This is a genomic window from Tsukamurella ocularis, from assembly GCF_024807615.1.
Taxonomy (GTDB): Bacteria; Actinomycetota; Actinomycetes; order Mycobacteriales; family Mycobacteriaceae; genus Tsukamurella; species Tsukamurella ocularis.
The window spans coordinates 790416-846945 of record NZ_JANUCJ010000002.1 but is presented as its reverse complement, the minus strand read 5'-3'; the positions used below and the strand labels follow the sequence as shown (position 1 = coordinate 846945).

The window sequence follows — 56530 nt, the reverse complement described above, 5'->3', positions numbered from 1 at the left end:
GTCGGGGGCGTGCACGAACTCGTACTGCGCGCCGAAGGTCCCGTCGAGCGGGCTCTGCGGGAACGCGCCGGCGTTGAGCGGGCCGGACACGAACTCCCAGAACGGCGAGAAGTCCTGGAAGGCCGCCTTGTCCGGGTGGTACGAGATCGCCGCGGTGTAGTGCACGTCGGCGGTGAGGTAGACGACGTTCTGCACGTCCTTGGTGCGGGACAGGATGCGCGAGAAGGCGATCTCGCGGCCCAGCGGCGCACCGTTGTCGCCCTGCGCGACGGCCTCCATCGACTTCGGGCCGCCGTCCTTCGGGTTCGTGGCGGCGTCGGGGACGACGATGCTCAGCGGCAGGTCGTTCGCGACCACCTTCCACACCGCCTTCGACGAGGTGAGGCCGTCGATGAGCCACTGGGTCTGCTTGTCGCCGAGGATGCCGGCGTCGTTGGACGTGGCCCACGCTTTGGGGTTCGGGTCCTTGTAGCTGCGCATGTCGAGCACGAAGACGTCGAGGAGCGGTCCGTAGGAGATCTTGCGGTACAGGCGCCCGTCGGCGGCCTCCGTGGGCTGCACCGGCTGCCACTCGCGCCACGCCTGGTACGCGAAGTCCGCCAGCTTGTTCACGTCGGTCTCGGTGTAGCCCTTGCGGTTCTGTCCCGCCAGGCTCTCGCCCGGGAACCAGTTGTTGACCACCTCGTGGTCATCCCACTGGATCAGCTGGGGCACGTTCGCCGCGAACCGCCGGTAGTGCTCGTCGGTGAGGTTGTAGGCGTAGTTGCCGCGGAACTGGTCGAGGGTCTGAGCGACCTGGTTCTTGGCCTCGGCCGTGACGTTGCGGTAGGTGTTGCCGTCATTCTGCTTCTGGGTCTCCGGCACGGGATTGTCGGCGTAGATCGCGTCGCCCGAGTGCAGGAAGAAGTCGGGCCGCGCGTCGGCGATGGCTCCCATGATCGCCATGCCGCCGTCGCGGTTGATGCCCCAGCCCTGGCCCACCACGTCGCCCGACCAGGCGAAGCTCACGTTCCCGTTCGCCGACGGTGCCGTCCGGAACGTGCCGGTCACCGGCTCGGACGTCGCGCCGTTCTCGCCCTCGAGGGTGACGCGATAGTGCACCCTCTGGCCGGGTTCGAGACCCGTGACGCGGAACCGGCCGGCGCCGTCGGACGACGGGTTCAGCTGCGGCCCCTCGAAGCGGCGCGGGTTGCTGAAGGACTCCGACGATGCCGTCTCGACGATCAACCGTGCGGGGGCGTCCGACCGTGCCCAGACCAACGCACCGTCGGTGCGCGGGTCGCCGGACGCGATGCCGTGGGTGAGCGATGGACGGCCACGGACCATGCCGGGCGACGACGAGGCCGCCGCGCCGTCCGACGAGGTGCCGCAGGCTGAGAGCAGCGAGCCGGCAGGGATCAGAAGGGCGCCGGCGGTGCCGGCTTTGAGGAGCGAACGACGCGAGAAGTGCGAATCACTGAGGGGCATTGCGGAAACGATGCCGCAGTCCGGTTCCCGGTCGGCGAACATCGGGTTACCAGCGAGGATGCCGGACAGTGTCCACCAGGTGAACCGTCCACCCGAGAACCGGTCGTTGACTCTGTTAACGTCGAACGCGCGGTAATCACACGTCCGGTGGGCCCAGCAGTGTCTAGCCACAGGCAAGCCCGGTCCGCACGGTGACCAACGCCAGGGGCTGATCTGCATGCCTGATAACTCAACAACGTCCGGAGACTCTCCGCTCTCGTCCGCGGGCCTCCAGAAGAGCGAGACGCAGCGAAAGAAGTCGCTGCACAGAGCCATCGGCGCGTCTGCGATGGGCAACTTCACCGAATGGTTCGACTACGGCGTCTACGCGTCGACGGCCGTCTACATCGCGAACGCCCTGTTTCCCCAGAACGGCACGATCGGTACGTTGCTCGGATTCGCGATCTCGTTCGTCCTGCGGCCGCTCGGCGGATTCGTCTGGGGCCCGCTCGGCGACAAGATCGGCAGAAAGGCCGTGCTCGCCACCACGATCCTGCTGATGGCCGGGTCGACCACGTTGATCGCGTTCCTTCCGACCTACGCCGTCGCGGGATGGCTCGGCGCCGTCCTACTGATCGTTCTGCGCATGGTGCAGGGATTCTCGACGGGCGGCGAGTACGGCGGTGCCGCGACCTTCATGGCCGAGTACTCGCCGGATCGCCAGCGGGGCAAGTACGGCAGCTTCCTCGAGTTCGGAACCATGTGCGGCTTCGCGGGAGGCACCGCGGTCGTCCTGCTCCTGCAGGTCATCCTCTCCGAGGAGCAGATGCAGGAGTTCGGCTGGCGCATCCCGTTCCTGATGGCGCTGCCGATGGGCTTCATCGGCTGGTACCTCCGAAACCAGATCCACGACAGCCCGGTGTTCGTCGAGCTCAAGGACAAGAAGCAGAACCAGGATTCGGCGGTCGGTGGGCTCAAGCAGTTGCTCACCCAGCAGTGGCGTCCCATCCTCGTCCTCTTCGGGCTCGTCATCGCGCTCAACGTCTCGAACTACACGCTGATCGCGTACATGCCCACCTACCTGCACGGGGCCATCGGCATGGATCCCGAGACCGGCTCCAAGGTGCTGCTGGTCGCCCAGGTGATCATGGCGGCTCTGATTCCGTTCTTCGGTGCCCTGTCCGACCGCACGGGGCGAAAACCGATGTGGTGGATATCGCTGATCGGCCTGCTCGTTCTCTCCTGGCCGTTGTTCCAGCTGATGGAGCAGGGAACCGTTCTGGCGATGGTGGCACTCGTCGTGCTGGGAGTGCTGTACATCCCGCAGCTCGCCACGATCACGGCGACGTTCCCCGCCATGTTCCCCACTCCGGTGCGGTTCGCGGGGTTCGCCATCTCCTACAACGTGGCTACGGCGGCTTTCGGTGGCACCGCCCCGTACGTCAACGAGTCCATGATCGAAGCCACTGGTCAGAGCCTGTTCCCGGCGTGGTACATGATGGCTGCCTGCGTGATCGGCCTCATTGCGTTGCCCTTCCTGCAGGAGACGAAGGGCTGCTCGATCCGCGGCACCGAGGTGCCTGGGCCGGACACGGATGCCACCCGTCTCGCGCACATCGAGGAGGCGCGGCTGGCGAAAGCCGAGTAGCCGAACTGATTACAGTGGAGCGATGACGAGGATCATCGCCGGGGCGGCACGCGGGCGCAGACTCGCGGTGCCGCCCCGCGGCACTCGGCCGACGTCGGATCGTGTCCGCGAGGCGCTGTTCAGCGCGCTGCAATCGCGGCTCGACTTCGACGATCTGGCGGTCCTCGACCTGTACGCGGGATCGGGAGCGCTCGGCTTTGAGGCACTCTCGCGCGGCGCTGCCCGTGCGGTGCTCGTGGACGCGGATGCCAAGGCGGTCGCGGTGATCAACCAGAACGCGCGCGCCGTCGGGCTGCCGGGGGCGACGGCGCACCGTCGGGACGTGCGGGTGTTTCTCGACCTCCCGGCCGAGCCTTTCGACCTCGTCTTTCTGGACCCGCCCTACGACCTGCCGGCCGACACCGTCGACAGGGACCTGGCGGCACTGACCTCGGGATGGCTCGCGCCGGACGCCCACGTCGTGGTGGAGCGCTCCGCGCGCACGCCCGCGGCGACGTGGCCCGATGGCTTCGAGCTCGATTTGACGCGCGACTACGGGGAGACCCGCGTGGAGATCGCCGTCTGGCAGGATGATCCGGCATGAGCAAGGCGTGCTGCCCCGGATCGTTCGACCCCATGACCAACGGCCACCTGGACATCTTCCGCCGGGCCGCACGGATCTTCGACGAGCTGGTGATCACCGTCGTCGTGAACCCCAACAAGCAGGGCATGTTCTCCATCGACGAGCGGATCGCGCTGATCGAGGAGAATGTCGCGGACCTGCCCGGCGTCACCGTCGACCGGTGGACGGGCCTGCTCGTGGACTACGCCCGCCAGGAAGGCGTCGCGTGCATCCTCAAGGGCCTGCGCAACTCGACGGACTTCGACTACGAGCTGCCGATGGCCGGGATGAATATGCACCTCACCGATGTCGAGACCGCCTTCCTCACCACCGCGCCGCAGTACTCGTACGTCTCGAGCTCGCTGGTCAAGGAGGTCGCGAAGCTGGGCGGCGACGTCTCCGCCCTGATCCCGTCCAACGTGCAGACCGCCCTGAGCGCCAAGCTGTCGTGAAATCGGCCGATCTCACGTCGGCGATCGCTATAGGGCATCGCGGACTCAAGATCGGCTGAATCCTCCGGGAGTCGACACGCGGCGGTGGCGTTACGGCGAAACATCGGTCCCACCCGTCACAATGGGTGTATGTACCGCGTATTCGAAGCACTGGACGAGCTGGGCGCCATCCTGGAGGAGGCGCGCAGCGTCCCCATGACCGCCGGGTGCCTCGTGCCCCGCGGTGATGTGCTCGAGCTCCTCGACGACATCCGCGACGCCTTCCCGGCCGACCTCGATGACGCGCAGGACGTGCTCGATCAGAAGGACCGCCTGATCAGCGAGGCACGCACCCACTACGACACCACGGTGACTCAGGCCAACTCCGAGGCCGACGCCACCTTGAGCCGCTCCCGCGCCGAGGCCGACCGCCTGCTCGCGGACGCAAAGGCCCAAGCGGACCGTATGGTCGCCGAGGCGCACCAGCACGCCACCGGCCTGGTAGCCGAGGCCCGCGCCGAGGACGAGCGGATCCGCCGCGGCGCCCAGCGCGAGTACGAGGCCGTCACCGGCCGCGCCCGCGCCGAGGCCGAGCGCCTTGTCACCGACGGCAACGCTGCGTACCAGCGGTCGGTCGCCGAGGGCATCACCGAGCAGGAGCGCCTCGTCGCCGAGACCGAGGTCGTGGCCGCCGCCAAGGGCGAGTCGGACCGGATCATCGACGCGGCGCACGCCGAGTCGGACCGTCTGCGCGGGGAGTGCGACGTGTACGTCGACACCAAGCTCTCGCAGTTCGAGGAGGTGCTGGGCGCCACTATGCGGTCGGTGAACCGTGGCCGCCAGCAGCTGCGTACCGCCGCCGGAGTCCACGACTACAGCGATCACGGTGCCGCTGACGGCTATCTCGACGAGTTCGCCCGCGCGGAGTGACGCCCGGCGCCGGACGTCACGACGCCTGAAGCCGGAGCCTACCGGCCACTCGGCGTGGGCTCCACGGTCACCTTGATCGCCTCGCCCTTGGCGACGATGTCGAAGGCGTCCATGACCTGATCCAGTGGGATCCGCCGCGTGATCAGGTCCTTGACGGGGACCTGACCGGTGGAGATGTACTCGAGGGCACGCTTGTTGTGCTCAGGTGCCGAGCCGTTTGCGCCATGGATGTGCAACTGGCGGTAGTGCACGACGTTGGAGTCGCAGGTGATCGTCGGATTGGTCTTGGGGAGGCCGCCGAAGAAGGAGATGCGGCCGTTGCGTGCCGCCATGGAGATGGCCTGCTCCTGTGCGACGTTCGCCGCCGTCGCGGTGATCACCACGTCGGCTCCCCGCCCCTCGGTCAGCTCCAGCACCTTCTCGACGACGTCCACCTGTGATCCGTCGATGATCTCGTCGGGACCGACCGCCTCCGCGGACATCCGCAGGCGTTCGGCGTTGACATCGACGAGAAAGACCTTGCCGGCCTTGTGGACGCCGCGCGCGATCCTGATGTGCATACAGCCGATGGGACCGGCGCCGAAGACGACCACGGTGTCGCCCTCTTCGATCCCGAGGAGCTCCTGAGCGTTGATCGCGCAGGCGAAAGGTTCTGCGGCGGAGGCCTCGTCGAATCCGACGTTGTCAGGGATGCGGTTCAGGCCGTCGACCCGAAGTACCTGGCGCGGAACGATCATGTACTCGGCGAAACCACCGTCGTACTGGTATCCGATCGACGTCTGGTTCTGGCAGACCGCCATCCACCCCTTGCGGCACTCGTAGCAGTCCCCGCACGGCACCGCGGCGATGACCTGCACCCGATCGCCGACCTGCCACGTGCTCGCATAGGTCGCGTTGACGTCCGTGCCCACCTCGACGATCTCGCCAGCGATCTCATGGCCGATCGTGCGCGGGGGCGTGAGGTTCTGGTGCCCGTTGTGGAGGATCTTGACGTCCGTTCCACACGTCGAACAGTTGCGCACTTTGAGCTTGATCTCATCCGGACCGCACGACGGCTCGGGGACGTCTTCCAGTCGCACGTCCTCGGGAGCGTAGAAGCGGAGTGCCTTCATCGTGTCTGGTCCTCTCGGTGAGCTGAAGTGAGTGATTTCTGCCACTGTACCGCAGAGCGGGCGTAAAACCACATCAAATCCCGCCCGAATCTGCCCGATTGCTTGCGCTCATGCCCGATTGTGGGGTGAAATGGTCGCTGTGATGGTCATCACTCTTGGAGTTGCCGGCGAAGGTGCCGGGGATCGAACGGAGACAGTGAAGTGCAACAGACACCGAACGCGGTAACGCGCCGCACCGACGAACCCGGGCCCGGGCTGCGGGTTCGTGTACAGAAGTTCGGCACCGCCTTGTCGAACATGGTCATGCCCAACATCGGCGCGTTCATCGCGTGGGGGCTGTTGACTGCTCTGTTCATTGAAAGCGGCTGGTTGACGGGCATCTTCAGCTCGCTGAAGGACCCGTCCGGTTGGGTCGCGAAAATCGGCGGCTGGGGAGACTTCTCCAGCGGCGGCATCGTCGGACCGATGATCACCTACCTGCTGCCCGTGTTGATCGCGTACACCGGCGGACGGATGGTCCACGGCGTTCGCGGCGGTGTGGTCGGTGCGATCGCGGCCATCGGTGTGATCGCCGGAGCGGACGTGCCGATGTTCATGGGCGCCATGATCATGGGGCCGCTCGGCGGTTGGCTGATGAGGCGGCTCGACGCGCTGTGGTACGGCAAGATCCGCCCCGGGTTCGAGATGCTGGTGGACAACTTCTCCGCGGGCATCGTGGGAATGGTGCTGGCGATCGTCGGCTTCTTCGGGATCGGCCCGGTCGTCTCCTCGTTCACGCGGATCGCCGGTGATGCCGTCAACTTCCTGGTCAACAACGACCTACTCCCGCTGACCTCGATCCTCATCGAACCGGCGAAGATCCTCTTCCTCAACAACGCGATCAACCACGGTGTGCTGACGCCGCTCGGCACGGCTGAGGCGGCGAAGACGGGCGAGTCGATCCTGTTCCTTCTCGAGACCAATCCGGGACCGGGCCTTGGCATTCTGCTGGCGTACACACTCTTCGGGTCCGGTGCGGCCCGCGCTTCTGCTCCCGGTGCGGCTGTGATCCAGTTCTTCGGGGGTATCCACGAGATCTACTTCCCGTACGTGCTCGCCAAGCCACGTCTGATCCTTGCCGTCATCCTCGGCGGCATGACCGGCGTGTTCATCAATGTCCTGTTCAACGACGGTCTTCGGGCGCCCGCGGCGCCCGGGTCGATCATCGCGATCTATGCCCAGACCCCGGAAGGTGACTTCCTGGGAATCACCCTCTCTGTCCTGGGATCGGCTCTCGTGTCCGGAGTCGTCGGTGCTCTGCTGCTCAAGACGGGCGGCTCCGATGCAGTGGACCTGGGTGCCGCGACCGCCGAGATGGAATCGCTCAAGGGGAAGAAGTCGAGCGTCGCATCGATGCTGACGCGGACCGCTGCGCAGGGCCCAGTGCGCTCGATCGTCTTCGCGTGCGATGCGGGTATGGGTTCGTCGGCGATGGGCGCGTCCGTTCTCCGTCGGAAGATTCAGAAGGCGGGCTTCGCGGACGTGACCGTGGTCAATCAGGCGATCAGCAATCTGACCGATACCTACGACCTCGTGGTCACGCATCGCGATCTCACCGAGCGTGCGCGACAGCTCACTGGCTCGGCCGTGCACGTCTCGGTCGATGACTTCATGAGCAGTCCCCGGTACGACGACGTCGTCGAACTGATCCGCAGCGGTGGCCGGGCCGACGGCGCTGAGGGGGCTGATGAGCAGACGCGGGATCCGGCCGAGGGAACCGATGCCGACTCCGCCGAGGGCGAAAGCGAGGCCGCGCTCGCGGTCGATTCGATCGCACTGCACGGCGCGGCGCGCAGCCGGGACGACGCCATCGCCGAAGCGGGGCGGCTCCTCGTCGATGCGGGTGCGGTGGATCCCGATTATGTGGCCGCAATGCTCGAACGTGAGCGGTCGGTGTCGACGTTCATGGGGAAGGGCCTGGCGATTCCTCACGGGACCAACGAGGCGAAAGCCATGATCCGCCGCACCGCGATCTCTTTCGTGCGCTACGACGATCCGATCGACTGGAACGGAAAGCCCGCGGAATTCGTGATCGGAATCGCTGGAGCGGGCAAGGATCATCTGGCGATGCTCAACCAGGTCGCGCAGGTCTTCCTCGATGCCGGGCAGGTGGAGCGTCTACGCGCAGCGCAGACCCCTGAGCAGGTCATGGCAATCCTGAACGCTCGCCGCTGATCGGCGGAAGGCGTGCCCGTGGAGTAGATTCGGTTCCCGTGGATTCCGGCAGTCGGCAGCAGAAGATCGTCGAGTTCGCGCGCAGCCGCGGGCGTGTCGAGGTCATCGCACTCGCGCAGGAACTCGGGGTCTCGACGGAGACGGTACGACGTGATCTGAATCTGCTGTCGAATCGGCGCCTCGTCAAACGTGTGCACGGGGGAGCGATTCCACGCGAGACCGTCGCCTTCGAGTCCGGACTGGATCATCGGAGTCAACACGATGCCGAGCAGAAGCACCGTATCGCGGCGGCGGCGGTGGCCGAACTGCACGGCGCGGAGACCGTCTATCTCGATGAGGGCTACACGCCGCGATTGATCGCGGAGCTCTTGGTCGATCATCCCATCACCGTGGTCACCTCGTCGCTGTGGGCGGCGCAAGCGCTCGCCCACAGCTCGACGGTGACGGTACTGCTCCTGGGAGGTCGGATGCGGGGCCGCACTCTGGCGACGGTCGACCACTGGGCACTGGAGATGCTGCGTTCCCTCGTGATCGATGTGGCCTTCCTGGGAACCAATGCGATCTCCGTCGAACACAGTTGCACGACCTCGGACCCCGCGGTCGCAGCAGTGAAGGCGACTGCGCTCAAGGTGTCGCGGCGGACCGTACTGGTCGCCGCCGAATCGAAGTTCGGAGAGAGCGACTTCTGCCGATTCGCAGAGGTGCGGGATCTCGATACCATCGTCACCGGTGTCGAACTCGATCCGGCAAGCGCGCGGCAGTACGAGCTGCTGGGCCCGAGGGTGGTTCGCTCCTGACGAAGTATTGCTATACTTCGGTGTTTTGGGTGTCCACCTGGAGGTTGGAGTGAACATGAGCAGTGTCCGGCAGCCCGCCGGCAAGCCGTACGTCCTGGATGTGCGGTCTTTCGGGCGTCGGCCGGGTACCTCCGCGCAGGTGCACCGTACGGTAGCCGCCCCAGAGCGTCTCGGCGTCGACCTGATCGGCATCGAGACCGGCGAAGAGGTCGATCTCGACCTCCAGGTGCAGGCGGTGTCCGAGGGCGTCCTCGTGACCGGCACCGTGAGCGCCAACACGGCCGGCCAGTGCGCCCGCTGTCTCGACCCCCTGTCAGGCGCGCTCAACGTTTTCCTGACGGAGCTGTACGCCTACCCGGACAGTGAGACCGCGGCCACCACCGACGATGACGACATGTACCGCATCGAGGACGACATGATCGACCTCGAGCAGGCGATCATCGACGCGGTCGGTATGGAGCTGGCCCTCGACCCCACGTGCTCCGACGACTGCAGGGGTTTGTGCCAGGGCTGCGGCGACAAGTTGGCAGACCTGCCGGCCGACCACCACCACGAGCAGATCGACCCCCGCTGGGCCGGACTCGCGAAGTTCGCCACCGAGGGCGAGGCCGACACCAAGTGAGCAAGCGCCTCCCCGCGCCGCCCGCCACGGACCGCGCCCCGCTGCTGGAAGCCCTGGGCGTCGGTCTGGACGACGAGCTGCTCACCCTGGCGCTCACGCACCGCTCTTACGCCTACGAGGCCGGCGGGCTGCCCACCAACGAGCGGCTCGAGTTCCTCGGTGACAGCGTGCTCGGTATCTCCGTGACCGAGTGGCTCTACGTCACCCACCCGGACAAGCCCGAGGGCGAGCTCGCCAAAATCCGCGCCAGCGTGGTCAACATGCACGCCCTCGCGCGCGTCGCCCGTGGTCTGGGGGAGGGCGGCCTCGGAGCGCACCTGTACCTGGGGCGCGGTGAGGAGCTCACCGGCGGCCGGGACAAGGACTCGATCCTCGCCGACGGCACCGAGGCGCTGCTGGGCGCCGTGCACATCGAGCACGGCATCGACACCGCCCGCGAGGTCGTGCTGCGGCTCTTTCTGCCCCTGCTGACGGCCTCCTCGTCCATGGGCGCGGGCCTCGACTGGAAGACGTCTCTGCAGGAGCTGACCGCCGAGCGGGACCTCGGTGCGCCGGCGTACCGCATCACGTCGACGGGACCGGACCACGACAAGGAGTTCACCGCCGTGGCGGTGGTCGACGAGAACGATCTCGGCGAGGGTGTGGGCCGCACGAAGAAGGAGGCCGAGCAGAAGGCCGCCGCGGCCGCGTGGAAGTCGTTGGGCGTGAACAACTCCGAGTCCTCAGTGGATGACGCGGCGGCGAGCGACGCCGAGCGGGCGCCCGAGTCGGCCTGATGCCCGAGCTGCCCGAGGTCGAGGTCGTCCGGCGCGGCCTCGTCGATCACCTGGTGGGCCGCGGCGTCACCTCCGTGGAGGTACTGCACCCGCGCGCCGCCCGGCGCCACGCCGCCGGCGAAGCGGACATGATCGGCCAGATCACCGGCGCCGACGTCGATTCCGCGGAGCGGCGCGGCAAGTTCCTGTGGCTACCGCTGGCGCGCGGCGGCGCCCCCGCCGACGCCGCGATCGTCGTGCACCTCGGCATGAGCGGCCAGATGCTCGTCGACGGCGGTGCCGTCAGTGGTCGGAGCCCCGCAGACGACCGGCACCTGCGCATCCGGGCCGGGCTGTCCGACGGTGCCGTGCTCCGGTTCGTCGACCAGCGCACCTTCGGCGGCTGGGCAGTCGACCCGCTCGAGGAGGTCGCCGGCACGCTCGTGCCCGCGTCCGTGGCCCACATCGCCCGCGACCCGCTGGATCCGCTCTTCGACCGCGACGCCGTGGTCGCGCGGATGAAGCGCAAGGACACCGAAGTCAAGCGGGTGCTGCTGGACCAGACGGTGATCTCCGGCGTCGGCAACATCTACGCCGACGAGGCGCTGTGGCGCTCCGGTGTGCATGGCCGTCGCCGCGCCTCCGCCCTGACGAAGCCCGCCCTGGGCCGCCTCATCGATGACGCCACCGAGGTCATGCGGCAAGCCCTCGACCAGGGCGGCACCAGTTTCGACTCGCTGTACGTAAACGTCAACGGCCAGTCGGGCTACTTCTCCCGCAGTCTCGATGCCTACGGGCGCGACGGCGAACCCTGCCGCCGCTGCGGCACCATCATGCAGCGCGAGTCGTTCATGAACCGCGGCTCGCACTTCTGCCCGACCTGCCAGAAGGCGCCGCGGAAGGTGTGACGGCGGGGTCAGTCCCGACTCACTGTGCCGAGGAGCCAGGAGTCGACCGCTGCGGCGGCGCTGCGCCCCACCGGCGTGGGGTGATTCGAGAAGCCGTGCGGCACGTCGGGGTAGATCCGGAGGTCGACATCGTTGCCGGCCGCCGACAAGCGCGCCGCCATGAGCAGGTTGTCGGGCAGTACGACGTCGCGGCCGCCGACGACGATCAGGGTCGGCGGCAGGCCCCGAAGCTCGCCGTACGCCGGCGAGACATCCGGGACGGAGCGGTCCTCGACGTGACCGGCATAGGCGTCGACGAAGTAGTCGTCGACGACGACTGATCCTGAAGGACTGTGCGCGGTCAGGTCGTACGTGCCGGCCTCCAGAACTGCTCCGCGGAACGCGGCGACATCGCCTCTCGCGCGCAAGCGCAGCAGGGTTGCCGCGGCCAACGTCGCGCCCGCGGAGAACCCGCCGAGGAGGAGCCTGTCCGTCCCGAACCGCTCGGGCGCGTGAGCGATCAGCCAGTCGGCGGCCGCGGTGCAGTCATCCGGGGGCTGCGGGCCACGGATGTTCGGGAGCGAGCCGGTAGTCGACGCTGACCACCGCGAGCCCTGTGGCATCCGCCCGCCGCGCGTTCCGCTCGTCGTCCGCGACCGCGGAGCTCATGTAGAAGCCACCGCCAGGGAAGTGCAGCAGTACGCCGACGATCGGGCATCCCCGGGGCTCGACGATCCTGACCGGCACATCGTGACCAGTCACCCCCGTGGACGCCGCGACCGCGCGGTCGGATCCCGTGAACTGCTCGGCGCGCGCGGCCCTGACGCCCAGCACCTCGGCGTGGCTCGTCAGCGCTGTGCCGGTCGGCCTGGCCTCGTAGAAGCGTCTTGTGAGATCCGCTTCCGTCGCCGACACCGACTCGACGAGGCTGTTCAGCGCGAAGTCCACGCGCTCAGGCTACTCAGCCGACGAGAACAGCGGCGTTGTGAACCGGCGTCGCCGCGGCGACGGGACGGCTACCGCGCGAGCGATCAGTTGATGATCTCTCCGCGGTCAGCGGGTGCCTTGGAAACGATCGTGTCTCGCCACATCTGCAGAGCTTCGGGCGCGAGGCGGGTCCAGTCGGTCACCTCGGCGACGACGCGCAGCGGTTCGGTGCTGCGGTACGAGCGGGTCGGATTGCCGGGGAACTTCTTGTCGGTGACGTTCGGGTCGTCTTCGAAGGCGCCAGTGGGCTCGACCTCGTAGACGCGGGGGTTGGCACCGTCGGACTTGAGCTCGGAGGCGAGCTCCGCGGCGAGCCCCGCGCCGTCGCGGAGGGCGGTGAAGTAGATGTGGTTCATCACCACGTCGGGGCGGTAGTTCGAGACGAAACCCGCGCTGAGCAGGTCGCCGGGCTGCAGGTCTGCCGTGGTTCCGTGGAAGAAGGGGCCGGTTTCCGTGGAGGCGCTCATGCGGGCGACATTACCGCGGCGAACGACTCCGGGAGCGGCTCGGACGGATGCCCCGCGCGGTCGTCTGGGACCGCTTCGGCGGGTGGGTGAGCAACCAGATCAGGTAGCCGACGGAGCCCACGAGAGCGACCAGGAACAGGATGAGGATCGTCGACTTCGCCGCCGTCTCCGCGGGGTCGATGACCGTCACCCCGATGGTCGCGGCTTCCTGCACCAGCACGAGACCACCGGTCCACAGGAAGAAGCCGGAGACGATCGCGTCGAACGCGGGCCGGTGCTCCGGCGCGAGCCAGTAGTCGCGCCGCGGGGTGTTGACAATGCCGGCGGGAAGGCGTGGCGCCGCCAATGCGAGGCCGGCGAACAGGACCGCGATCCCCGCCGCGATACCCGCGTGCAGTGAGACGGCCTCGGCGCGCGGGGTCCACGAGTCGGGCTGCCCGGACAGGCCGAAATGGGTGGGGAAGGGGTCCGGGCCGGAGACGGCCGCCCACGACGCCGCAGCGGCGTACGCGAGGACGGTCCCGAGGAACGACCACCACCGCACGCGCATGGTCACAACGCTACCGGTCGTCCGGCGAGGCGGTCGGCCGCCGGGCGCTGGTCGCGGACGGTGCTGCCGTAGATTGGGGCATATGGCCGACGACACGAATGCGCAGGCACCGTCCACCGAACTCTGGGTCGAGCGCACCGGGGTGCGCCGCTACACGGGGCGCAGCTCGCGCGGCGCCGAGGTGCTGGTGGGCTCGGCGGACGTCGAGGGCGTGTTCACACCCGGCGAGCTGCTCAAGATCGCCCTCGCCGCGTGCAGCGGCATGTCGACCGACCACGTCTTGGCCCGCCGCCTGGGCGAGGACTACGACGCCACCGTCCGGGTCTCCGGCGACGCCGACCGGCAGAACGAGGTCTACCCCGAGCTCAACGAGATCCTCGAGCTCGATCTGTCGGAGCTCGACGAGGCCGCGCAGGAGCGGCTGATCACCGTGGCCCGCCGCGCCGTCGACCAGGTGTGCACCGTCGGTCGCACGCTCAAGGCCGGCACGACGGTCAATCTCGACATCACCTCGGGGTAACGCATGCCCGATGATCAGGCCCGGATGACGGCGTGGGTGCACGGTCACGTGCAGGGCGTCGGGTTCCGGTACTGGACGAAGACTCAGTCCCTGGAGCTGGGCCTGCTCGGTTACGCTGCGAACCAGCCGGACGGACGAGTGCGCGTCGTGGTCGAGGGAGACCGCTCCGCATGCGACACTCTGCTGCAACGCCTGTGGTCGGGGGATACTCCGGGCAGGGTCGATCTGGTCGTGGAACTGTTCGGGCCCGCGCGAGGCGGGCTCCCGTTGTTCGAGGAGAGGTGAGGCATGCAGCCGCCCGTCCCTGAGAACCGCCCGGTGGGCGACATCCCCGGGCCGGAGTCGAACTACATGCCCGTCCCCGGGATGCAGCCGGAGCTGCATCTCCCGGACACGAGGGAGGCGCCGCGGCGCCCCGGCCGGATGCGGCAGCAGGACGAGAACACGCAGGCCCGCCCGGAGACGGTGGCCGAGGCTCGCGCCCGGCAGCGGGCCCAACGTCAGCGCTCCGAGGACGAACAGCGCGAGGCGGCCGAAGCCGCCGCCGCGGCCGCGAAGAAGAGCCGCCGCCGCAAGCAGATGATCGGCGCCGGGGTCGGCGTCGGCGTGGTGGGCGCGATCGCCCTCCTGTACGTCGCGATCCCGGACAACGACAACACCCAGAACGTGAACACCCAGACGGCGTACTGCACCGTCGACGGCGACCAGGTGGTCTCCGACGACTACTGCTCGCGTGGCACCTACAACCCGGTGACTGGCTTCATTTTCCTCAACGGCATGAGCTACCGGTACAACTACGGCGGCAACTACAACAACGGCCGCATCACCGGCGGCAGTTACGACCGGCCCGCCAACACCGCCTTCCGCACCTCGACGGGCGGCGCGGTGGACCCGGCCAAGACCACCTCGTTCGGCACCAACGGCCAGACGAACGCGGCGAGCAAGCCCGCGCCGCCGGCCGCCGGCTCGCGAACCGGGTCGGGAAGCGGCTCGGGCAGCGGGAACACCAACGCCGGCAGCAACAGCGGATCCAGCGGCAAGAACATCGATCGCGGCGGCCTGGGCACCTCCAGCAAGGGCGGGAGCTCCAAGGGCGGCTCCGGATCGAGCGGCTCCTAGTGCGCCGCATGCGGGGAACGCCCCGCGCGGGCTGGCAGCGGACCGTCGAATCGCAGGGCCTGGTGTTCGGCACCCCCGCGCGCGACGGTGCCGGCGACAGCCGGAACTACTGGGACGAGTCCGTGTTCTACGAGTTCGACATGGACGAGGTGCTCGCCCTCGAGGCGCAGGTCGAGGTGCTGCACTCCATGTGCCTCAAAGCCGTTGAGAACGTGATCCTCACCGAGCGGTACGCCGACTTCGGCATCCCCGAGTGGGCGTGGGGCCCGATCGAGGAGTCGTGGAAGCGGCAGGACCCGCACGTCTACGGCCGCTTCGACCTGCGCTACGACGGTCGGCGGCCCGCGAAGTTGTTGGAGTACAACGCCGATACGCCCACCTCGCTGCTGGAAGCCGCTGTGGTGCAGTGGTACTGGTTCCAGGACACCGCGCCGGACAAGCGCTCCTGGGACGAGGGCGGCTACGACCAGTGGAACTCGCTGCACGAATCGCTCGTCGCGCGCTGGGGCGAGATCCGCAACGTGATCCCGGCGTCGGAGCTGCACTTCACCTGGTCCGGCGCCGACGCGACGGGCGAGGACCACGTGACCACCGGCTACCTGCAGGAGACGGCCGCCGAGGCCGGCTTCGACACCGTCGGCCTGCCGATCGAGGACATCGGCTGGGACCACGACCTCAAGACCTTCGTGGATCTCGAAGACGCCCCGATCAATTCGGTGTTCAAGCTCTACCCGTGGGAGTGGATCCTCGAGGACGACTTCGGCAAGCGGGTCGTCGAATCGATCCCCGCCACCACGTGGATCGAGCCGCTGTGGAAGGCGATCCTCTCCAACAAGGCGATCCTCGCGGTGCTGTGGGAGATGTACCCCGACCACCCGAACTTGTTGCCCGCCTTCATCGACAGCCCCGGCTTCCTCACCGAATACGTGAAGAAGCCCAAGCTCGGCCGCGAGGGCGCGAACCTCACGATCGTGGACTCGGGCCGTGAGACGGCCACCGGCGGCGTCTACGGCGCCGAGGGCTACGTGTACCAGATGTTCGACCCGCTGCCCGAGTTCGACGGCTACCGCCCCGTGATCGGCGCCTGGGTCGTCGGCGACGAGTCCGCCGGCATCGGCATCCGCGAAACCTCCGGACTCATCACCGACGACGGTGCCGCCTTCATCCCGCACCGCATCACTCCGAAAGGCACGACCGCATCATGAACACGACCCTCCTCGCCGCCGCAGACCTGGGCACCCTGGGCAAGGGCATCGGCGCGATCTGCTTGTACGCCCTCGTCGGCCTGCTGCTCATGGTGGTCGGCTTCTACGCCGTAGACCTCTCCACGCCCGGCAAGCTGCGCGACCTGGTGAAGGCCGGCAAGCCCAACGCCACCTACATCACCGGCGCGGGCATGCTCTCGATGGCGTTCATCATCGTCGTCGCGATCTACGCCAACTACACCGGCGGCGGCAACCTGCTGGACGGCGTCATCTACTCGCTGGTCTACGGCGTGGTCGGCATCGTCGCGCAGATCGTCTCCGTGCGCGTCCTCGACCTGGTCACGGGCGTCGACATGGAGGAACTCATGTACTCCGAGGTCTTCCTGCCGCAGGCCCGCGTGATCGCCGCGTCGCACGTCGCGCTCGGTCTGATCGTGGCGATGGCCGTCCTCTGACGGTCACCGCCTAAACTGGCGTTTCGTGTATCTCAAGTCGCTGACACTGAAGGGCTTCAAGTCCTTCGCTTCGGCGACGACTCTGCGCCTCGAACCGGGCATCACCTGCGTCGTCGGGCCCAACGGCTCGGGTAAGTCGAACATCCTCGACGCCCTGCGCTGGGTGATGGGCGAGCAGGGCGCGAAGGGCCTGCGCGGCGGCAAGATGGAGGACGTCATCTTCGCCGGCACCTCCGGCCGCGCGCCGCTGGGCCGCGCCGAGGTCACGCTCACCATCGACAATTCCGACGGTGCGCTGCCCATCGACTACTCCGAGGTCTCCATCACGCGGCGCATGTTCCGCGACGGCGCCGGCGAGTACGAGATCAACGGCACCAAGTGCCGCCTCATGGACGTGCAGGAGCTGCTGTCCGATTCCGGCATCGGCCGCGAGATGCACGTCATCGTCGGCCAGGGCCAGCTCGCGGCGATCCTGGAGTCGAAGCCCGAGGAACGTCGGGCCTTCATCGAGGAGGCGGCCGGCGTGCTCAAGCACCGCCGCCGCAAGGAGAAGGCGGTCCGCAAGCTCGACTCGATGCAGGCCAACCTCGCCCGGCTCACCGACCTCACGACGGAGCTGCGCCGTCAGCTCAAGCCGCTGGGGCGGCAGGCCGAGGTGGCCCGTCGGGCGCAGACGATCCAGGCCGACCTCCGCGACGCCCGCCTGCGCTTGGCCGCTGACGACCTGGTGCGGCGGCGCGCGGAACTGGCCGACCAGAGCGGTAACGAGGCGGCGGTGCGTGAGGAGCAGAATCTCGTCGCGGGCCAGTTGGACGAGGCGAACGCGCTGGTCACGGAGCACTCCGAGGCCGTGGCCGAGCTCGACCCCGCAGTGAAGGCCGCGGGCGAAGGCTGGTTCTCGCTCTCCGCGCTCGCTGAGCGCGTCTCGTCGACGGAGCGCATCGCCTCCGAGCGCGCCCGCCTGCTGTCCGAGCCCGTCCAGCACGCCCCGGGCCGCGACCCTGACGAGTTGGAGGCCGAGGCCGAGCGCGTCGCCGAGGAGGAGGCCGAGCTCATGGAGGCCCTCGAGGAGGCCGCCATGATTCTCGAGGAGGCGACGGAGGAGCTCGCGTCGCGCGAGGAGTTCGCCCGGGACGCGGAGAAGGCGCACATGGCCGCGGTCGCGGCGATCGCGGACCGTCGGGAGGGGCTCGCGCGTCTGGCCGGCCAGGTCGAGACCCTGCGGACCCGCGCCGAGTCCGTGGAGGCGGAGTCCGGGCGGCTCACCGCCGCCATCGCCGAGGCTGTGGAGCGCGCCGAGGCCGCCGAGGCCGAGTTCGAGCAGGTCCAGGGGCAGATCGCCGAGCTCGACGCCTCCGAGGCCTCGCTCGACGAGCACCACGAACGCAGCGTCGCGGCCTACAACGCCGCCAGCGCGCGGGTGGAGGAGCTGCGGGCATCGGAGCGGGAGGCCGAGCAGAAGGTCGCATCGCTCGTCGCGCGCATCGAGGCGCTGTCGATGAACCTGGACCGGGGCGACGGTGCCGCCTGGATCGCCGAGCACGTCGACGGTGTGACGGCCGCCGTGTCGTCGCGGCTCTCCATCCGTGCGGGTTACGAGAAGGCCGTCGCCGTCGCACTGGGACCGGTGGCGGAGGCTGTCGCGGCGGGCTCTCGGAATCTGGCCGTTTCGGCCATCGACAAGCTCCGCGACGCGGACGGAGGACGGGCGTCCGTCGTCGTCGAGGGCGTCGCGCCCGGCACGGTGCCCACGGGCCCCCTGCCCGACGGTGCCGTCTGGGCCGTGTCGTGCGTGGAGGCGCCGTCGGAGCTGGAGGGGGCCGTGACGGCGGCGCTGGCCGGGTACGTGCTCGTCGGCTCAGTGGCGGACGCGATGGCCGCGGTCGCCGAGCGGCCCGAGCTGCGGGCCGTCACGTCCGACGGTGACGTCATCTCTCACGGGGTGCTGACCGGCGGCTCCGCGGCGCGGCAGTCGACGCTGGAGGTCCAGAAGTCGATCGATGCCGCCGAGGCGACGCTGGGGGAGACCCGGCGGTCGGTTGAGTCGCTGTCGGCGGCGCTGGCCGGCGCTGTTGAGGAGTTGGCCTCGCGGCGCGAGGTGACGGAGTCGGCGTTGGCGGCGCTGCACGAGTCGGACGCGCAGCTCGGCGCGATCTACGAGCAGCTGGCCCGGTTGGGGCAGGCGGCGCGGAGCGCGCGCGACGAGGCGGAGCGCCTAGTGGCGCAGCGGACCCGGATCGAGGGATCGCGGGACGAGACGCGGGCTGCGCTGGTCGAGCACGAGGAGCGCCTGCGGCTGGCCGAGGCGCTGCCCGACGATTCCGTGTCCGTGGGGACCGATGAGCGGGACGCGGCGGCGGCAGCCCTCGCTGCGGCGCGATCGGTGGAGATGGAGGCACGTCTGGCGCGCCGGACCGCCGAGGAGCGTGCCGCCGGCGTGCGGGGCAAGGCCGAAGGGCTTCGACGGGCCGCCGCTGCCGAGCGTGCGGCGCGGGAGCGGGCGGAGGCGGCGGCTGCTGCGCGTCTGTCGGCGGCTGCGGTCGCCGCGTCGGTGGCGGAGGGCGCTGCGCTGGTGACCTCGCGTCTGGGGCGCGCGGTGACACGTGCTGCTGCGCATCGTGATGCGCTGGAGGCATCACGTGCCCAGCGCGCCGGCGCCCTGGATGTCGCGCGGCAGGAGGCGACCTCGCTGACGGCACGGCTGGCGCAGCTGACGGACGCCGTGCATCGCGACGAGGTGGCACGCGCGCAGGCGGCGCTGCGGATTGAGCAGCTAGAGGAGCAGGTGGTGGCGTCGTTCGCGATGTCGCCCGACGACCTGGTCGCCGAGTACGGGCCGGATGTTCCGCTGCCCCCGTCGGAGTTGGAGCTCTCGGAGTACGAGGCGGCGCGGGAGCGCGGTGAGACGGTGGTGAAGCCGCAGGGCCTGCCGTTCGACCGGGCGGTGCAGGAGCGCCGGCTCAAGCTCGCGGAGAAGGACCTCGCGACGTTGGGGCGGGTGAACCCGCTGGCACTGGAGGAGTTCGCGGCGCTGGAGGAGCGCTACAACTTCCTCTCCACGCAGCTCGAAGACGTGAAGTCGGCTCGGGAGGATCTGCTGAGCGTGGTCGAGGAGGTGGACGCCAAGATCCTGCAGGTATTCACCGAGGCTTGGGTGGATGTGGAGCGCGAGTTCGTCGAGGTGTTCAAGACTCTGTTCCCGGGTGGCGAGGGCAAGTTGATCCTCACCGAGCCGGGGGACATGCTGACGACGGGCATCGACGTCGAGGCCCGCCCGCCGGGCAAGAAGGTCAAGCGCCTCTCGCTGCTCTCAGGTGGCGAGAAGTCGTTGACCGCCGTCGCGATGCTGGTTGCGATCTTCCGCGCCCGCCCCTCACCCTTCTACGTCATGGACGAGGTCGAAGCCGCACTGGACGACACCAACCTCCGCCGTCTAATCTCCCTGTTCGAGCAGCTCCGCGACAAGTCGCAGCTGATCGTCATCACGCACCAGAAGCCGACGATGGAAGTCGCCGACGCGCTGTACGGCGTGTCGATGCGAGGCGACGGCATCACCCAGGTCATCTCCCAGCGGATCCGCGGCCAGGAGCTGGGCGCGTTACCTGCCTAGAAGCGACACTGTTCTCAAGATCCCCGAAACTGTCACTGGCCTCCGGTATGGTCAGCCACGCGCACGATTGTGAAAGAAGGAATCGATGTTACCGAAGATCGTCAGCCTGTTTTCGGGTGCCGGCGGGCTCGATCTTGGTTTCCAGGCGGCGGGGTACGACTTGCTGCTCGCGATAGATGTCTCGCCCTCTGCAATCAAGTCGCACGGAAGAAATTTTCCGGGTGTCAAGTCGATCGCGGCAGATTTGGTCGAGCTCGGACCGAACGGAGTGCTTGATGCGTTGTCAAATATCATTGAGCCGAACGAGCCTATCGGCCTGATTGGAGGTCCCCCGTGTCAGGGGTTCTCACGTGCAAATCCGGCTTCAGATCCCAATGACCCTAGGAACCTTCTCCCCAACTTGTATCTGGACATAGTGGAAGTCCTGCAGAGCAAGTATTCTGTAAGATTTGTTCTATTCGAGAATGTCTTGGGTATCAAGGACTCGAAACACGAGCGAGTCTTCAGTGAAATTCTGAGGCGGCTAGGCACCCTAGGCCTATTTGAGCGGATTGACGAATTCTGCGCCCTTGATTTTGGAGTCCCACAAGATCGACGACGAGTGATAATATCAGCGTTCGATACCCCTCAGTCTGTTTCTCGGTTTCAGCCAAAAGAGATACCTAGAGGGGACCTGAGTGTTGAGAAGGCGATCGGCGAATATCCAGAACCCGCATACTATTCTCGGACGTTATCCCCTGACGACATACCTTTCCATCCCAATCATTGGACGATGAGACCGCGGTCTGACCGGTTTCGGACCCCGTCCAAGAACGTACCGGGTTCACGTAGCTTCCGGAGGCTCACCTGGGGCGCTCCTAGCCCCACTGTTGCATATGGACATCGGGAGATCCATGTGCATCCAGAGGGACACAGGCGACTGAGCATTTATGAGGCCATGACTCTCCAGGGATTTGACAGAGACTTCATTTTGGAGGGAACCTTGTCAGCTCAAGTCGAGCAGGTGTCGAACGCAGTTCCGCCCCCCATGGCCGAAGCACTCGCGAATGCCGTACGTGTGGCGCTGTGCGACTCTTCTGAAGAAGAATTCATGGCAGGCCATCGTGGCACCTGATCCGTTGAGTGTCGACGACCGGAGGCGGTCCGAGGAACTCCGCAGGAGCGCAACCTTTGAAAACCCGATCGTCGATGATCTCAAAACCAATGACAGGGTTATTGCGCGCGTCACGGACGGAATTTATCGTCGGCCTTGGTCTGCGATCCGAGAGCTTATTGCGAACGCCTATGATGCCGATGCCACCTGGGTAACCGTCAAGACGGATGCTCCGAACTTCGCGCGAATCACCGTCGAGGACGACGGTGAAGGTATGAGTCCGGAATCCGTTGTACATATGCTGCACAATATCGGAGGAAGCGCGAAGCGGACCGAACAAGGCCAGCAATTGGGTCTTGCGTCCTCTGAGAGTCGAACTCAGAGTCCCGCTGGCCGATCTCTGATTGGCAAGTTGGGTATTGGAATGTTTTCTGTTTCCCAGCTGACGCACAGCTTTCGAATAGTAACAAAGACCAAAGGGGATTCCTACCGTACGGTTGTTCAAGTCAACCTCCGACAATTTGCTGACGAAGAAACGTCGGTGGACGGCCAGGAATTCAAGGCTGGAAAGTATCAAGTATGGCGCGAGAACACGGTTGAACGAGAGGCGCATGGGACAACGATCGTACTCGACTCTATCCGGCCTCAAACAAGGGATAGCCTGCGCAGCGCTCAGATGTGGAGTGCGATCGATGCCGCGACTGATCTAGGGGAGAAGAGCCAGTCAGCTGTACCCCTGTTCCACATTGGGCGTCTAGACAGCGAAGAGATGTACGTGTCACGTCCGAACGAGCCTACGACGCGGCTCCCATGGGATGACCGCGACTCTCCAGAGGCGGCGTTCCAGAAAATGGCCGATTGTGTGTGGACACCTGTTAAGGGAAAATCCTCAGTCAAGCTTGAGGAAATATTTGACGAATATTTGAGGATGATCTGGAACCTCGCGCTCGCCCTCCCGCTACCGTATGTGGACAAGAGTGTCCTTGACGAGACAGTAGCGCCATGGGCTAGTTTCTACAGGATTTCGAATACTCCGCGGGGCCGAGCAGAAAAAATTGAAATCCCGAACCAAAGCAGCGCAATTTCCACTTTGAGGGCGACGGCAGGCATGTCGCCCTCAAGCGACGTAGCAACTGACTTTCGCGTCGTGGTTGATGGTGTGCGGCTAAGTAGACCGATACGGTTCCGGGACCTACCGTCAACCAACCACGTCTTGACACACCCGCTGATATTCGTCGGGCAAGTAAATGAAGAGTTCTTGGGAATTGACGAGAATGTTAGCGCAGGGCCGCTCGAATTTGATGGATATTTCTTTTGGACTCCAAAAGTTGCTCCAGCAGAACATCAAGGCGTGCTGGTCCGCATCCACGGCGCAAGCGGGACGCTGTTCGATTCAACTTTCTTTGACTATAAGGTCGCAGAGCTGACCCGACTCAGGCAGATAACTTGTGAGATTTTCGTTAAAAGGGGCCTCGAAGCGGCGCTCAACATCGATCGCGAAAGTTTCAATTCGGCACACCCTCATACCGTTATTCTTACGAGGTGGGTTCATAGCGCGCTGCGGCAACTGGCAACTGCACAGAAAAGAGAGGCGCAGCAATTACGCGAAGAAAGGCGAGAATCGCAACGTGAGGAAGTTACAAGTAGACTTGACTATATCGTCGAGGCCGTAAACTCTGAGCGATTCGATGGCGAAGTCGACGTTCCAGAAGTAGCAATCGGTGATAGCGACAGGGGATCGGGGCAGGAATCTCGCGATCCAGGCAAGGTAGTATACCTTCTCGACACCATCGTGACTGCTGTGCCGGGAGGTCTTGGGGTTGCCCCCAAGACGGAGTCGATCCGAAAGCTTGAAGCGATTGCGGAGCTCCTAGCGATATACGACCTGATGGACAGTCTGTCGCCCGTCGATCAGGAGTCGCTCCTGGCCGCGATCCTGGGAGTGCTGGAGGCGGGCGATGGACGATGACATCGACCGGCAGAGCGGTTTTGAAGAGAGTCTTACTGATCTAATTGGAGTTGGACCTAAGCCATTTTCTCGAGCCATTGATCGATCGTTTAAGCCGTGGCATCGGCCAAGGAAGCATTACGTTCGAGTTAGACAATGGCAGAGTGAGATCGAGTATCTGGTACGAGATTTGAAATCGAAGGGGCGCTGGAGCTCTGAGTTGCGTTATTTGACGCTTCCGGGGAGTGATCTTCTAGATATTCGACATTTGTTGGCGACGGTATGCGCGCAGGGGTCGATCCGAATGCGGTATCTCGGATTCAACAGTGCTGCGGACGTGTCGGGAGAGCAGGCGACGGTAATCGGATCGCAGTTTGCGATGAACCGCCGAGACCTGGTGGACGAAGAATCAGAAGTTGTGCCAAATGATTTTCGCCTTGTAGGTGATGTACGGTCGGAGCCGTCGCGTCGAGTGCGTCGTGCGGGTCCGTTTCACGTTATCAATCTTGACTTGTGTGGCGGGTTTGCCGGTAAGCAGTCGGAAACGTCTGGTATGCCCAACTACTTCGCTGCACTCCAGGCTGTTCTCGACGGACAAAGAAATTGTGATCACGAGTTTCTTCTGTTGATCACAAGTCGTATGGACCAAGATAGCGTCGACGAACCAAAGCTGGCGAGTCTCACAACGATCGTGCAAGAAGTATTCGACTCATGTGAAGCCTATGCGGACTCTCTCGTGGAGGCGTGGGCATTGCCCGGAAATAGAGAAGCCGTTGCGGAGTCGCTATCGTCGGTCGAATTGTTCATGCTGGGAATATCTCAATGGATCGTTCGCGCGGGCCTGGATGCGGGGTTGCGGGCCTCTGTTCGAGGAGTGATGACCTATCGAGTTGGCGGTGGGGTTGGAGACGACAACATTGTTTCCCTCGCAATACGGTTTAGACCCCAGCGGTACTTGCGCCCCGATTCGAGCGGCCTGATCTATACGGGGCGTGCTGAGGTGCCTATCAAAGACAAAGAGTGTGAAAGTTCAACCGGTATACCGGGTAGGATATCTGGTCGTACAATGGTCGATGACGCAATTCGAGCGGACGGCTCGTATCAAGAATGTGTAACAGGTACAGCGGATCTGCTGGTTGACGCAGGCTACAGCCGTGAAGATTACGTTTCATGGGTGAGTGGATTGAAAGGAGAAACCGCAGAGGCCGAGTAGATCTGGTATCTGGTGATCTTGGCCTTGATCGAGGGCTCGGCTGCGATGGGGGCGACTCGGAGTGTAGGGCTCCGGGCGTCATGAACGGATAGGAATTGCTGTAGGTAGTGATACGGGGGTGACTGGTGGGGGCCGGTGATCATGAAGAACGTCTCGATCCAATAGTCGCCTACTTCGACATGAACATCTGGGTGGCAATGGCTCGCGGTAGGGCGCGCGGCGATGGACGGTGGACCGCCGCCTTCGATTGCCTAAGCGGTTCGGTAGAATGCGGCAGGGTCGTTATTCCCCTTACTGGCGCAAACTATCTTGAGCTGTGGCATCGTCGAGATATGCTATCTCGTGAAGCGTTAGGGGCGACCATGCGCGATCTGTCGCTCTACGCCACCTTTGCTTCACCGCAGGACGTTCATAGGGCAGAAGTGCGCGGATGGATCTCGTCTATGCTACGTCGCGATGACTATCGAATGCCGGGTTCGTTACAGCTCTTGGGTGCGGGGGCGAATCATGCCTTTGGCCGCCCGGACGGCCGGATTCGTTTCGTTGAGTCGTTGGCATCCCGCGACGGAACGATTGCAGAAGGTTCTCCCGTGCAACCTCCTCAGAGTTGGCAGGATCTGGATCGTTCCGGCCCGAACTGGGAATGGTTTCAACTTGTAGGAATTCAAGAGCTTCTCGACATGGACGGGATGGATCGAACGCCAGAGCATCGGATTGGAGACGCCTACGTCGAGAAAGAGCTGGAACTGCGATCCAAGCTTAAGGATTCGGCTGAGTTGCGTCGGCGCCTTGAAGACTTTGTGGTAACCGAGGAGGTGACAGACCTATTGGGTGAAATCAATGAGTACTGTTGCGAAATCAACTTCGATCCACATGCGCTATTTCTTGGCGATATTCCTATATCGCCGCAGGATCGAGTGCGCATGTTCGTCTCCGGGTTGCCATCCTCGAATGTATGGACGACGCTGCGGGTATGGAAACATCGTGATTTCAGCCATCCCTGGGAACAGCATGATTGGACTGATTTGGTGGCTCTTTCTGTGGCTATTCCGTACTCTGATTTCGTTGTGACCGAAAAGAGATGGGCGCATCTTGCGACCGTATCCGGTTTGGCTGCACGCTACGGTACAAATGTTGCAAGCGGACTGAAGGCGGTGGAAGCGATATGCAAGAAGTTGCGCTAGCGAGCGCGAATATCCTGTACGAGGATTTCAGGTTGCGCCACGTATGGACGCACCGATGAGCATGGGGCCGTAACGTAGGGGTCGAGTGTGAACCACCACGAGGAAGAGGGACGAACAAGCGATGAACAGCAACGACGCCAAGGCGAACATCGGAGTGGTGGGGATGGCGGTGATGGGCTCCAACCTGGCCCGCAACCTGGCTTCCCGTGAGGGCAACACAGTCGCGATCTACAACCGCTCGCCGGAGAAGACGCACGAGGTCGCGAAGAACCACCCCGAGGCGAACTTCGTTGCCAGCGACACCATCGACGAGTTCGTCGCGAGCCTCGCGAAGCCGCGCACCGCGATCATCATGGTGCAGGCAGGCGCGGGCACGGACGCGGTGATCGAGCAGCTGAAGGAGCGATTCGAGCCGGGCGACATCATCGTCGACGGCGGCAACGCGAACTTCCACGACACCATCGCCCGCGAGGCGAAGATCGCGCCGACGGGCATCCACTTCGTCGGCGCCGGCATCTCCGGCGGCGAGGAGGGCGCACTCAAGGGTCCGTCGATCATGCCCGGCGGCACCGCCGAGTCCTACAAGACCCTCGGCCCGATCCTCGCGTCGATCGCCGCGGTCGCGGAGGGGGAGGCCTGCGTGACGCACGTGGGCACCGATGGCGCCGGCCACTTCGTCAAGATGATCCACAACGGCATCGAGTACGCCGACATGGAGCTCATCGGCGAGGCCTACGACCTGCTGCGCAACGTCGCCGGCTACACGCCCGCCCAGATCTCGGGCCTGTTCGCCACGTGGAACGAGGGGCCGCTAAACAGCTACCTCATTGAGATCACCATCGACATCCTCAAGCACGTCGACGCGGAGACGGGCAAGCCCTTCGTCGACATCGTCACCGACCAGGCCGGCAGCAAGGGCACCGGCGTCTGGACCGTGCAGACCGCCCTCGACCTGGGCGTGCCGGTCGGCGGCGTCGCCGAGGCCGTCTTCGGCCGCGCAGTCTCGTCCAAGCGTGCCCAGCGCGACGCGGTCCGCGCGCTCGGCATCGAGCGCCCCACGGCCCCGCGGGTCGACGATTCCTTCGTCGACGACGTCGCCAAGGCCCTCTACGCCTCCAAGATCGTCGCCTATGCCCAGGGCTTCGACGCGATCATCGCCGGCGCGGAGAAATACGGCTGGAACATCGACAAGGGCGCCGTCGCCAAGATCTGGCGCGGCGGCTGCATCATCCGCGCCCAGTTCCTCAACGTCCTCGCCGACGCCTACGCAGAGAACCCCAACCTCAACACCCTGCTCGAGGCACCGTACTTCGCGCAGGCCATCCGCGACGGCGAGGAGGCGTGGCGCCGCGTCGTCATCACCGCCACGCAGGCCGCGGTACCGGTCCCGGGCTTCGCGACGGCACTGAGCTACTTCGACTCGCTCAATGTCGACCGCCTGCCCGCCGCGCTCGTCCAGGGGCAGCGCGACTTCTTCGGCGCACACACCTACAAGCGCGTCGACAAGCCTGGCACCTTCCACACCCTGTGGTCGGGTGACCGCAGCGAGGTTCAGACGGACTAATCACGACGTGAGAAGGGGGCGCGGCCGCACGGCTGCGCCCCCTTTCCGTGTTCGGTGAAAGAGTTGGGAACCGATCGCCGAGCTGGTGCGTCCAATTGATGAGGGCGCGTGCTCGCCTGCCGGTGACGATCGGAGGAATCATGGGGAATCCCGAAGCGGACAAGATCCGCCAGGAGGCGGAGCAGCGCATCGCCGACCGTCCGAACATGGTGCTCAAGGGCGATCCGATTGAGGAACTCGCGCTCGCGCACGAGCGGCATGCGGACCGCATGGATTTGATCATCAAGTCGCTCGAGTCAGTCGGACGCGTCAACTATCTCGGCGACACCGTCGAGGGCCGCGGCGCGACCTATAACTTGAGGGTCGCCGTGCACGACCACGAGCACTCGGTCGTGCAGAACTATGCGCGCGAGGTCGCTGAGGCGCGAGTCATCGCCGCGGCTTTGCGACAGATTGCTAAGGATATTGGGGACACAGAGCTTGAGAATGCCGAAGGGATCGGCATGGTGAGATTGAAGTGAGGCGTGGGGCAGGCATTGTCGCCGTGTCGTTGCTTCTGTCCGGCTGCGCAGTGTCAGTAGTAGGTGAGGCGGTGCCCGCGGAGGGCGCAGCGTCGCGCACTGCCTCGACCTCGGCCCGGCCCCTTCCGTTCATGCCCAAATTCGACGGCCGCACCAACGAGCGCAATGACGGAACGAGCTTTGAGCCGTGCGTTGCGTATTCCGACGATGAGATGCGAGGTCTCGGGGTCGATCCGAGCACGATACGAGACGCTGCGATCTCGGAGTCGCCAAATTACCGTGGTTGCTACTGGCAATCACCCGATCGAGTGTCCTTCTTCAGCCAGGAACTGGGCAACGAGAAGTCGCTCGATGCGTACAAGGCGAAGCAGAGTCACCGCCCGTGGCAGCCCGATCGGGTGATCAACGGACGCAGGGTGATTCTGACGACTGAACGAGGCACCGGATGCTTCGCCTCTTTCATGTCTGAGAAGGCTATCGTGAACTCGGCCTACAGTATTGGCAGCAGGGGAAAACCGTCCGCTGACCTGGTGGCGGAGTGCAACAAGGCGATCGAGTGGGCGACGCTGGCGATCTCGAAGGCGCCGTGACAGACGTCTACGCCAGCACCTGCTGAATCGCCCGACAGATCGCGTCCACCACGTCGCCGTCGTCGAACCCTGCCCCGGAGCCAGGGCCGGAACCAGGGCCGGAACCAGGGCCGACGGCACCGTCGGACCGTAGACCGATCACGGACTCCACGAGCCGGAACGGTAGGAGTGTGCGCGGGTCACCGTCGTCGCCCAGAACAGCAGCGGCCAGGGAGCGGTAGTGCGAGGCCAGCTCCGCGCGGTCGGCGCGGAACTCGGCGAACTCGTCGGCCGCTAGCTCGGGTAGGTGGTAGAGCGCGCCCAGGTTGTAGCGTGCCGCCAGCAGCTGGCCGGCGTCGGACCGGGCCAACGTCAGTAAGCGGTCCAGAGGCGAACCGTCGGCGGAGACCACGGAGCGTGCGAGCGCGAGTGGCGCCTGCACCGTGGCCTCCAGCAGCGCGGTCAGGATCTCGCCCTTGGTGGGGAAGTAGTGGTACAGCGAGGCCTGCCGGATGCCGACGGCCTCGGCGATCTGCCGCGTCGAGGTGGCCGCGTACCCGCGCTGGGTGAACAGCTCGGCAGCGGCGTCGAGGATCTCGTCGACGGCTGTGGCGCCGGGCCGGCGCGGATCGTTCGCCCGCGGACGCCCCCGTTTACCTGCGGTTTCCGCCCCGCCGCCGGCCCCACCGCCGCCCCCGCTGTTCGCCTCCGTCACAGCGGCCAGGCTACCTGCCACGAAACATGTTCGTAGCGCCGGTTTTCCCAGTCCTTACAGCGGGGCAATCCGGGTGACCCCGGAGAACGGTTTTCTATCAACTGACAGATAGAGCTCCGACAGGGAAGTCGCCCATGACAACCACCCAACCCCGACACCATGATTCGGATGATCTGGCCCAGCTCGGCTACCAGCCGCAGCTGCGCCGCTCGCTCGGGACGTTCGCGTCGTTCGCCGCCGGGTTCTCCTTCGTGTCCATCCTCACCACCATCTTCCAGCTGTTCGGCCTCGGCTACTCGCTCGGCGGGGCCGCCTTCTTCTGGACCTGGCCCCTCGTCTACGTCGGGCAGTTCCTCGTGGCGCTGTGCTTCGCCGAGATGGCGGCCCGCTATCCGATCTCCGGCGCGATCTACCAGTGGTCGCGGCGTCTCGGCGGCGAGGTGGTCGGCTGGTTCGGCGGCTGGTTCATGATCCTCGCGCAGATCGTCACCGCCGCGGCGGCCGCGATCGCGCTGCAGGTGGTGCTGCCCACCGTGTGGTCGGGCTTCCAGATCATCGGCGACGACCCGTCCCTCACCAGCTCCAGCGGCGCGGCCAACGCCGTCCTGCTCGGCACAGTCCTCCTCATCGTCACCACCACGATCAACTGCATCGGCGTGCACTGGATGAGCCGCATCAACGCCATCGGCGTCACCTGCGAACTCGTCGGCGTGGTCGCTGTCATCGGCGCCCTCGCGATGCACGCCCAGCGCGGGCCCCAGGTCGTCTTCGACACCTCCCATGCGAGCACCACCGGCTCGGGCGGATACCTGGGCGCGTTCATCGCCTCCGGCCTCATGGCCGCCTACGTCATGGTCGGCTTCGGCTCGGCGGGCGAGCTCGCCGAGGAGACTGTCAACCCCCGCCGCGTCGCACCGCGCACCATCCGATTCGCCCTCACCGCCTCGGCGGTCGGCGGCGGCCTCATGCTGATCACCGCCCTCATGGCCGCGCCGACACTGGGGGAGGAGCTCGCCGCCGGCGGCCTGCCCTACGTGCTCCAGTCCGTGCTCGGCTCGTTCTGGGGCAAGGTCCTCCTGGTCGACGTGGCCGTGGCCGTCTTCATCTGCACGCTCGCCATCCAGACCGCGTGCAGCCGCCTCATCTTCTCCATGGCCCGCGACCACCGGCTCCCGTTCTCGGACCAGCTCTCCCGCGTGAACCCGCGCACCCAGACGCCCATCGCCCCTGCCGTGCTCATCGGCGTGCTCTGCGTCGCCGTCCTGCTGGTGAACGTGGGCAACCCCGCGATCTTCGCGACCCTCGCCAGCGTGTGCATCGTGCTCATCTACCTCGCCTACCTGTCGGTGACGGTGCCGATGCTCTACCAGCGGCTCCGCGGCTGGCCGCACGGTGCCACCGTGCGCGACTCCGAGGGGAAGCCCGTCTTCACCCTGGGGCGCTGGGGCGTGCCGATCAACGCCGCCGCCGTCCTCTATGGCGGAGCGATGGTGATCAACCTGGCCTGGCCACGCGCCGAGATCTACGACCCCACAGGCCAATCCCCGCTCCTGCAGTGGGCCGGACCGATCACCATCGCGGTCGTCGTCATCGCCGGCATCGCCTGCTTCCCGCGCCGCGCACACCCGCGCCCCGTCACCGCCGCCCTCCCGAACCTCCCTGCCACGAAAGGCATCTGACGTGACCGCCATCGCCGAGACCACCGCCACCACCCAGGGCGCCCGCGACCACGCCCGCGCCCAGGCCGACACCCGAGTCGAAGGCATGCCGACGGTGCCCGCCACCTCCTGGCCCGACCCGCCCGCCGGCGTGCCCGCCGACACGCTCACCTGGGCGGAGACCGTCCCCGGCGGCCGCTACACGTCGAAGGTGCTGGCGCGCGGCACCCGAATCCGCCTGACCGACACCGTCGGCACCGCCTGCGCGAACATCCTCCTCTGGCGCGCCGACGCCCCCTGGGAACGGCTCAACGTCGCCGACACCGTCAAGGTGCCGTGGCAGGCCTACATCGGCGCGGGCCACCCGCTGCTCTCCGACCAGGGGCGCGTGCTCGCCACCGTCGTCGCCGACGACTCCGGCCACCACGACGCCCTCTGCGGCACCACCACGCTCGCCACCAATACCGCCAAGTACGGAGCGGGAGAGGCGCATTCGGGCAGTCCCGCCGGCCGCGAGCTGCTCGTGCTCGCCGCCGCCAAGCACGGCCTCACGCCCACCGACGTCGCCCCGTCCGTCTCCTTCTTCCACGGCGTCACCGTGGAGGCCGACGGTGTCCTGACCTCCGCCGGCAGCGCGGGGGCGGGGAAGTCGGTGGAACTGGTGTTGCACCTGCCGTGCGTCGTCGCCGTCGCGAACACCGCCCACCCGCTCGACCCGTCGCCGACCTTCGACACCGGCCTGCTCGAGGTCCTGGCCTGGCGCGCCGACGCCGACCTGGCCGCGCTCGTCGCCGCTACCGATACCGACCCCGAATACCAGCGCGCTGTGGCGAACTCCGAGGACGCCCACCGCGCCGCGCGCTGACCGCCGACCACCGACCGAAGGACCAACCATGATCGCCACCGTCACCCCGCGGGCGCCCTGGTCGGGCATCGTCCCCGCCGGCCACACCCTCACCATGACCGACCTGCACGGCAACCAGGCCGTCGACACTCTCTTCTACGGCGCGCACGACCACACCGTCCGCTACAGCGCCCAGCAGACGATCCTCGGCCAGGGCAGCATCTTTCTGGGCGCCGGAACCGTGATCCGCGACCAGGAGTCGCGGCCGATGATGACCATCGTCGACGACGAGGTCGGCCACCACGACACCCTCGGCGGCGCCTGCTCGCAGGAGTCCAACACGCTGCGCTACGGCCACCACACCAAGCATCAGCACGCCTGCGTCGAGAACTTCCTCATCGAGGGCAGCCGGCACGGCCTCGGCAAGCGGGACCTGGTGGGCAACGTCAATTTCTACATGTACGTCCCCGTTGACCCCGACGGCACGCTCGGCATCGTCGACGGTCTCTCCGCCCCGGGAAAGAAGGTGGTGCTGCGCGCCGAGATCGACACCCTGGTCCTGATCTCCAACTGCCCGCAGATCAACAACCCCTGCAACGGCTTCGACCCCACCGCCGTCGAGCTCGAGATCTCGGAGGCCGCCGCATGACCACCCTCACCGTCGTCCGCCCCGGCCCGATGACCACCGTGCAGGACTGGCCCGGCCGCGCCGGCTACTGGTCGATCGGGGTCCCGCCGTCCGGCCCGATGGACGACCTCTCCTTCCGCCTCGCCAACCTGGCCGTCGGCAACGACGAGGGCGCACCGGGATTCGAGTGCACCCTCGGCGGGCTCGCCGTCACCGTCGACGAGGCCACCACCGTCGCGGTCACGGGCGCGCCCGTCACCGTCACCGTCGACGGGACGCCCGTCCCCACCTGGGCCCCCGTCGAGCTCCGTCCCGGGCAGCAGCTCGCCGTCGGCGCCACCGGTTCGCTCGGCATGCGCGTGTACCTCGCCGTCCGCGGCGGCGTGACGGTGCCCGAGTACCTCGGCAGCGCCTCGACGTTCACGCTGGGGAAGTTCGGCGGCCACGACGGCCGGACCCTCACCGCCGGCGACGAACTGCCCCTCGGCACCGCCGTCACCGCCCCGCGCCGCATCCTCGACGACGAGGTCCCCGCGTTCACCACCCAGTGGCAGCTCGCGGTCACCGTCGGACCGCACTCCGCCCCCGAGTACTTCACCGACGCCGACATCGCGACCCTCTACGGCACGGCCTACGAGGTGCACTTCAACTCCGACCGCACCGGCGTCCGGCTCATCGGCCCCAAGCCCGAGTGGGCCCGCCCCGACGGCGGCGAGGCCGGGCTGCACCCGTCGAACGTCCACGACAACGCGTACTCCGTGGGCGCACTGGACTTCACCGGCGACACCCCGATCCTGCTCGGCCCCGACGGCCCCAGCCTGGGCGGCTTCGTCTGCCCGGTCACGGTGACCACCGCCGACCGCTGGAAGCTGGGGCAGCTGCGCCCCGGCGATGCCGTGCGGTTCGTCCCCGTGCGCGCCTCGACGGCCGCCTCGCCCGGCGCCGTGGGCAGCGCACGGCGCGCGAACCTGCCCGTTGTGCTGTCGGCGGGCGGCGACGCCGACGACGGCATCCTGGCGAGGTCCATGACGGCCGACGGCGAGACCGCGATCACCTACCGTCGCTCGGGCGACGACAACATCCTCGTCGAGTACGGCGCCATGACGCTGGACCTGGAGTCGCGGGCGCGCGTCCACGCGCTGGAGCAGCGGCTGCGTGCCGAATCGCCGCGGGGGCTGATCGATCTCACCGCCGGCGTGCGCAGCCTGCAGGTGAAGTTCGACCCCACCGCGCTGAGCCAGCCCGCGGCCCTCGACTGGATCCGCGAGGCGGAATCGCAGCTCCCCGCTGCCGACGACATGATCGTGCCGAGCCGCACCGTCTCCCTGCCGCTGTCCTGGGACGACCCGAGCACCCGCGAGGCGATCGAGCGGTACGTCCTCGGCGTCCGCGGCGACGCGCCGTGGTGCCCCTGGAACATCGAGTTCATCCGCCGTATGAACGGCCTCGGCTCGGTCGAGGACGTGCAGCGGATCGTCTTCGACGCCTCGTACCTCGTGCTGGGCCTCGGCGACGTGTACCTCGGTGCGCCCGTGGCCGTCCCGCTCGACCCGCGCCACCGGCTGGTGACCACCAAGTACAACCCCGCCCGCACCTGGACACCAGAGAACGCCGTCGGCATCGGGGGAGCGTACCTGTGCATCTACGGCATGGAGGGACCCGGCGGCTACCAGTTCGTGGGCCGCACCACCCAGGTCTGGAACCACCGACACCCGCTCACCGCCGGCGGTTTCGAGCCCGAACACCCCTGGCTGCTGCGGCACTTCGACCGGATCAGCTGGTACCCCGTGAGCACCGAGGAGCTCGCGGACGTGCGCGCCGACACGGCCGCCGGCCGCGGCTCGGTGGACATCACGCCCGGATCCTTCTCGCTCTCCGCGCACCGCGCGTTCCTGGCCCGCGAGGCCGAGGACATCGCGCGGGTGCGGTCCGCGATGGAGATCGCCCGCGACGAGGAGCGCGGCCGCTGGGCGGCCGCCGGTGAGTTCACGAGGAGCGCAGCATGACCCGCATCGCCGACATCTACCGACGCATTGCGGAGGACGACCGCCCGGAGGTCTTCCTCGCGTTGCGGCCGGAGGCGGACGTCGCCGCCGAGTACGCCGCGTCGCTCGCGGCGGGCGGCCCGCTCGCGGGGGTCGTCCTGGCAGTGAAGGACAACGTCGACGTGGCGGGCCTCCCGACCACCGCCGCCTGCCCCGGCTACGCCTACCGCCCTGAGATCGATGCGGCACCGGTCGCCGCCCTGCGCGCCGCCGGCGCGGTGGTGCTCGGCAAGACCAACCTCGACCAGTTCGCCACCGGCCTCGTCGGCACCCGCAGCCCCTACGGTGCGGTGCGCGACTCCCGGCGACCCGACCGCATCTCCGGCGGATCGAGCTCCGGCTCCGCCGTCGCCGTGGCCCTCGACTACGCCGACATCGCGATCGGCACCGACACCGCGGGCTCGGGCCGAGTGCCCGCCGGGCTGCAGGGCATCGTCGGCATCAAGCCGACGATCGGCGCCGTCAGCACCGACGGCGTCGTGCCCGCGTGCGCCTCCTACGACTGCGTCACGGTCTTCGCCCGTGACGTCGCCACGGCGAGCCGCGCCATGGCGGTCATGGGCTCCACGGGCACCCGGCCGTGGGCCGCCGACACCCCGTTCGCCGCCGCGCCCGACGCGGCGCTCGCTATCCCCGCCGAGCTCCCCGCCCTGCCCGCCTCCTGGCACGAGGCCTTCGACGGTGCCGTCGCCCGCGCCGAGGCGGTCGGGCTGCGGGTCAAACCCGTCGACGTCTCCGAGCTGCTCGCCGCCGCTAAGCTCCTCTACGACGGCGCACTCGTCGCCGAGCGGTACAGCGCGGTGGGGGAATTCGTCACCGCGGCAGACGACGGCGCGGGACTGGATCCGACGGTGGCCGGCATCGTGCGCGCCTCGGGCGACGTTCCCGCGCACCGTCTGGCCTCCGACCAGGCCGAGCTGCGCGCCATCGCCGCGCGGGCCACCGCGCTCTTCGACGGCTTCGCCGGGCTCATGGTGCCCACCGCGCCGCGCCACCCGACGCTCGCCGAGGTGGCCGCCGACCCGGTCGGGGTGAACTCCGAGATGGGGACGTACACCAACTTCTGCAACCTCCTCGACCTGTGCGGCGTCGCCGTCCCGGCGGGGGAGACCGCCGACGGCGCGCAGTTCGGCGTCACGGTGCTCGCGCCCGCCGGGCACGACGGGGTCGCGCTCGACCTCGCCGCTCGGATCACCGGCGCGCCGCCCGTGGCACCGTGGAATCTCGGCCTCGCCGGCGTCGTCGACCTGGCCGTCTTCGGCGCGCACCTGCGCGGCCAACCGCTCGAGCACGAGCTGACCTCGCTCGGGGCGTACTGGGCGGGGGAGATCCGGACCGCAGGCGAGTACCGGCTGGTCGAACTGGCGACGACGCCGCCCAAGCCGGGCCTCGTCCACGAGCCCGATCACGGCCGTGGCATCCGGGGCGAGCTCTGGCGACTCGCGCCCGCCGCGCTGGGGACCTTCCTGACCCGACTGCCCGCCCCGATGACCCTGGGCTCGGTGCGGCTCGACGACGGCCGCACCGTGGTCGGTTTCAGTTGCCAGGTCTCGGCGCTGAGCGACGCCCGCGAAATCGACGTGGACCACTGGCTCGATCGCTGATCGGAATCGGCTGCGGGGCAACGGACCCACTGAGGTGAGGGAGTTCTGCGCGTTTCGCGCATTCTGCTCTTTACTGAGATTTTCCGTTCTCGTCATACACCGTTGGTGCGTCGATAATCTGGCGTCCTCATCAGCTCGACGAGGAGGCCACGGTCGTGACGGACAGCTCGGACGAAGCGGGACGGACGAAAAGTCCACCGGGACAGCGCAACATGGTCGCACTGGTCATCTACGCGATCCTCGTCGTCGTGGTGGTCTCCATGGCGGTCTTCTACTCCTTCCAACGCGGCGGCCTCTCCGCCGATATCCGCAACAAGGCCACGCTGATCGCGCCGGCCGGGGCGGGCGGCGGCTGGGACCTCGTCATGCGCGAGGCGCAGGCGATCATGCGGGAACAGAAGATCGCCACCAACATCCAGGTCGTCAACGTGCCCGGCGCCGCCGGCACCATCGGACTCTCCCGCCTGCACTCGATGCCGGGCCGCGCCGACGTCGTCATGGTCGGCGGCACCGGTCTCGTCGCGGGCGTCCAGCAGACGAAGTCCGCCGTGAAGATGACCGACGTGACCCCGATCGCGCGGATCTTCGAGGAGTACGACGTGCTCGTCGTGCCCGCGAACTCCCCGTACAAGTCCGTCGACGAGCTGGTCACGGCGTGGAAGAGCAACCCCCACTCCATCCCGTTCACCGGTGGCGGCAGTTTCGATCAGCTCGTCATGGCGCAGTTCGCCAAGGCCGCCGGGATCGACCCGAAGAACACCACGTACATCCCCAAGGCCGGCGGCGGCGAGGTGGCGCAGGCGCTCGTCACCGGCACCGCGAAGGCAGCCTTCTCCGGCTACGCCGACCTCATCGACCAGATCCAGTCCGGCCGGCTGCGGGGTCTCGCCATGGCGGCCAAGGAGCCCATCGACGGCGTGGACTTCCCGACGCTCCGCCAGCTCGGCTACGACGTGACGCTCGCGAACTGGCGTGCTCTGTTCGGCCCGCCCGACATCACCGCCGCCGACGTCAAGAACATCCGCGACGTCTTCGACGAGGTGATGCGGACGCAGGACTGGGCCGACGCCGAGCGCAACAACAAGTGGACGCGGGCCTGGCTGGAAGGGCCGGGCCTCACCACCTTCATCGCCGACGAGGATCACGTCATCGCCGGCCTGTACAAGGAGCTGGGCAAATGACAGCGCAGGCAGAAGAAGCGGACGCCGCGGCGAAGGGCACCGGGAACGGCCTCGGCGCGCTCGTCGTCCCGGCGATCCTCGCCGTCGCCAGCACATTGGTGGTGATCGGCAACCTCACCATGGACGTGCAGTCCGACGACAATCCCGGCCCCACGTTCTTCCCGTGGCTGCTCGCGATCGTCGGGTACGCGCTCGCCGCGGCCCTCGCGGTGCACTTCGTCCGCAACCCGGATGAGCTGGCGCGGTCCGAGACGAAGTTCCGCACCTACACCGACTGGGCCGCCGCCGGCTGGCTCATCGGCGGACTCATCGCCTTCGCGGTGCTCCTCGACGTGCTCGGCTGGATCCTCGCCGCCGCGCTCCTGTTCTGGTGCGTGACACGGGCCTTCAACAGCAAGCGGCCGCTCTTCGACGCGTCCGTCGGGCTGCTGCTCTCCAGCTTCGTCTTCCTGATCTTCGGCGTCCTGCTGGACGTCCCGCTCCCGTCCGGAATCCTGGGAGGACTGTAACCATGGACCAGTTCGGACTCCTGCTCGACGGGTTCGCCGGTGCACTCTCGCCGTCGAACCTCATGTGGGTCGTCATCGGCTGCCTCATCGGCACCGCGGTGGGCGTGCTGCCCGGCCTCGGCTCGTCGATGGCGGTGGCGCTGCTGCTCCCGATGACCTTCGCGCTCAACCCGACCGCGGCGTTCATCCTGTTCTCCGGCGTGTACTTCGGCGGCCTCTTCGGCGATTCGACGATGGCGATCCTCATGAACACACCGGGGCAGGCCTCGTCGATCGCCTCGACATTCGAGGGCCACCAGATGGCGAAGAACGGTCGCGCGCCCCAGGCACTCGCGACCGCGGCGATCGGCGCGTTCATCGGCGGCATGATCGCCTCGGTCCTCGTCGTCTTCCTCGCCCCGTTCATGGCCGACCTGTCCACCCAGTTCGGCCCGGCCGAGTACTTCGCGCTGTCGCTGCTCGCCTTCGGCGCGATCTCCTCCGTCGTCTCGGAATCGGTGATCAAGGGGCTCGCGTCCCTCGTGATGGGCCTGGTGTTCGCCACCGTCGGCATCGACCAGATCTCCGGAACCGAGCGCTTCACCTTCGGCTCTGCGAACCTCTTCGACGGGATCTCGCTCGTGATCGTCGCCGTCGGCATGCTGGCCCTTGGCGAGATCATCATCGTCGCGGGGCGCTTCCGCCGCGATCCGGCCCCGAAGGCGCTCGGCGCCAAGGCGGGCCGCGCCTGGCTCTCCAAGGCGGAGTTCACCGAGGCCCTCCCGGCGTGGGGCCGCGGCACCGCGATCGGCCTGCCCTTCGGCGTCATCCCCGTCGGCGGCTCGGAGGTCCCCACCTTCCTCGCCTACGACGTGGAGCGCCGCCTGGACCGCCGCCGCAAGTTCCCCATGTTCGGCAAGGGTGCGATCCGCGGCCTCGCCGCGCCGGAGGCCGCCGGCAACTCGACCACCGGCATGGCGATGGGAGCGTTGCTCTCGCTGGGTCTCCCGGTCTCAGCGACCGCCGCGATCATGCTCGCCGCGTTCCGGCAGTACGGCCTGCAGCCCGGGCCGCTGCTGTTCGACAACTCGCCGGACCTGGTGTGGGCGCTGCTCGCCAGCTTCTTCATCGCGATGGTCGTGCTGCTGATCATCAACCTGCCCTTCGCGCAGCTGTGGGCGAAGCTGCTGCTGATCCCGGCCCCGTACCTCTACGGCAGCATCGTGGTCTTCTGCGGCCTCGGCATCTACGCGACCTCGCCGACGATGTTCGACCTGCTGCTGTTCCTCGCGATCGGCCTGCTCGCGTTCGTCTTCAAGCGCTACGACATCCCGATCGCGCCCCTGCTCATCGGCATGGTGCTGGGACCGCTCGCCGAGACCAGCCTGCGCGACGCTCTGCTCTCCTCCGACGGCGACTACTCGGTCTTCGTCTCCTCGCCGATCTCGATCACCCTCTACGCCCTGCTGATCGCCGTGCTGCTCATCAAGGCGCGCCAGGTCGTGACCGCCCGCACCGGAAAGGACATCTGACATGACGATCCTCGTCGCCCACTCGACCACCCCCGAGAGCGCCGCCGCGCTCCAGGCCGCCTACAACGAGGCGGAGCGCAGGCCCGGGGAGCCCATCGTCGTCTTCCTGCTCGACGGTGACGCCCCCGACCTCTCGGAGGCCACCGCCCGCGGTCTCACCGTCACCATCGAACGCCCGAAGGAGTTCGAGAAGGACCCGGTGGGCGGCGTCGTCGACGCCGCGACCGCCCTGGACGCCTCTGTCCTGGTGATCGGGATCAAGCACCGCACCGCGACGGGCAAGCTGCTGTTCGGCTCGTCGGCGCAGCGGATCCTGCTCGACGCGACCTGCCCCGTGCTGGCGGTGAAGGTTCCGCAGGGCTGACGCGCACCGACGCGTTCCGCTCGCGACCGGGGCAGCCCTCCGTGTTGTGCGTTACGTTCCGTCGGTCCCCTCGCACGCGGTACGCTGTTGGAAATGATGTTCGATAGGTGGCGTGATGTCGCTGCCCGACGAAGGGACGATCCGATGGCGGTTCAAGCGGTACTGCTCAAGGCGGGCTCCGCGCTCGTGACCGGCCTCGTCGGCGCCGCGGCGTACGAGGCCACGAAGAAGGCGCTCGCCAAGGCGCCGCTGCGCGAGAGCGCTGTCGCCGCGACGGCCCTGGGGCTCAAGGGCAGCCGTAAGGCCGAAGAGGTCGCCGAGAACGTGCGACTGAACGCCGCGGACATCCTGGCCGAGGCCAAGGAGCGGGTCGGCGAGGAGTCGACACCACCGGCTACCGGTGCCGCGCACGACCACGACCACTGATGGCCACATTGTCCGAGCCGGCGGGCCGTGTCGTCTCGCGAGCGGCGGGCCGGCTGCGCTGGGTGCTCGATGATCTTGTCGGAGCGACACCGCAGCGTCGCATTGCGGTCGAGGACGCGGTGTTGGCGATCCCCGGGGTGCGAGCGGTCCACGCCTACAGCCACACGGGGTCCCTCGTGGTCTGGCATCGCAGCGACGTCGATCCCGCGCGCATCGCCGACGCCGCCGCGGAGGGCCTTGCCGCTGATGCCTCCCTCGTCGCCCGGCACGCGCCGCACTCGGCCGACGTGACCAATGCGGATCTGCTCCGGATGGGTCTCGGCGCCACCGCCCTCGTGCTCCTCGGACTCCGTCGCTACGGCTTCCGCCGACCGCCGCTCCTCGGACCCGGGACGCGGACCGCGGCGACCGCGGTCACCGTCTTCACCGGCTACCCGTTCCTGCGTGGCGCGCTGCGGTCGTTGCGCGGCGGACGGGCCGGCACGGACGCTCTCGTCTCGGCCGCCACGATCGCGAGCCTCCTGCTGCGCGAGAACGTCGTCGCCCTGACGGTGCTGTGGCTCCTCAACATCGGCGAGTTCCTCCAGGACCTCACGCTCCGCCGAACCCGGCGGGCGATCTCGGATCTGTTGCGCGGCAACACCGATTCAGCATGGCTGCGGCTCGACGACGGTGCCGAAGTGCAGGTCCCGATCGACGCGCTCGACGTCGGCGACGTCGTCATCGTGCACGATCACGTGGCGGTGCCCGTGGACGGCGTCGTAGTCGACGGGCTCGCCGTCGTGGACCAGGCCGCGCTGACCGGCGAGACGCTCCCCGTCACCATCGAGCCGGGCGCGACGGTGCACGCGGGAGCGGTGGTCGTCTCCGGCCGCCTCGTCGTGCGCGCCACGGCAGTCGGCGCCGACACTGCGATCGGACGCATCATCGAGCGGGTCGAGGAGGCTGAACGGGACCGGGCGCCGATCCAGACCGTCGGAGACAACTTCTCCCGCCGCTTCGTCCCCGGGTCGTTCCTCCTGTCCGGACTCACCCTCCTTCTGACCCGGGATCTGCGTCGTGCGATGACGATGCTGCTGATCGCCTGTCCCTGCGCCGTCGGCCTGTCGACACCCACGGCGATCAGCGGCGCTATCGGGAACGGGGCGCGACGCGGCATCCTCATCAAGGGCGGCTCGCACCTCGAAGCGGCGGGCTCGGTCACCGCGGTGGTCTTCGACAAGACCGGCACGCTGACCACGGGACGCCCGGTGGTCACCAACGTGGTCTCGTTCCGTGACGACTGGACGCCGGAGCAGGTGCTCGCGCACGCGGCCAGCTCCGAGATCCACTCCCGGCACCCACTGGCGGAGGCCGTTATTCGCTCTACCGAGGAGCGGCACATCGAGATCCCCAGCCACGCGGAGTGCGAGGTCATCGTCGGGCTGGGCATGCGAACCCAGGCCGATGACGGCCGCGTGCTCCTGCTGGGCAGTCCGGCGCTCCTGGAACAGCACGGCGTGGCCGTCGGAGTCGACGCCGCGCGCTGGGTCGACCGGCTCCGCACCGAGTGCGAGACGCCGCTGCTCCTCGCGGTGGACGGTGCCCTCACCGGCCTCGTCAGCCTGCGTGACGAGGTGCGCCCCGAGGCAGCCGAGACCCTCGCCGCCGTCGCGGCGGCGGGCATCGACACCGTCGTCATGCTCACGGGCGACCATCCGGCGACGGCGGCCGCGATCGCCGCCGAACTCGGCATCACCCGATGGCGTGCGGAAGTGATGCCCGAGGACAAGCTGGCCGAAGTCCGGGCGCTCCAGGACGAGGGCCATGTGGTCGCGATGGTCGGCGACGGCGTCAATGACGCGCCCGCGCTCGCGGCGGCGGATGTGGGGATCGCGATGGGCCTCGCGGGGACCGACGTGGCGGTCGAGACCGCCGACGTGGCGCTCGCCGGGGACGACCTCCGCAACGTCCTCGACGTCGTGGATCTCGGCCGGAGGGCCGTCGACGTGATCCGGCAGAACTACGGCATGTCGATCGCGGTCAACTCGGTCGGCCTGCTCGTCGGCGCGGGCGGCGCTCTCTCGCCCGTCCTGGCCGCGATCCTGCACAACGCCTCCTCGGTCGCGGTGGTGCTCAACAGCTCCAGGCTGATCCGGTACCGGCTCGACGAGCCCACCGATCCGCCGTCGGGAACACCGGCCACCCCGCCCCGCGTGGGCGGCCTCAGCGGGCGACGTTAACTTCGTGTTTCCAGCCTGTTGCGCCTGACGATCTGGCTTGACTGCCGCCGGGGCAAGGGATTTGAGTGAATTCTCATGCACCTCTTGCCCCGCGAGCAGGACAAACTGCTCATCGTCGTCGCCGCGGACCTGGCGCGTCGTCGCCAGGCCCGCGGGCTCAAGCTGAACCATCCCGAGGCGGTCGCGATCATCACGTACGAGCTGGTCGAGGGCGCCCGCGACGGCCGCACCGTCGCCGATCTCATGGCCTACGGGTCCACGATCCTCACCCGCGACGACGTCATGGCGGGCGTGCCCGAGATGATCCACGACGTGCAGGTGGAGGCCACGTTCCCCGATGGCACCAAGCTCGTCACCGTCCACCACCCGATCCGGTAGGCGCGCCATGATCCCCGGAGAGTTCCGTCTCGCGTCCACGCCGATCGTCTGCAACGACGGCCGGACCACGCGCACCGTCCGCGTCGTCAACACCGGCGACCGTCCCATCCAGGTGGGCTCGCACTTCCACTTCGCCGAGGTCAACCGCGCCCTCGACTTCGACCGCGACGAGGCGTACGGGCACCGTCTGGACATCCCGTCGGGGACCGCCGTCCGGTTCGAGCCCGGCGACGGGAAGACGGTGCGTCTCGTCGCCCTCGCGGGAACCCGCGAGGTCCACGGCCTCGCCAACCGCGTCAACGGCCCGCTCGACGGTGCCGGGAACGGGGGAGAGCAGTGAGCTTCGAACTGAGCCGGCGCGAGTACTCCGACCTGTACGGACCGACGGTCGGCGACGCCGTGCGTCTCGCCGACACCGAGCTCTTCGCCGTCGTCGAGCAGGACCTCACCGTCTACGGCGAGGAGGTCGTCTTCGGCGGCGGCAAGGTGATCCGCGACGGCATGGGCGAGAACGGCGTGCTCACGCGCGAGCACGACATCCCCGACACCGTGATCACCAACGCGCTCATCATCGACCACACCGGCATCGTCAAGGCCGACGTCGCGCTGCGCGACGGCCACATCCTCCGCATCGGCAAGGCCGGCAACCCGCAGATCAGCGACGGCATCACCATCACCATCGGGGCCGCCACGGAGATCATCGCGGGGGAGGGCCGGATCCTCACCGCCGGCGGCATCGACACGCATATCCACTTCATCAGCGCCCAGCAGATCGACACCGCGCTCAACTCTGGCGTGACCACCATGATCGGTGGCGGAACCGGCCCGGCCGCGGGCACCAACGCCACCACCGTGACGCCCGGGCCCTGGCACATCGCCCGCATGCTCCAGGCGCTCGACGACGTCCCTATGAACATCGGACTGCTCGGCAAGGGCCACGCGGGCGCCACGGAGCCGCTCGCGGAGCAGATCCGCGCCGGCGCGATCGGCCTCAAGGTGCACGAGGACTGGGGTTCGACCACCGCCTCCATCGACAACTCGCTCCGGGTCGCCGACGAGTACGACGTCCAGGTGGCGATCCACACCGACACCCTCAACGAGTGCGGCTTCCTCGAGGACACCGTCGCCGCCATCGACGGCCGGGTGATCCACACCTTTCACACCGAGGGCGCGGGCGGCGGCCACGCGCCGGACATCATCGCGATCGCGGGGCACCCGAATGTGCTTCCCGCGTCGACGAATCCGACGCTGCCGTTCACTGAGAACACGATCGTCGAGCATCTCGACATGCTCATGGTGTGCCACCACCTCAACGCCGATATCCCCGAGGACGTGGCCTTCGCCGACTCACGGATCCGCCCCGAGACCATCGCCGCCGAGGGCGTGCTGCACGACATGGGCATCATCTCCATCACCTCGTCCGACTCCCAGGCCATGGGACGCGTCGGCGAGGTGATCACCCGCACCTGGCAACTCGCGGATTCGATGAAGCGCCAGCGTGGACCGCTGGGCGGGGATCCAGAGGGCGGCGACAACGCGCGAATCAAGCGGTACGTCGCCAAGTACACGATCAATCCGGCGCTCGCGCAGGGCATCGGGGAGTACGTCGGCAGCGTCGAGGAGGGCAAGTTCGCGGACCTCGTGCTCTGGAACCCCGCCTTCTTCGGAGTCAAACCCGACCTGGTGATCAAGGGCGGCCAGATCGCCACCGCCCTCATGGGCGACGCGAACGCCTCGATCCCGACGCCGCAGCCGCGCACCATGCGCCCGCAGTTCGGTTCGATGGGTCAGGCAGTGCACGACGCCGCGATCACGTTCCTCTCCACCGCGGCAGCGGAATCCGGCGTCGCCGGCGATCTCGGGCTGCGCAAGCGCACCCTGCCCGTCCGGGGCATCCGCACACTCCGCAAGCAGGACCTGCCGCACAACGGCGCGACGCCCGACATCACCGTCGACCCCGAGACCTACGTCGTCGCCGTCGACGGGACGCCCGTCCGCTCCGAGCCCGCGTCGTCCCTGCCCATGACCCAGCGCTACTTCCTGTTCTGAGAGGCGAGAAGTGATCATCGAGACCGTCTCCGGCAACCTCGCCGACCTGGACCCCGTCGAACTGGACGCCGTGCACGTCGAGCGGGTGCCGCTCGCCGGGGCCGACCTGGTGAAGCGGATCCAGCGGGTGCGCACCGACCACGACCGGGAGATCGGACTGCGCCTGGCCGCACCCGTCGGGCCCGATGGCGACCTGCGCGACGGCGACATCCTGCACCGCGACGAGCGCAACATCATCGCCGTGCAGGTACTGGCGACCGATGTGCTCGTGATCGCTCCGCGCACGATCGCCGAGATGGGCCGCACCGCACATGGACTCGGCAACCGCCACTTGCAGGCGCAGTTCTTCGACGCCGACTCCGAGTACGGCGCCGAGGTGATGGTGGTGCAGTACGACCACACCGTCGAGGACTACCTCGCCCACCACGGCGTGCCCTTCGCGCGACAGGACCGCGTCCTGCCGACGCCCTTCCGCCACGCGGAGCACACGCATTGAACACCGTTTCGGTCAGCGAAAGCGCAGTTCGCGGAGTACAGGAACGGTGTTCAATCGGGGCCGGGGCGTCGCCGGGGTACCTGCTGCCGCTCCTGCAGCTCAGCGATTCCGCGCTTCCTACGGGTGCGTTCAGCCACTCCTTCGGGATGGAGGCGTACCTCGCGGACGGCACCATCGCGGACGAGGGCACCTTCGCCGCGTGGCTGCGCGCGTACGTCTCCCGGCAGCTCGCGTACACGGACGGCCTCGCCATCCGGATGGTCTACGACGCCCTGCACCTCGGCGACCTGGATGCCGTCTGGCGGCTCGACCGACTGCTGGCGGCACTCACGCTGCCCGAGCAGGTGCGGACCGCGGCCGGCACGATCGGCAGGCGCACCGCTGAAGTCGGCACTGTCGTCGCGCCTGAGTCCTTCCTCGGCGACTACCTTGCCGAGCTCGACGCGGGCCGCTGCCACGGGCATCCCGCCGTCGCGTTCGCTTTGTTCGCTCACGCGGTGGACGCTCCGCCCGCCGCGGCGATCGAGGCGCACGTCTTCGCCGCCGTCACGTCGCTGACCCAGAACGCCGTGCGCGCCATCCCGATCGGTCAGACTGCAGGGCAGCGGGTGCAGCGTTCGATGCACGACGTGGTGGCCGACGCCGTCGCCACCGCGATGACCCTGACCGACGACGACCTGGGCGCCGCATCGCCCGGACTCGAGATCGCACAGATGCGGCATCGGCGCCAGCGGGCGCGGATGTTCATGAGCTAGAAGGAGATTCCATGACGACGATCCGGATCGGTGTCGGCGGCCCCGTGGGCGCGGGCAAGACGCAGCTTGTGGAGCGCATCACCCGGCACCTCGCCGGCGAGGTGTCGATGGCCGCCATCACGAACGACATCTACACCACCGAGGACGCGAAGATCCTGGCGCGTAACAGCGTGCTGCCCGGCGACCGCATCGTGGGGATCGAGACCGGCGGCTGCCCGCACACCGCCATCCGCGAGGACACGTCGATGAACGAGGCCGCGGTGTCGCGGCTGATCGCGGCGCACCCGGACCTGCAGATCGTGTTCATCGAGAGCGGCGGCGACAACCTCTCCGCGACCTTCAGCCCCGAGTTGGTGGACTTCTCGATCTACCTCATCGATGTGGCGCAGGGCGAGGAGATCCCGCGCAAGGCCGGCCAGGGCATGATCAAGTCGGACCTGTTCGTGATCAACAAGACCGACCTCGCGCCGTACGTCGGCGCGGACCTGTCCGTCATGGCCGCCGACTCCAAGGTGTTCCGCGGCGACCGCCCGTTCTGCATGACCAACCTCAAGACCGACGAGGGCCTGGACGGCGTGCTGGAGTGGATCCGCCGCGACGTCCTCATGCTCGACCTCGCGTGAGCGGTGCCGTCGTGCCCGCGCTCACCGGCGAACTCGCGCTGACCCTCGCACCGCGGGGGCAGCGCACCGTCGCCGTGGCGCAGCGGCACGCCGGCACCCTGCAAACCCTGCGACCCATGTACCTCGACGATTCCGGGCAGGTCACCTACCACGTGGTGAACCCGGGCGGCGGGTGCCTGCGCGGCGACACCTACGCGATCGACATCGACCTCCAGGCGGACGCCCGCGCTGTCGTGACCACGCAGTCGGCGACGAAGGTGTATCGCACGCCCGGCGGCGGTGCCGCGCAGCACATGCGGATCCGGCTCGGCGCCGGCGCCGTCCTCGAGTACGTGCCCGACGCGCTGATCCTGTACCGAGAGGCCACCTACCGGCAGACGTGCGTCGTCGAGCTCGATCCGTCGGCCTCGCTCGTCCTGGCCGAGATCATCACGCCCGGATGGTCGCCCGACGGTGCGCGGTTCCGGTACGACGAGCTGCGCATGCGCACGGAGATCCACCGTGGCGGGGAGCTGCTCGCGGTGGACAACCTGCTCATCGAGCCTGGTCGCGCCGACCCGTCCGGCATCGGCTTCCTCGACGGGTACACGCACGTCGGATCGCTGACCACAGTGGACCCGCGCATCGACGAGGACCTGCTCGAGGAGGTGCACTCGCTCACCGAGACCGCCGGGACGGTCCGGAGCGGGCTCACCGCGCTCGCCGGCCCCGGCTTCGTACTCCGCTGCCTCGGTGACGACACCGCCGAGCTGGCCGGCCTGTTCGACGCGGTCATCGCGCTGCTCCGATCCCGATGGACCGGACAGGCGCCCATGAACCTGCGAAAGTACTGAGGGTGGAGGACACCGGCATGACCACATCGAGTACCATCGACCGGCTGCGGACGGCATGGACCGCCCTGGGCTCCGGCGACCGGCGGTCGCTGTTCGGGATGACCGCGACCGTGGTCGCGCTGCACGTCGTCGGCTTCGGCGCCCTCATCCTGTTGATCGCGCCCGGCCACTACCGGATCGGCGACGGCGGCGAGTTCACCGTCGGCATCGGCCTGCTGGCCTACACGTTCGGCCTGCGCCACGCCTTCGACGCCGACCACATCGCCGCGATCGACAACACCACGCGGAAGCTGCTGGCCGACCGCGAGGGGAGGATCGCGGCGGGGGAGCGCAACCCGCGCCGGCCGCTGTCGGTCGGCTTCTGGTTCTCGCTCGGTCACTCGACCGTGGTCTTCGGGCTCGCCGCTCTGCTCGCGCTCGGCGTCCGCGCCCTGGTCGGCCCCGTAGAGGATGAGAACTCGACGATGCAGACGGTGCTCGGCTTCATCGGCACCTCCGTCTCCGGCGTGTTCCTGTGGATCCTCGGCATCATCAACCTGGTGGTGCTCATCGGCATCGTGAAGGTCTTCCGCGACATGCGCACCGGGCGCTACGACGAGGCCGAGCTCGAGGACCGGCTGAACAAGCGCGGCCTCATGAACCGCCTGTTGCGCGGGGTCTCCGGGTCGGTCCGCAAGCCCTGGCACATCTACCCGATCGGGGTGCTCTTCGGCCTCGGCTTCGACACCGCGACCGAGGTCGGGCTGCTCGTGCTCGCCGGCGGCATGGCCGCGTTCACCCTGCCCTTCTACTGCATCCTCGTGCTGCCGGTGCTGTTCGCGGCCGGAATGTCGCTGCTGGACACCATCGACGGCGTCTTCATGAACGCCGCCTACGGCTGGGCCTTCGCCAAGCCGGTACGGAAGGTCTACTACAACATCACGATCACCTCGCTGTCCGTCGCCGTGGCGCTGGCGATCGGCACCGTCGAACTGCTGGGCGTGCTGGCCGAGCGGGCGCACGTCGAGTCCGGTCCGCTCAGCTGGGTCGCCTCGATCGACCTGGACTACGCGGGCTTCGTGATCGTCGGCCTGTTCGTCGCGGTATGGGCCGTCGCGTTGCTGATCTGGCGCTACGGGCGGATCGAGGACCGCTGGTCAGTGCGCTGAGTTAGCCTGGGCCGCATGAGCGTCATCGAGGTGCGGCCGGCGAGCGTTTTTGAGGACGTCGCGGCCGTGCTCGGCCCCAAGAAGCAGACCTCCAGCAACTGCTTCTGCCTCTCCTACCGCATCGGCTCGAAGGAGAACCAGGCCCTGCGCGGGCCCGAGCGATTCGACCGGGTGCGGGGTCTCTGCGCGGAGAACCCGCCTCCCGGCGTCCTCGCGTACGACGGTGCCGAACCCGTCGGCTGGGCCGCGATCCACCCGCGGACGGATACGAGCTGCGCGACGAACCGCCGCATCCCGCAGGTCGACGGGCACGAGGACCCGTGGTCGCTGTGGTGCGTGCGGGTGCGCCCCGGACACCGGAAGCAGGGGATCAGCCACGAGCTGGTCGCCGGTGCCGTCGACTTCGCGCGTGCAAACGGCGCCGCCGTCGTCGAGGCGTACCCCGTCGACAATCAGGGCGCGAAGGTCGATCTGACCATGGCCTACGTCGGCACGCGCGCGCTCTTCGAGCGGGCGGGATTCGAGTACGTCATGGACACCACATCGGTGCTGAACGGCTTCACGCGCGTCCTGATGCGGTACGCGCTGTAGACGCCGTCGCGTGTGCGGACCGGCGGTGTCGTAGCTCCCGCGGGAGCTTCTCGCACAAGCGGAGGTTGCAACCCGCTGCGCAGTGAGAAACTCCCGCGAGAGGTCGGCGAGGGCTGCTACCTCCAGCCGAGGGCGGGTGCGACGTCCTTGACCAGCGACTCAAGCAGGCGGGTGTTGTACTCCACGCCCAGCTGATTGGGCACCGTCACCAGGACGGTGTCGGCCTCGGCGATGCCCTCGTCGTCGCGGAGCTGCTCGACGAGCTCGTCGGGCTCGCCCGCGTAGGTGCGGCCGAAGACGGCGCGGAAGTCGTCGATCACGCCGAACTGGTCGTCGCTGGAGCGCTCGTGGCCGAAGTAGGCGCGGCTCTCGTCGTCGATGATCGGCATGATGCTGCGGCTCACCGAGACCCGCGGCTCGTGATCGTGGCCGGTCTCGGCCCAGGCTTCGCGGAACTTCCGGATCTGGTTGGCCTGCTGGACGTGGAAGGGCTCGCCGGACTCGTCGGTCTTGAGCGTCGAGCTCATGAGGTTCATGCCGAGCTTCGCCGCCCACTCGGCGGTGGCGTCGGACGCGGCGCCCCACCAGATCCGGTCCCGCAGCGTGGGGGAGTGCGGCTCCACCCGCAGCAGCCCCGGCGGGTTGGGGAACATGGGGCGCGGGTTCGGCTGTGCGAAGCCGCCGCCCTCGAGCACCTTGAGCATGAACTCGGTGTGCTCGCGGCCCATGTCGGCGTCGGTCTTGCCCTCGTCGGGCTGGTAGCCGAAGTACTTGTAGCCCTCGATCACCTGCTCGGGCGACCCACGGCTCACGCCGAGCTGCAGTCGCTCGCCGGCGATGAGGTCTGCGGCTCCGGCGTCCTCCGCGAAGTACAGAGGGTTCTCGTAGCGCATGTCGATCACGCCGGTACCGATCTCGATCCGCGAGGTCCGGGCGCCGATCGCGGCGAGCAGGGGGAACGGCGAGCCGAGCTGCCGCGCGAAGTGGTGCACGCGGAAGTAGGCGCCGTCGGCACCCACCTCCTCGGCAGCCACCGCGAGGTCGATCGACTGGTGCAGGACGTCGGCCGCGGAGCGTGTCCGCGAGCCGGGCGAGTCGGTCCAGTGACCGAAGGACAGGAAGCCGATCTTCTTCATGGCCGCTACAACCGCGGACCGCGGTCCGAATATTCCGCGGACGCGCGGGCGGCGGAGCGCTCCCGGGGGAGCAGGAGGTGGGCGGCCCGCTCCTCGTTCAGCAGGTGCGCCTCGACGAGCCCGGGTACCTCGTCGACGGTGACCCGCCCGTACCAGGCGTCGTCCGGTTGCACCGTGACGACCGGGGCGTGGTTGCAGGGGAATTGGCAGCCGGTGACGGTGACCAGCGCATCGTCGTCGCCCAGGCCCGCGCGCCGCAGTTCGTCGCCGAACGCCGAGGTCAGCGCCGAGGCACCCAACGCCGAACAGCGCGGACCGCGGCACACGAGAACCTGGTGCCGGTGCCGCGGCACCTTCTCCCACGCGGGCGAGTGCAGCGGCGCGGCATCGTCGGCCATCGGTGTCCCGCCGGCAGCGATCGCGGCGGCCAGCAGCTCCTCGTCGGGTGCCGCCAGCAGCTGCGGCGCGAGCCGGAGGGTGGGGGCACCGTCGTAGCTTCGGAGCCAGTGCGCCGCCACGCGGCGCAACCACGAGCGCTTCGGTCCGGACTGCGCCCAGCCCGCGCCGATGAGCAGGACGTCGGAGGCGCCGCGGTCGGCGACCGAGGTGAGTACGTCGATCAGCGCGGGATCGTGGACCTGCAGGAAGGCGACCTCGGCGTCGGCGGCGCGGGCCAGCCCGGTCAGCGCGTCGGGGTCGACGCCGGCCGACATCCCCACGAGGATCGCCGTCACGGCAGCGCCCGGATCCCCTCGGCGATGCGTCGCGCACCGTCGAGCAGGCGGACGCCGGACGTGGTCTCCGAGAACGGGATCACGACGAACCGGTTCTCCCGGACGGCGCGCAGCTGGCTCAGAGCGGGGTCCTTGCGTGCCTGGTCGATCCGCTCCTGCGCGGGATGTCCGACGGTGTCGGCCACGACGATGACGTCGGGGTTCGTGCCGACCACGTTCTCCAGCGAGACCTCGGCCCAATTGCCGGGCAAGTGGGCGAAGACGTTCACGCCCCCTACGGACTCGATCACCAGCTGCGGGGTGCCCTTGCCGGCGCCCACGTTGAGGCCGGATTGCGCGCCGTAGTCCCACCAGAAGATGCGCTGGCCGCGCGCGGCGCCCTTGAGGGCGGCACTGCCGAGCTCGGCCTTCTGCGCCGCGATCACCTCCGCGGCCTGATCCTCGGTGCCGAACGCCTTCCCCGCTGCCGTCAGTTCGTCCCAGATCAGGTCCCACGTCGCGCGTTCCGGCTTCTTCGCGCAGCCCGCCGGGGCCAGGAGGGTGGCGATGCCCTGGCCCTGCAGCTTCGCGCGGTCGCCGGCGTTCTTCTCGCTGAACGCCGAGTTGTACGAGCCGTAGACCAAGTCGGGCCGGACCGAGAGCATCTTCTCCTGCGTCGGGTACTTCGCGGCGAGGACGGGGATCTTCGCGTACTCGGCTTGGAAACGCGGGGCGACCGCGTCGTCGAGGTAGGCGGTGCCCACCATGCGGTCGGCCACGCCGAGCGCCAGCGCCACCTCGGTAGCGCCCTGGTTCATTGTCACGATCCGACGCGGCTCGGCCTTCACGTCCGTGGTGAAATCGCAGGTGGTGACGCTGACGGGGAACCGGGCGGACGGGCTCGCGGCCGTCGGTGTCGACGGCGCCGAGCCGCAGCCGGCGAGGAGTCCCGCCGCGACGGGCAGGACGAGGGTGGAAGCGAGGGCGCTGGGCCGCATGGGTCGGACTCGATTCGTCGGCCGCTCCGTGCGCGGGGGCGGTGGTGGACAGCTGCGAGTCGGCCGGTATCGGACTCGAGGCGACGAAGTCGCCTCACACCGTTGCGCGCCAGTCCCGGACTCTCACCGGGTTCCCTATGTCCGACTCGAGCGTGACGCTATCAGGCGGTCCGGGGCCAGCGTCGCGTCGCGGCGAGAGCTACTGCGGAGGCGACGGCGGTCCACGCGGCGAGGATCGTCAGCGAGACCCACGGCGACCAGGTCGCGGTGTTCGCGGGCACACCGATCGTCGCGAGCTGCGAGCTGGTGGCGGGGAGCCACGCCGCGAGCGAACGCCCGAACGGGAGGGCCGGGACCGCGATCGCCTCCACGAGGAACCACCAGCCCAAGATGATGCCGACCGCCGCGGTGGTGGACGAAGTCAGGTGACCTACTGCCAGGCCCGACAGGGCGAGCAGGGCGCTGGCGATCGGCGCGGTGGCTAGTAGGTGCACGACTTCGGTGGCGGGGGAGGACACCCCGGTGACCGCGGCGACCACGACGGCCGACGCCGCACCGGCGAGGCCCGCCCCTGCACCGCCGATGGCCGCGACCACGGCCTTCGAGGCGTACCCGACCAATGGCCGCGGGATCAGGATGCGGCTGAGCGCAAGTGTTCCGTCGTCCCGGTCGAGGCCGATGAGCAGCGCCCCGGCCACGGCGATGAGCGCGCCGCCCACCAGCCCGAGGCCGTATCCCGCGGTGGTCACCGTGGCGTCGTGGAAGACCGGCGCGAAGACGCCGACGACGACGGCCACCGCTAGGGCGACCGCCGTCGCGCCGCCGAGCGCGGCGCGGAAGCCGCGGGAGGTCAGGGCCTTCCTCGCCTCCGCGGTCACGGACCGTCGCGCGACGCCCCGCGGTGGGGTGGCGGGCGGCGCGGGGGTGGGGCCCCGGGACGATTCATCGCCCGTGAGTGAGAAGTACAGTGCCTCCAAACCGGACCGGCCCGGCGGCGCGGGTTCGACCAGCTCGGCCAGCGGCGCATCCGCGACCACGCGCCCCTCGTGCAGGGCGACGATACGGTCGGCCGTCTGCTCCAGCTCGCTGAGGAGATGCGAGGACAGCAGAACGGTGCGTCCCTCGTCGGCGAGCGCGCGGAGGGTGCGGCGGATCCAGGCGATCGCCTCGGGGTCGAGGCCGTTCACCGGCTCATCGAGCACGATCACCGGCGGATCCCCGAGGACGGCCCCCGCGATCGCGAGCCGCTGGCGCATCCCCAGCGAGAAGCCTCCGACGGGCCGGTCGGCTACCAACTCGAGGCCGACGAGGTCGAGCGCAGCGGCGACGCACGCGTCGGGCAGGCCGATCGCGGCCGCCATCCACCGCAGGTGTTCGCGGGCCGTCCGCGACGGCGCGACCCACTCCGCATCGAGCAGGACGCCGATCGCCGCGCCGGGGTTGGGAAGATCGCCGTACCGCCGACCGTCGATCGTGACCGTGCCCGACGAGGGCCGCTCCAGCCCGGCGATGAGCCGTAGCGTGGTGGACTTCCCGGCACCGTTGGGCCCGATCAACCCCGTGACCTCGCCCGACGGTGCCGTGAAGGTCACGTCCTCCACTGCCACGACTCCGCCGTAGCGGACCGTGACCCCAACGAGTTCGATCACCGCGGCGTCGCGGCCACGGCCGTTCCCGCGGGCTTAGCGGAACCCGGCTTGGGCCCGGTCTTCGTGGCTGCGGGCTTCGTGGACGCGGGCGTACCCGTCTTGGCGGCCGCCGCGCCGCCGCCCTTGCCGCTCGCCGCGAGCTCGCCGAGCGCCGCCAGCCCGCCGGTGGCGATGGGCGACCACTTCCCGGTCTGTAGGCCGGTGAGCACCTGGTCCTCCCATGCCACGAGGCACGCGGCCGCGGGCGTGGCGGCGAGCTCCTGGAGTGCGGGTGCGAGGTCGTCGCCGGCCTTGGTGAGCGCCTCGATCACCTTGGGGCGGTACTGCGCATACAGGGGCTTGATCGCGTCGTAGACCGCCTGCTCCGCGGCATTGAGCGCGCCGACCGGACCAGCGAGCGTGGGCTGCGATTGCTCGATCACGGGCTTGATCGCGGCGAGGAAGGGGCCGAACAGGCTGAGGATCGGGTCGTAGGCCTGTCCCGCGGCGAAGGCTTCGTCGGTGAACGCGCCGGCCGCGGGCGCCAGCAGGATCAGCGAAGCGAGGCCGCCCTTCTCCCGCGGCTTGGGCCAGCCGAGCGGGCACTGGATATCAGCGGGGTTAACGCCCGGCACAACGGTCGATACGGACCCCGAGGTCGTCGCCGAGCCGGACGGGGTCGCCGCACCGGAAGGCTTGGCCGCCGAGGGTGTCGCCGGTCCCGAGGGCTTCGCGGCCGCGCTCGTTGATGCGGGGGAGCTGCTCGGCGAAGGGACGGGCTTCGGCGTCGGGGCCGCCATCGCAGTACCCGCGACGGGGACGGTCACCGCGAGTGCGGCGGCGACGGCGGTGCGGGCGAACGCGGGCGGGATCCGGGTCATGGTGCCTTCTTCGGTGCGGAGGAACGGGGAGCGGTGGAGGTGCCGGCGGCAGTGGGCGGTGGCCCGGGCTCGAAGACGCCCTCCAGGTGCCAGACGCCGGTGAAGTCGTTGAACGGGCCGCCCTGGATGTGGCTGGTCCAGTCGAGGGTGAAGCGCCGCGTCGCGGGGTCGAATGTGCCGTTGGCGGTGGGGCCGTCGGCCTTCGCCGCCGCGGGCTGCGCGAGCCAACGCTGCGAGACGACGTCCCAGGCCTTCCCGACCTGCTCTTGTCCGGCCGCGGCGGCGTCGGTGCGGGGCACTGGCTTCGGCGCGCCCTGGTTGAACTCCTGGTTGTTCCACGAGGCGGCCCAGGCGGAGACGTTCGCGGTGAGCTTCGTTCCGGTGCGCGTGACCGACGGCGCGGGCAGTGGGGCGCGGGTCTGTGGATCGACGGCGTTCGTGGAGATGCCGAAGAGCACGTCGAAGAATTTCGTCGGCGTGATCACCGAGCGGGACAGCGAATCACCGTTATGGAAAGCGGGTTTCGCCTCGGATTGGTAGGCGCCGGTGCGGAGCCCGCCCGCGGTGCCCGGCTTCAGAGCGGTGACGCGGCCCTCGTCGATCGGCGAGTTGGCGTTGTTGACGAAGGGCCCGTCGGCGGTGCCGCCGACGATCGCCATCTTGAAGTACGTGCCCGTCGGCTTCCCGTCGGCGAAACCGCCCGGCGTGAACCGGAACAGCCCGACGAGTTGCTCGGGGGCTTCCGGCTGCGCCGGCGCTGCCGTGCTACAGGCGGCGGATGCCGCCGCTGCCAGGGCGACCAGGGCGAGCGCTAGCGGCCGGCGCGCTCGCGGGCGAATGGTGGAGCGGGGGATCACGGCAGAGCCTTTCGTCGGGTCCCGAGCACGGCGCCCCCGACGGCGAGGCCCAGGGCGAGCTCCGCCCAGGGCAGGGCCGCGAAGGTGCCGCCGGGGACCGGCAGGGTGGCGTTGGTGGAGGCCAGCCGCCGGTAGTCGGGGAGGTTGTCGTTGATCGCGCCGGTGAGTGAGGCGAGATCAGAGGACACCGTCTGCCAGGAGGCGGTGAAGGCACGGATCTCGGGGGTGCGGCGGACGGTCGTGCCGCGGTCGATCTCGCCGACCGCGCCGACCAGCGCGAGGAAGTCGTGCTGCAGGCGCACCACCTGCTGCTCGGTCATGATCGGCGCGAACCGGTCGACCACTCGGCCCGCGGACGGCGCACCGTCCACGAGGCCGGAGGCGAACGGGTGGACCACCAGCGCCACCGCGCAGAGCGTCGCGGCGGCGGTCGCCCACCGGCGTGGCGGGGCGGCCCGGGCGCGGAGCAGGACGGCTCCCACGACGGCCAGCACGATCCCGATCAGCAGGAGCAGCTGGGGGAGTGTGCCCAGGCCGCGGATCCGGGCGAGCGCGTCCACGTCGGGCTTCGCCGCCCGCGCCGACGCGAGCAACTCCCGCGCGTTCGACTCGACGTCCGCCGACCGGTTCGCGTACCCGACGGTCCGTGGGGCCGCCGCGAGCCGCCCGGCCGCGGCCTCCGCGCGGGTGGCCGCGCCGAACCGGGCGATCGCCTCCACGTCCCCGTCGAGTCGGGCGAGGGACTCTTCGGTCAGGTGCGGTGCGAAGGCGTCGAGCATCTTGGTTGCGCCCGCCGTCGTGGTGGGGAGGCCGCCGGCGACGGAGCCGAGCGCGAGAGCGATGCCCGCGATCAGCAGGAACCAGGCCGGCCACCGTCGGGCCGTCGGTACCGCCGCGGTGCGAGGGGGTGCGACGGCGCGCAGCCGGGGGACGCCCCCGAGCAGCGCCGCCGCGCCGGGTGCCGCTACTTGCTGTACGTACCGGTGAGATGCCACAGGCCGGTGAAGTTGTTGAACGGCCCGCCGACGATCTGGCTGGTCCACGTGATCGAGTAGCTGGAGCCGTTGATCGTGCCGGTCACCCGGCTGGTCTTACCGGGGAGGCCTCCGCCGGGCTTCGGGGCGCCCTGGTTGAAGACCTGGCCGTTCCAGGCGACACCGAACGCCGAGAGGTCGCCGGACAGCGACGAGCCGTTGCGCGTGATGGTCGGGACGGCGGTGGCAGACCCGGTCTGCGGGTCGGTCGCCTTCGTCGAGGTCACGAAGTCGGAGCCGAAGAAGGTGCGCGCC

57 protein-coding genes and 1 riboswitch (2 of these 58 only partly in view) are annotated in these 56530 nt (G+C 68.3%); of the genes, 42 read left to right on the top strand and 15 right to left on the bottom strand.

The window, feature by feature from the left end:
- Window positions 1-1467: the 5' portion of an alkaline phosphatase D family protein gene (locus tag HNP44_RS10140; protein WP_259139795.1), read on the bottom strand. Its footprint begins 138 nt before the window's first position; 1467 of the gene's 1605 nt are visible here — the first part of the coding sequence; it begins with the start codon at window positions 1465-1467; its stop codon lies beyond the left edge, outside the window.
- Between the two features lie 217 nt (window positions 1468-1684).
- Between HNP44_RS10140 and HNP44_RS10135 the strand changes: the two genes are divergently transcribed.
- The 4 genes from HNP44_RS10135 to HNP44_RS10120 all read left to right on the top strand — a co-directional run bounded on the left by HNP44_RS10135 (window position 1685) and on the right by HNP44_RS10120 (window position 5056).
- Complete coding sequence (locus tag HNP44_RS10135) at window positions 1685-3094, top strand: MFS transporter (protein ID WP_374758762.1); 1410 nt, start codon at window positions 1685-1687, stop codon at window positions 3092-3094.
- Between the two features lie 22 nt (window positions 3095-3116).
- Window positions 3117-3677, top strand: coding sequence for a 16S rRNA (guanine(966)-N(2))-methyltransferase RsmD (gene rsmD, locus HNP44_RS10130; RefSeq protein ID WP_259139796.1), 561 nt, complete (start codon window positions 3117-3119; stop codon window positions 3675-3677).
- The gene (gene coaD, locus HNP44_RS10125; RefSeq protein ID WP_259139797.1) at window positions 3674-4147 is read left to right on the top strand and encodes a pantetheine-phosphate adenylyltransferase; all 474 of its coding nucleotides are present in this window, start codon (window positions 3674-3676) and stop codon (window positions 4145-4147) included. Before rsmD ends, coaD begins: the two co-directional genes overlap by 4 nt.
- 129 nt (window positions 4148-4276) lie before the next feature.
- Window positions 4277-5056 carry a DivIVA domain-containing protein gene (locus HNP44_RS10120; RefSeq protein WP_259139798.1) on the top strand — a complete coding sequence of 260 codons (780 nt, stop codon included), beginning with the start codon at window positions 4277-4279 and terminating at the stop codon, window positions 5054-5056.
- Between the two features lie 38 nt (window positions 5057-5094).
- On the opposite strand, the gene HNP44_RS10115 is transcribed toward HNP44_RS10120, so the two are convergent.
- Window positions 5095-6168 carry a zinc-dependent dehydrogenase gene (locus HNP44_RS10115; protein WP_259139799.1) on the bottom strand — a complete coding sequence of 358 codons (1074 nt, stop codon included), beginning with the start codon at window positions 6166-6168 and terminating at the stop codon, window positions 5095-5097.
- Window positions 6169-6465: 297 nt separating this feature from the next.
- Here HNP44_RS10115 and HNP44_RS10110 point away from each other — a divergent pair, with 297 nt between their 5' ends.
- Genes HNP44_RS10110 through mutM form a run of 5 tightly spaced genes read left to right on the top strand, consistent with a single transcriptional unit; the run spans window position 6466 to window position 11464 of the window.
- Window positions 6466-8382 carry a PTS mannitol transporter subunit IICBA gene (locus HNP44_RS10110; protein ID WP_374758774.1) on the top strand — a complete coding sequence of 639 codons (1917 nt, stop codon included), beginning with the start codon at window positions 6466-6468 and terminating at the stop codon, window positions 8380-8382.
- 38 nt (window positions 8383-8420) lie between these two features.
- Complete coding sequence (locus HNP44_RS10105; RefSeq protein ID WP_259139800.1) at window positions 8421-9179, top strand: DeoR/GlpR family DNA-binding transcription regulator; 759 nt, start codon at window positions 8421-8423, stop codon at window positions 9177-9179.
- A gap of 55 nt (window positions 9180-9234) precedes the next feature.
- Window positions 9235-9801, top strand: coding sequence for a YceD family protein (locus HNP44_RS10100; protein WP_259139801.1), 567 nt, complete (start codon window positions 9235-9237; stop codon window positions 9799-9801).
- The gene (rnc, locus tag HNP44_RS10095) at window positions 9798-10577 is read left to right on the top strand and encodes a ribonuclease III (RefSeq protein WP_259139802.1); all 780 of its coding nucleotides are present in this window, start codon (window positions 9798-9800) and stop codon (window positions 10575-10577) included. The genes HNP44_RS10100 and rnc overlap by 4 nt, the downstream gene beginning before the upstream one ends.
- Entirely contained in the window at window positions 10577-11464 is an 888-nt protein-coding gene (gene mutM, locus HNP44_RS10090; protein ID WP_259139803.1) for a bifunctional DNA-formamidopyrimidine glycosylase/DNA-(apurinic or apyrimidinic site) lyase, read from the top strand. The genes rnc and mutM overlap by 1 nt, the downstream gene beginning before the upstream one ends.
- Before the next feature lie 8 nt (window positions 11465-11472).
- On the opposite strand, the gene HNP44_RS20810 is transcribed toward mutM, so the two are convergent.
- The 4 genes from HNP44_RS20810 to HNP44_RS10075 all read right to left on the bottom strand — a co-directional run bounded on the left by HNP44_RS20810 (window position 11473) and on the right by HNP44_RS10075 (window position 13447).
- Window positions 11473-12066, bottom strand: coding sequence for an alpha/beta hydrolase (locus HNP44_RS20810; protein WP_310437673.1), 594 nt, complete (start codon window positions 12064-12066; stop codon window positions 11473-11475).
- On the bottom strand, window positions 11990-12391 hold the full coding sequence (locus tag HNP44_RS20805; protein WP_310437672.1) for an alpha/beta hydrolase: 402 nt from the start codon (window positions 12389-12391) through the stop codon (window positions 11990-11992). The genes HNP44_RS20810 and HNP44_RS20805 overlap by 77 nt, the downstream gene beginning before the upstream one ends.
- An 83-nt stretch (window positions 12392-12474) precedes the next feature.
- Window positions 12475-12897: an NAD(+)--rifampin ADP-ribosyltransferase gene (gene arr, locus HNP44_RS10080; protein WP_259139804.1), complete on the bottom strand. Its 423-nt coding sequence runs from the start codon at window positions 12895-12897 to the stop codon at window positions 12475-12477.
- A gap of 10 nt (window positions 12898-12907) precedes the next feature.
- Window positions 12908-13447, bottom strand: coding sequence for a DUF1648 domain-containing protein (locus HNP44_RS10075; protein WP_259139805.1), 540 nt, complete (start codon window positions 13445-13447; stop codon window positions 12908-12910).
- A gap of 82 nt (window positions 13448-13529) precedes the next feature.
- Here HNP44_RS10075 and HNP44_RS10070 point away from each other — a divergent pair, with 82 nt between their 5' ends.
- From HNP44_RS10070 to HNP44_RS10010, 13 genes are all read left to right on the top strand, one after another.
- Window positions 13530-13967: an OsmC family protein gene (locus HNP44_RS10070; protein ID WP_224646170.1), complete on the top strand. Its 438-nt coding sequence runs from the start codon at window positions 13530-13532 to the stop codon at window positions 13965-13967.
- Window positions 13968-13970: 3 nt separating this feature from the next.
- Window positions 13971-14252, top strand: coding sequence for an acylphosphatase (locus tag HNP44_RS10065; protein WP_259139806.1), 282 nt, complete (start codon window positions 13971-13973; stop codon window positions 14250-14252).
- A 3-nt stretch (window positions 14253-14255) separates the two neighbouring features.
- Entirely contained in the window at window positions 14256-15086 is an 831-nt protein-coding gene (locus tag HNP44_RS10060; protein ID WP_259139807.1) for a hypothetical protein, read from the top strand.
- The gene (locus HNP44_RS10055; protein ID WP_259172094.1) at window positions 15086-16291 is read left to right on the top strand and encodes a glutathionylspermidine synthase family protein; all 1206 of its coding nucleotides are present in this window, start codon (window positions 15086-15088) and stop codon (window positions 16289-16291) included. Before HNP44_RS10060 ends, HNP44_RS10055 begins: the two co-directional genes overlap by 1 nt.
- Complete coding sequence (locus HNP44_RS10050; RefSeq protein ID WP_259139809.1) at window positions 16288-16746, top strand: DUF350 domain-containing protein; 459 nt, start codon at window positions 16288-16290, stop codon at window positions 16744-16746. Before HNP44_RS10055 ends, HNP44_RS10050 begins: the two co-directional genes overlap by 4 nt.
- A gap of 25 nt (window positions 16747-16771) precedes the next feature.
- The gene (gene smc / locus HNP44_RS10045; RefSeq protein WP_259139810.1) at window positions 16772-20356 is read left to right on the top strand and encodes a chromosome segregation protein SMC; all 3585 of its coding nucleotides are present in this window, start codon (window positions 16772-16774) and stop codon (window positions 20354-20356) included.
- A gap of 85 nt (window positions 20357-20441) precedes the next feature.
- Window positions 20442-21470 (top strand): DNA cytosine methyltransferase, encoded by a 1029-nt coding sequence (locus HNP44_RS10040; protein ID WP_259139811.1) that lies wholly within the window; start codon window positions 20442-20444, stop codon window positions 21468-21470.
- A complete protein-coding gene (locus HNP44_RS10035) occupies window positions 21460-23418 on the top strand; it encodes an ATP-binding protein (protein WP_259139812.1) in 1959 nt (652 codons plus the stop codon). Before HNP44_RS10040 ends, HNP44_RS10035 begins: the two co-directional genes overlap by 11 nt.
- The gene (locus HNP44_RS10030; protein ID WP_259139813.1) at window positions 23408-24610 is read left to right on the top strand and encodes a PP_RS20740 family protein; all 1203 of its coding nucleotides are present in this window, start codon (window positions 23408-23410) and stop codon (window positions 24608-24610) included. The genes HNP44_RS10035 and HNP44_RS10030 overlap by 11 nt, the downstream gene beginning before the upstream one ends.
- A gap of 125 nt (window positions 24611-24735) precedes the next feature.
- Window positions 24736-25794 (top strand): hypothetical protein, encoded by a 1059-nt coding sequence (locus HNP44_RS10025; RefSeq protein WP_259139814.1) that lies wholly within the window; start codon window positions 24736-24738, stop codon window positions 25792-25794.
- 121 nt (window positions 25795-25915) lie between these two features.
- Window positions 25916-27358, top strand: coding sequence for an NADP-dependent phosphogluconate dehydrogenase (gene gndA / locus HNP44_RS10020; protein ID WP_259139818.1), 1443 nt, complete (start codon window positions 25916-25918; stop codon window positions 27356-27358).
- Window positions 27359-27498: 140 nt separating this feature from the next.
- Window positions 27499-27879: a hypothetical protein gene (locus tag HNP44_RS10015; RefSeq protein WP_259139820.1), complete on the top strand. Its 381-nt coding sequence runs from the start codon at window positions 27499-27501 to the stop codon at window positions 27877-27879.
- Entirely contained in the window at window positions 27876-28469 is a 594-nt protein-coding gene (locus HNP44_RS10010; RefSeq protein WP_310437671.1) for a DUF3558 domain-containing protein, read from the top strand. Before HNP44_RS10015 ends, HNP44_RS10010 begins: the two co-directional genes overlap by 4 nt.
- A 7-nt stretch (window positions 28470-28476) precedes the next feature.
- Here HNP44_RS10010 and HNP44_RS10005 read toward each other — a convergent pair whose 3' ends face one another.
- The gene (locus tag HNP44_RS10005) at window positions 28477-29163 is read right to left on the bottom strand and encodes a TetR/AcrR family transcriptional regulator (RefSeq protein ID WP_310437670.1); all 687 of its coding nucleotides are present in this window, start codon (window positions 29161-29163) and stop codon (window positions 28477-28479) included.
- A 134-nt stretch (window positions 29164-29297) separates the two neighbouring features.
- Between HNP44_RS10005 and HNP44_RS10000 the strand changes: the two genes are divergently transcribed.
- From HNP44_RS10000 to HNP44_RS09905, 20 genes are all read left to right on the top strand, one after another.
- The gene (locus HNP44_RS10000) at window positions 29298-30842 is read left to right on the top strand and encodes an amino acid permease (protein WP_259139823.1); all 1545 of its coding nucleotides are present in this window, start codon (window positions 29298-29300) and stop codon (window positions 30840-30842) included.
- Window position 30843: 1 nt separating this feature from the next.
- Window positions 30844-31686, top strand: a complete 843-nt coding sequence (locus HNP44_RS09995; protein WP_259139824.1) for an urea amidolyase associated protein UAAP1 — start codon at window positions 30844-30846, stop codon at window positions 31684-31686.
- A gap of 28 nt (window positions 31687-31714) precedes the next feature.
- Window positions 31715-32314, top strand: a complete 600-nt coding sequence (locus tag HNP44_RS09990; protein ID WP_259139825.1) for an urea amidolyase associated protein UAAP2 — start codon at window positions 31715-31717, stop codon at window positions 32312-32314.
- The gene (locus tag HNP44_RS09985) at window positions 32311-34299 is read left to right on the top strand and encodes a 5-oxoprolinase/urea amidolyase family protein (protein ID WP_259139826.1); all 1989 of its coding nucleotides are present in this window, start codon (window positions 32311-32313) and stop codon (window positions 34297-34299) included. Before HNP44_RS09990 ends, HNP44_RS09985 begins: the two co-directional genes overlap by 4 nt.
- Window positions 34296-35942: an allophanate hydrolase gene (gene atzF, locus HNP44_RS09980; RefSeq protein ID WP_259139827.1), complete on the top strand. Its 1647-nt coding sequence runs from the start codon at window positions 34296-34298 to the stop codon at window positions 35940-35942. The genes HNP44_RS09985 and atzF overlap by 4 nt, the downstream gene beginning before the upstream one ends.
- Window positions 35943-36097: 155 nt before the next feature.
- A complete protein-coding gene (locus HNP44_RS09975; protein ID WP_259172095.1) occupies window positions 36098-37123 on the top strand; it encodes a Bug family tripartite tricarboxylate transporter substrate binding protein in 1026 nt (341 codons plus the stop codon).
- Window positions 37120-37632 carry a tripartite tricarboxylate transporter TctB family protein gene (locus HNP44_RS09970; protein WP_259139829.1) on the top strand — a complete coding sequence of 171 codons (513 nt, stop codon included), beginning with the start codon at window positions 37120-37122 and terminating at the stop codon, window positions 37630-37632. The genes HNP44_RS09975 and HNP44_RS09970 overlap by 4 nt, the downstream gene beginning before the upstream one ends.
- A gap of 2 nt (window positions 37633-37634) precedes the next feature.
- Window positions 37635-39143: a tripartite tricarboxylate transporter permease gene (locus tag HNP44_RS09965; RefSeq protein WP_259139830.1), complete on the top strand. Its 1509-nt coding sequence runs from the start codon at window positions 37635-37637 to the stop codon at window positions 39141-39143.
- Between the two features lies 1 nt (window position 39144).
- On the top strand, window positions 39145-39507 hold the full coding sequence (locus tag HNP44_RS09960; RefSeq protein WP_259139831.1) for a universal stress protein: 363 nt from the start codon (window positions 39145-39147) through the stop codon (window positions 39505-39507).
- Window positions 39508-39651: 144 nt separating this feature from the next.
- Window positions 39652-39933, top strand: a complete 282-nt coding sequence (locus HNP44_RS09955; protein ID WP_068524855.1) for a DUF1490 family protein — start codon at window positions 39652-39654, stop codon at window positions 39931-39933.
- Window positions 39933-42155 (top strand): heavy metal translocating P-type ATPase, encoded by a 2223-nt coding sequence (locus HNP44_RS09950; protein ID WP_259139833.1) that lies wholly within the window; start codon window positions 39933-39935, stop codon window positions 42153-42155. Before HNP44_RS09955 ends, HNP44_RS09950 begins: the two co-directional genes overlap by 1 nt.
- 75 nt (window positions 42156-42230) lie before the next feature.
- A complete protein-coding gene (locus HNP44_RS09945; protein ID WP_259139834.1) occupies window positions 42231-42533 on the top strand; it encodes an urease subunit gamma in 303 nt (100 codons plus the stop codon).
- A gap of 7 nt (window positions 42534-42540) precedes the next feature.
- Entirely contained in the window at window positions 42541-42873 is a 333-nt protein-coding gene (locus HNP44_RS09940) for an urease subunit beta (RefSeq protein ID WP_259139835.1), read from the top strand.
- Complete coding sequence (ureC, locus tag HNP44_RS09935) at window positions 42870-44582, top strand: urease subunit alpha (RefSeq protein ID WP_259139836.1); 1713 nt, start codon at window positions 42870-42872, stop codon at window positions 44580-44582. The genes HNP44_RS09940 and ureC overlap by 4 nt, the downstream gene beginning before the upstream one ends.
- Window positions 44583-44592: 10 nt before the next feature.
- Window positions 44593-45078, top strand: a complete 486-nt coding sequence (gene ureE / locus HNP44_RS09930; protein WP_259139837.1) for an urease accessory protein UreE — start codon at window positions 44593-44595, stop codon at window positions 45076-45078.
- A 146-nt stretch (window positions 45079-45224) separates the two neighbouring features.
- Window positions 45225-45833 (top strand): urease accessory protein UreF, encoded by a 609-nt coding sequence (locus tag HNP44_RS09925; RefSeq protein ID WP_259139840.1) that lies wholly within the window; start codon window positions 45225-45227, stop codon window positions 45831-45833.
- A gap of 11 nt (window positions 45834-45844) precedes the next feature.
- Complete coding sequence (gene ureG, locus HNP44_RS09920; protein ID WP_259139841.1) at window positions 45845-46456, top strand: urease accessory protein UreG; 612 nt, start codon at window positions 45845-45847, stop codon at window positions 46454-46456.
- The gene (locus HNP44_RS09915; protein WP_259139843.1) at window positions 46453-47289 is read left to right on the top strand and encodes an urease accessory protein UreD; all 837 of its coding nucleotides are present in this window, start codon (window positions 46453-46455) and stop codon (window positions 47287-47289) included. Before ureG ends, HNP44_RS09915 begins: the two co-directional genes overlap by 4 nt.
- A 17-nt stretch (window positions 47290-47306) precedes the next feature.
- On the top strand, window positions 47307-48437 hold the full coding sequence (locus tag HNP44_RS09910) for a HoxN/HupN/NixA family nickel/cobalt transporter (protein ID WP_259139845.1): 1131 nt from the start codon (window positions 47307-47309) through the stop codon (window positions 48435-48437).
- A gap of 15 nt (window positions 48438-48452) precedes the next feature.
- Window positions 48453-49028, top strand: coding sequence for a GNAT family N-acetyltransferase (locus tag HNP44_RS09905; protein ID WP_259139846.1), 576 nt, complete (start codon window positions 48453-48455; stop codon window positions 49026-49028).
- Between the two features lie 116 nt (window positions 49029-49144).
- Here HNP44_RS09905 and HNP44_RS09900 read toward each other — a convergent pair whose 3' ends face one another.
- The 8 genes from HNP44_RS09900 to HNP44_RS09865 form a co-directional block, all read right to left on the bottom strand.
- On the bottom strand, window positions 49145-50164 hold the full coding sequence (locus HNP44_RS09900; protein WP_259139847.1) for an LLM class flavin-dependent oxidoreductase: 1020 nt from the start codon (window positions 50162-50164) through the stop codon (window positions 49145-49147).
- Window positions 50165-50169: 5 nt separating this feature from the next.
- Entirely contained in the window at window positions 50170-50898 is a 729-nt protein-coding gene (locus HNP44_RS09895; RefSeq protein WP_259139848.1) for a (2Fe-2S) ferredoxin domain-containing protein, read from the bottom strand.
- The gene (locus HNP44_RS09890) at window positions 50895-51875 is read right to left on the bottom strand and encodes an ABC transporter substrate-binding protein (protein WP_259139849.1); all 981 of its coding nucleotides are present in this window, start codon (window positions 51873-51875) and stop codon (window positions 50895-50897) included. The genes HNP44_RS09895 and HNP44_RS09890 overlap by 4 nt, the downstream gene beginning before the upstream one ends.
- A 44-nt stretch (window positions 51876-51919) precedes the next feature.
- A riboswitch (cobalamin riboswitch) is annotated at window positions 51920-52035 on the bottom strand.
- Between the two features lies 1 nt (window position 52036).
- A complete protein-coding gene (locus tag HNP44_RS09885; RefSeq protein WP_259139850.1) occupies window positions 52037-53524 on the bottom strand; it encodes an ABC transporter ATP-binding protein in 1488 nt (495 codons plus the stop codon).
- Entirely contained in the window at window positions 53521-54384 is an 864-nt protein-coding gene (locus HNP44_RS09880; protein WP_259139851.1) for a hypothetical protein, read from the bottom strand. Before HNP44_RS09880 ends, HNP44_RS09885 begins: the two co-directional genes overlap by 4 nt.
- Window positions 54381-55241 (bottom strand): hypothetical protein, encoded by an 861-nt coding sequence (locus HNP44_RS09875; protein ID WP_259139852.1) that lies wholly within the window; start codon window positions 55239-55241, stop codon window positions 54381-54383. Before HNP44_RS09875 ends, HNP44_RS09880 begins: the two co-directional genes overlap by 4 nt.
- Window positions 55238-56236 carry a hypothetical protein gene (locus tag HNP44_RS09870; RefSeq protein WP_259139853.1) on the bottom strand — a complete coding sequence of 333 codons (999 nt, stop codon included), beginning with the start codon at window positions 56234-56236 and terminating at the stop codon, window positions 55238-55240. The genes HNP44_RS09875 and HNP44_RS09870 overlap by 4 nt, the downstream gene beginning before the upstream one ends.
- Window positions 56206-56530: the 3' portion of a hypothetical protein gene (locus tag HNP44_RS09865; protein ID WP_259139854.1), read on the bottom strand. The gene runs 272 nt beyond the window's last position; only the last 325 of its 597 coding nucleotides appear in the window; its start codon lies off the right edge, out of view — the gene reads right to left on this strand; the stop codon is at window positions 56206-56208. The genes HNP44_RS09870 and HNP44_RS09865 overlap by 31 nt, the downstream gene beginning before the upstream one ends.

Bases quoted from the DNA above. Each gene is read 5' to 3' on its own strand.
- arr (WP_259139804.1), bottom strand. From the start codon at position 12,897: ATGAGCGCCTCCACGGAAACCGGCCCCTTCTTCCACGGAACCACGGCA.
- HNP44_RS09950 (WP_259139833.1), top strand. From the start codon at position 39,933: ATGGCCACATTGTCCGAGCCGGCGGGCCGTGTCGTCTCGCGAGCGGCG.
- HNP44_RS10110 (WP_374758774.1), top strand. From the start codon at position 6,466: ATGGTCATGCCCAACATCGGCGCGTTCATCGCGTGGGGGCTGTTGACT.
- HNP44_RS10100 (WP_259139801.1), top strand. From the start codon at position 9,235: ATGAGCAGTGTCCGGCAGCCCGCCGGCAAGCCGTACGTCCTGGATGTG.
- HNP44_RS09925 (WP_259139840.1), top strand. From the start codon at position 45,225: ATGGAGGCGTACCTCGCGGACGGCACCATCGCGGACGAGGGCACCTTC.
- rsmD (WP_259139796.1), top strand. From the start codon at position 3,117: ATGACGAGGATCATCGCCGGGGCGGCACGCGGGCGCAGACTCGCGGTG.
- HNP44_RS09905 (WP_259139846.1), top strand. From the start codon at position 48,453: ATGAGCGTCATCGAGGTGCGGCCGGCGAGCGTTTTTGAGGACGTCGCG.
- HNP44_RS09910 (WP_259139845.1), top strand. From the start codon at position 47,307: ATGACCACATCGAGTACCATCGACCGGCTGCGGACGGCATGGACCGCC.
- HNP44_RS10000 (WP_259139823.1), top strand. From the start codon at position 29,298: ATGACAACCACCCAACCCCGACACCATGATTCGGATGATCTGGCCCAG.
- HNP44_RS09880 (WP_259139851.1), bottom strand. From the start codon at position 54,384: ATGACCCGGATCCCGCCCGCGTTCGCCCGCACCGCCGTCGCCGCCGCA.
- HNP44_RS09960 (WP_259139831.1), top strand. From the start codon at position 39,145: ATGACGATCCTCGTCGCCCACTCGACCACCCCCGAGAGCGCCGCCGCG.
- HNP44_RS09985 (WP_259139826.1), top strand. From the start codon at position 32,311: ATGACCACCCTCACCGTCGTCCGCCCCGGCCCGATGACCACCGTGCAG.
- HNP44_RS09990 (WP_259139825.1), top strand. From the start codon at position 31,715: ATGATCGCCACCGTCACCCCGCGGGCGCCCTGGTCGGGCATCGTCCCC.
- HNP44_RS10115 (WP_259139799.1), bottom strand. From the start codon at position 6,168: ATGAAGGCACTCCGCTTCTACGCTCCCGAGGACGTGCGACTGGAAGAC.
- HNP44_RS10040 (WP_259139811.1), top strand. From the start codon at position 20,442: ATGTTACCGAAGATCGTCAGCCTGTTTTCGGGTGCCGGCGGGCTCGAT.
- gndA (WP_259139818.1), top strand. From the start codon at position 25,916: ATGAACAGCAACGACGCCAAGGCGAACATCGGAGTGGTGGGGATGGCG.
- HNP44_RS10015 (WP_259139820.1), top strand. From the start codon at position 27,499: ATGGGGAATCCCGAAGCGGACAAGATCCGCCAGGAGGCGGAGCAGCGC.
- HNP44_RS09945 (WP_259139834.1), top strand. From the start codon at position 42,231: ATGCACCTCTTGCCCCGCGAGCAGGACAAACTGCTCATCGTCGTCGCC.
- ureG (WP_259139841.1), top strand. From the start codon at position 45,845: ATGACGACGATCCGGATCGGTGTCGGCGGCCCCGTGGGCGCGGGCAAG.
- HNP44_RS09955 (WP_068524855.1), top strand. From the start codon at position 39,652: ATGGCGGTTCAAGCGGTACTGCTCAAGGCGGGCTCCGCGCTCGTGACC.
- HNP44_RS09940 (WP_259139835.1), top strand. From the start codon at position 42,541: ATGATCCCCGGAGAGTTCCGTCTCGCGTCCACGCCGATCGTCTGCAAC.
- HNP44_RS10065 (WP_259139806.1), top strand. From the start codon at position 13,971: ATGCCCGATGATCAGGCCCGGATGACGGCGTGGGTGCACGGTCACGTG.
- HNP44_RS20810 (WP_310437673.1), bottom strand. From the start codon at position 12,066: ATGCCACAGGGCTCGCGGTGGTCAGCGTCGACTACCGGCTCGCTCCCG.
- atzF (WP_259139827.1), top strand. From the start codon at position 34,296: ATGACCCGCATCGCCGACATCTACCGACGCATTGCGGAGGACGACCGC.
- mutM (WP_259139803.1), top strand. From the start codon at position 10,577: ATGCCCGAGCTGCCCGAGGTCGAGGTCGTCCGGCGCGGCCTCGTCGAT.
- HNP44_RS09890 (WP_259139849.1), bottom strand. From the start codon at position 51,875: ATGCGGCCCAGCGCCCTCGCTTCCACCCTCGTCCTGCCCGTCGCGGCG.
- HNP44_RS10060 (WP_259139807.1), top strand. From the start codon at position 14,256: ATGCAGCCGCCCGTCCCTGAGAACCGCCCGGTGGGCGACATCCCCGGG.
- coaD (WP_259139797.1), top strand. From the start codon at position 3,674: ATGAGCAAGGCGTGCTGCCCCGGATCGTTCGACCCCATGACCAACGGC.
- HNP44_RS10075 (WP_259139805.1), bottom strand. From the start codon at position 13,447: ATGCGCGTGCGGTGGTGGTCGTTCCTCGGGACCGTCCTCGCGTACGCC.
- HNP44_RS09970 (WP_259139829.1), top strand. From the start codon at position 37,120: ATGACAGCGCAGGCAGAAGAAGCGGACGCCGCGGCGAAGGGCACCGGG.
- HNP44_RS10135 (WP_374758762.1), top strand. From the start codon at position 1,685: ATGCCTGATAACTCAACAACGTCCGGAGACTCTCCGCTCTCGTCCGCG.
- HNP44_RS10070 (WP_224646170.1), top strand. From the start codon at position 13,530: ATGGCCGACGACACGAATGCGCAGGCACCGTCCACCGAACTCTGGGTC.
- HNP44_RS10030 (WP_259139813.1), top strand. From the start codon at position 23,408: ATGGACGATGACATCGACCGGCAGAGCGGTTTTGAAGAGAGTCTTACT.
- HNP44_RS09965 (WP_259139830.1), top strand. From the start codon at position 37,635: ATGGACCAGTTCGGACTCCTGCTCGACGGGTTCGCCGGTGCACTCTCG.
- HNP44_RS10050 (WP_259139809.1), top strand. From the start codon at position 16,288: ATGAACACGACCCTCCTCGCCGCCGCAGACCTGGGCACCCTGGGCAAG.
- HNP44_RS09900 (WP_259139847.1), bottom strand. From the start codon at position 50,164: ATGAAGAAGATCGGCTTCCTGTCCTTCGGTCACTGGACCGACTCGCCC.
- HNP44_RS10120 (WP_259139798.1), top strand. From the start codon at position 4,277: ATGTACCGCGTATTCGAAGCACTGGACGAGCTGGGCGCCATCCTGGAG.